General features: G+C 52.7%; 41 protein-coding genes and 2 riboswitches. Of the genes, 14 read left to right on the forward strand and 27 right to left on the reverse strand.

Annotated features, from left to right (window positions below):
* The coding region (locus KKD83_03965; protein ID MBU2535309.1) for a hypothetical protein at window positions 1–282 on the forward strand (282 nt) is incomplete at its 5' end.
* Between the two features lie 269 nt (window positions 283–551).
* Complete coding sequence (locus KKD83_03970) at window positions 552–1,481, forward strand: FRG domain-containing protein (protein MBU2535310.1); 930 nt, start codon at window positions 552–554, stop codon at window positions 1,479–1,481.
* Window positions 1,482–1,548: 67 nt separating this feature from the next.
* Here the strand turns inward: KKD83_03970 and serS are convergent, their stop codons facing one another.
* Window positions 1,549–2,796: a serine--tRNA ligase gene (gene serS, locus KKD83_03975; GenBank protein MBU2535311.1), complete on the reverse strand. Its 1,248-nt coding sequence runs from the start codon at window positions 2,794–2,796 to the stop codon at window positions 1,549–1,551.
* 123 nt (window positions 2,797–2,919) lie between these two features.
* Window positions 2,920–4,413, reverse strand: a complete 1,494-nt coding sequence (gene lysS, locus KKD83_03980) for a lysine--tRNA ligase (GenBank protein ID MBU2535312.1) — start codon at window positions 4,411–4,413, stop codon at window positions 2,920–2,922.
* A gap of 256 nt (window positions 4,414–4,669) precedes the next feature.
* Here lysS and KKD83_03985 point away from each other — a divergent pair, with 256 nt between their 5' ends.
* Window positions 4,670–4,993: an NIPSNAP family protein gene (locus tag KKD83_03985; GenBank protein ID MBU2535313.1), complete on the forward strand. Its 324-nt coding sequence runs from the start codon at window positions 4,670–4,672 to the stop codon at window positions 4,991–4,993.
* A 525-nt stretch (window positions 4,994–5,518) separates the two neighbouring features.
* On the opposite strand, the gene recO is transcribed toward KKD83_03985, so the two are convergent.
* The 7 genes from recO to KKD83_04020 form a co-directional block, all read right to left on the reverse strand.
* Window positions 5,519–6,283, reverse strand: a complete 765-nt coding sequence (gene recO / locus KKD83_03990; protein ID MBU2535314.1) for a DNA repair protein RecO — start codon at window positions 6,281–6,283, stop codon at window positions 5,519–5,521.
* A 9-nt stretch (window positions 6,284–6,292) separates the two neighbouring features.
* Window positions 6,293–6,928, reverse strand: coding sequence for a class I SAM-dependent methyltransferase (locus KKD83_03995; protein MBU2535315.1), 636 nt, complete (start codon window positions 6,926–6,928; stop codon window positions 6,293–6,295).
* A gap of 178 nt (window positions 6,929–7,106) precedes the next feature.
* Complete coding sequence (locus KKD83_04000) at window positions 7,107–7,889, reverse strand: hypothetical protein (GenBank protein MBU2535316.1); 783 nt, start codon at window positions 7,887–7,889, stop codon at window positions 7,107–7,109.
* A 29-nt stretch (window positions 7,890–7,918) separates the two neighbouring features.
* Entirely contained in the window at window positions 7,919–8,530 is a 612-nt protein-coding gene (recR, locus tag KKD83_04005) for a recombination mediator RecR (GenBank protein MBU2535317.1), read from the reverse strand.
* 21 nt (window positions 8,531–8,551) lie between these two features.
* Window positions 8,552–8,857: a YbaB/EbfC family nucleoid-associated protein gene (locus KKD83_04010; GenBank protein MBU2535318.1), complete on the reverse strand. Its 306-nt coding sequence runs from the start codon at window positions 8,855–8,857 to the stop codon at window positions 8,552–8,554.
* Window positions 8,854–10,554: a DNA polymerase III subunit gamma/tau gene (gene dnaX, locus KKD83_04015; GenBank protein MBU2535319.1), complete on the reverse strand. Its 1,701-nt coding sequence runs from the start codon at window positions 10,552–10,554 to the stop codon at window positions 8,854–8,856. Before dnaX ends, KKD83_04010 begins: the two co-directional genes overlap by 4 nt.
* Window positions 10,555–10,749: 195 nt before the next feature.
* Complete coding sequence (locus KKD83_04020) at window positions 10,750–11,928, reverse strand: tubulin/FtsZ family protein (protein MBU2535320.1); 1,179 nt, start codon at window positions 11,926–11,928, stop codon at window positions 10,750–10,752.
* A 265-nt stretch (window positions 11,929–12,193) separates the two neighbouring features.
* Here KKD83_04020 and KKD83_04025 point away from each other — a divergent pair, with 265 nt between their 5' ends.
* Both KKD83_04025 and KKD83_04030 read left to right on the forward strand, forming a co-directional pair.
* On the forward strand, window positions 12,194–14,362 hold the full coding sequence (locus KKD83_04025; protein ID MBU2535321.1) for a hypothetical protein: 2,169 nt from the start codon (window positions 12,194–12,196) through the stop codon (window positions 14,360–14,362).
* 59 nt (window positions 14,363–14,421) lie between these two features.
* Window positions 14,422–14,946 carry a hypothetical protein gene (locus KKD83_04030; GenBank protein MBU2535322.1) on the forward strand — a complete coding sequence of 175 codons (525 nt, stop codon included), beginning with the start codon at window positions 14,422–14,424 and terminating at the stop codon, window positions 14,944–14,946.
* A gap of 72 nt (window positions 14,947–15,018) precedes the next feature.
* On the opposite strand, the gene KKD83_04035 is transcribed toward KKD83_04030, so the two are convergent.
* From KKD83_04035 to gcvH, 11 genes are all read right to left on the reverse strand, one after another.
* Entirely contained in the window at window positions 15,019–16,194 is a 1,176-nt protein-coding gene (locus tag KKD83_04035) for a tubulin/FtsZ family protein (GenBank protein MBU2535323.1), read from the reverse strand.
* Between the two features lie 238 nt (window positions 16,195–16,432).
* The gene (gene gap / locus KKD83_04040; protein MBU2535324.1) at window positions 16,433–17,446 is read right to left on the reverse strand and encodes a type I glyceraldehyde-3-phosphate dehydrogenase; all 1,014 of its coding nucleotides are present in this window, start codon (window positions 17,444–17,446) and stop codon (window positions 16,433–16,435) included.
* A gap of 40 nt (window positions 17,447–17,486) precedes the next feature.
* On the reverse strand, window positions 17,487–18,788 hold the full coding sequence (gene eno, locus KKD83_04045) for a phosphopyruvate hydratase (protein MBU2535325.1): 1,302 nt from the start codon (window positions 18,786–18,788) through the stop codon (window positions 17,487–17,489).
* Between the two features lie 15 nt (window positions 18,789–18,803).
* Window positions 18,804–19,286 carry a TIGR00725 family protein gene (locus tag KKD83_04050; protein MBU2535326.1) on the reverse strand — a complete coding sequence of 161 codons (483 nt, stop codon included), beginning with the start codon at window positions 19,284–19,286 and terminating at the stop codon, window positions 18,804–18,806.
* A 76-nt stretch (window positions 19,287–19,362) separates the two neighbouring features.
* The gene (gene pth, locus KKD83_04055) at window positions 19,363–19,944 is read right to left on the reverse strand and encodes an aminoacyl-tRNA hydrolase (GenBank protein ID MBU2535327.1); all 582 of its coding nucleotides are present in this window, start codon (window positions 19,942–19,944) and stop codon (window positions 19,363–19,365) included.
* A 1-nt stretch (window position 19,945) separates the two neighbouring features.
* Window positions 19,946–21,994, reverse strand: coding sequence for an NAD-dependent DNA ligase LigA (ligA, locus tag KKD83_04060; GenBank protein ID MBU2535328.1), 2,049 nt, complete (start codon window positions 21,992–21,994; stop codon window positions 19,946–19,948).
* A gap of 82 nt (window positions 21,995–22,076) precedes the next feature.
* Window positions 22,077–22,682 (reverse strand): alpha-ribazole phosphatase, encoded by a 606-nt coding sequence (gene cobC / locus KKD83_04065; GenBank protein MBU2535329.1) that lies wholly within the window; start codon window positions 22,680–22,682, stop codon window positions 22,077–22,079.
* Window positions 22,675–23,379 (reverse strand): lipoyl(octanoyl) transferase LipB, encoded by a 705-nt coding sequence (gene lipB / locus KKD83_04070; GenBank protein ID MBU2535330.1) that lies wholly within the window; start codon window positions 23,377–23,379, stop codon window positions 22,675–22,677. Before lipB ends, cobC begins: the two co-directional genes overlap by 8 nt.
* On the reverse strand, window positions 23,376–24,821 hold the full coding sequence (gene gcvPB / locus KKD83_04075) for an aminomethyl-transferring glycine dehydrogenase subunit GcvPB (protein ID MBU2535331.1): 1,446 nt from the start codon (window positions 24,819–24,821) through the stop codon (window positions 23,376–23,378). Before gcvPB ends, lipB begins: the two co-directional genes overlap by 4 nt.
* Window positions 24,818–26,122, reverse strand: coding sequence for an aminomethyl-transferring glycine dehydrogenase subunit GcvPA (gene gcvPA / locus KKD83_04080; GenBank protein ID MBU2535332.1), 1,305 nt, complete (start codon window positions 26,120–26,122; stop codon window positions 24,818–24,820). Before gcvPA ends, gcvPB begins: the two co-directional genes overlap by 4 nt.
* 20 nt (window positions 26,123–26,142) lie before the next feature.
* A complete protein-coding gene (gene gcvH, locus KKD83_04085; protein ID MBU2535333.1) occupies window positions 26,143–26,544 on the reverse strand; it encodes a glycine cleavage system protein GcvH in 402 nt (133 codons plus the stop codon).
* A 68-nt stretch (window positions 26,545–26,612) separates the two neighbouring features.
* Window positions 26,613–26,702, reverse strand: a riboswitch (glycine riboswitch).
* A riboswitch (glycine riboswitch) is annotated at window positions 26,703–26,797 on the reverse strand.
* Between the two features lie 153 nt (window positions 26,798–26,950).
* Between gcvH and serA the strand changes: the two genes are divergently transcribed.
* Window positions 26,951–28,531, forward strand: coding sequence for a phosphoglycerate dehydrogenase (gene serA / locus KKD83_04090; protein MBU2535334.1), 1,581 nt, complete (start codon window positions 26,951–26,953; stop codon window positions 28,529–28,531).
* Between the two features lie 102 nt (window positions 28,532–28,633).
* Window positions 28,634–30,025 carry an aminotransferase class III-fold pyridoxal phosphate-dependent enzyme gene (locus tag KKD83_04095; GenBank protein MBU2535335.1) on the forward strand — a complete coding sequence of 464 codons (1,392 nt, stop codon included), beginning with the start codon at window positions 28,634–28,636 and terminating at the stop codon, window positions 30,023–30,025.
* Between the two features lie 56 nt (window positions 30,026–30,081).
* On the opposite strand, the gene KKD83_04100 is transcribed toward KKD83_04095, so the two are convergent.
* Entirely contained in the window at window positions 30,082–31,236 is a 1,155-nt protein-coding gene (locus KKD83_04100) for a PD-(D/E)XK nuclease family protein (protein MBU2535336.1), read from the reverse strand.
* Between the two features lie 145 nt (window positions 31,237–31,381).
* Here KKD83_04100 and KKD83_04105 point away from each other — a divergent pair, with 145 nt between their 5' ends.
* The 7 genes from KKD83_04105 to gnd all read left to right on the forward strand — a co-directional run bounded on the left by KKD83_04105 (window position 31,382) and on the right by gnd (window position 38,158).
* On the forward strand, window positions 31,382–32,068 hold the full coding sequence (locus tag KKD83_04105; protein MBU2535337.1) for a cytochrome c biogenesis protein CcdA: 687 nt from the start codon (window positions 31,382–31,384) through the stop codon (window positions 32,066–32,068).
* Between the two features lie 20 nt (window positions 32,069–32,088).
* The gene (locus KKD83_04110; GenBank protein ID MBU2535338.1) at window positions 32,089–32,619 is read left to right on the forward strand and encodes a TlpA family protein disulfide reductase; all 531 of its coding nucleotides are present in this window, start codon (window positions 32,089–32,091) and stop codon (window positions 32,617–32,619) included.
* A gap of 28 nt (window positions 32,620–32,647) precedes the next feature.
* On the forward strand, window positions 32,648–32,956 hold the full coding sequence (locus tag KKD83_04115) for a hypothetical protein (protein ID MBU2535339.1): 309 nt from the start codon (window positions 32,648–32,650) through the stop codon (window positions 32,954–32,956).
* 165 nt (window positions 32,957–33,121) lie between these two features.
* The gene (gene tkt / locus KKD83_04120; protein ID MBU2535340.1) at window positions 33,122–35,137 is read left to right on the forward strand and encodes a transketolase; all 2,016 of its coding nucleotides are present in this window, start codon (window positions 33,122–33,124) and stop codon (window positions 35,135–35,137) included.
* Between the two features lie 2 nt (window positions 35,138–35,139).
* Window positions 35,140–35,610: a ribose 5-phosphate isomerase B gene (gene rpiB / locus KKD83_04125; GenBank protein MBU2535341.1), complete on the forward strand. Its 471-nt coding sequence runs from the start codon at window positions 35,140–35,142 to the stop codon at window positions 35,608–35,610.
* A gap of 11 nt (window positions 35,611–35,621) precedes the next feature.
* Window positions 35,622–37,223 (forward strand): glucose-6-phosphate isomerase, encoded by a 1,602-nt coding sequence (locus KKD83_04130; protein MBU2535342.1) that lies wholly within the window; start codon window positions 35,622–35,624, stop codon window positions 37,221–37,223.
* Between the two features lie 23 nt (window positions 37,224–37,246).
* The gene (gnd, locus tag KKD83_04135) at window positions 37,247–38,158 is read left to right on the forward strand and encodes a decarboxylating 6-phosphogluconate dehydrogenase (GenBank protein ID MBU2535343.1); all 912 of its coding nucleotides are present in this window, start codon (window positions 37,247–37,249) and stop codon (window positions 38,156–38,158) included.
* Between the two features lie 26 nt (window positions 38,159–38,184).
* Here gnd and KKD83_04140 read toward each other — a convergent pair whose 3' ends face one another.
* The 6 genes from KKD83_04140 to hypD all read right to left on the reverse strand — a co-directional run.
* Complete coding sequence (locus tag KKD83_04140; GenBank protein MBU2535344.1) at window positions 38,185–38,826, reverse strand: ribulose-phosphate 3-epimerase; 642 nt, start codon at window positions 38,824–38,826, stop codon at window positions 38,185–38,187.
* Between the two features lie 441 nt (window positions 38,827–39,267).
* On the reverse strand, window positions 39,268–40,053 hold the full coding sequence (locus KKD83_04145) for an NAD(P)-dependent oxidoreductase (protein ID MBU2535345.1): 786 nt from the start codon (window positions 40,051–40,053) through the stop codon (window positions 39,268–39,270).
* 23 nt (window positions 40,054–40,076) lie between these two features.
* The gene (hypB, locus tag KKD83_04150; GenBank protein ID MBU2535346.1) at window positions 40,077–40,742 is read right to left on the reverse strand and encodes a hydrogenase nickel incorporation protein HypB; all 666 of its coding nucleotides are present in this window, start codon (window positions 40,740–40,742) and stop codon (window positions 40,077–40,079) included.
* Window positions 40,742–41,092, reverse strand: a complete 351-nt coding sequence (hypA, locus tag KKD83_04155; protein ID MBU2535347.1) for a hydrogenase maturation nickel metallochaperone HypA — start codon at window positions 41,090–41,092, stop codon at window positions 40,742–40,744. The genes hypB and hypA overlap by 1 nt, the downstream gene beginning before the upstream one ends.
* Window positions 41,086–42,090, reverse strand: coding sequence for a hydrogenase expression/formation protein HypE (gene hypE, locus KKD83_04160; GenBank protein ID MBU2535348.1), 1,005 nt, complete (start codon window positions 42,088–42,090; stop codon window positions 41,086–41,088). The genes hypA and hypE overlap by 7 nt, the downstream gene beginning before the upstream one ends.
* Window positions 42,083–42,964 (reverse strand): hydrogenase formation protein HypD (gene hypD / locus KKD83_04165; protein ID MBU2535349.1); only part of this gene is annotated, 882 nt, incomplete at its 5' end. The genes hypD and hypE, both read right to left, overlap by 8 nt.

Below are 42,964 nucleotides of genomic sequence, written 5' to 3' on the forward strand. Positions count from 1 at the left end.
ATCTGCGGAATGATCGAGGAGGAGGAAGGATTCCGAAACCTGCTGGAGATTCTGACGGTAGATGGGATGGACTTTTTCAAGTTCGGTGTACATGACATTTCTCTGGACATGAAAGTGCCGGGTCAGTTCGACCATCCGAAGGTCAAACGAGCCATCGAAAGGGCAACTGAGCAGATACATACTGTGGGTAAAATGGTGACTGACGACGTGATGTGGGAGGGCACCGTATCGGACCTGTTCCTGAATGCAGCTAGAACATTCGCGGTCAAGGACAGGGGCTGAAATTAGAAAAGTTAACAATTCAAGCAATTGTTATCTTATACTAACATTATAACTGGACTCCTTTTCGGGGGGCAGGTCAGCTGCTGACAAATTTCAAGACCGTCACCATAGGCCACTCGGACACCCCTCCGGACTAGAAAGTATTATACTAGAGAAGGAGGGGGATTTCTATTTAAAGCAAGTCAAGTTGGTGATTTAATAACTAAGGGGACTTCCAAACCCATAGTCCATAATAGATTGAACCAAGTCGTTTCCGCTATACTAGAGGTATGATTCCGTTAGAGAAACATAAGGGTGAATGTGCTTCTGTTTATAGCGGCTTATACAAACGTTGGGAGGATTTTAATACACCGATATACAAGGCTAATAAGGAAGGAATTCGATCAGTGTCAGAATTCCAACAAGCCATTAATAACCTACGATATGCGGAAAAACTAGATCCGAAAATACCAGAATTTGTTTATAGGGGAGAAGGAAAAACATATAAGACATATCTACAGCCAGTAATTATTAGAAGATGTCATAACCTCTCACCACTAAAAAAGGGTAATCATATCACATCTAAAGAAGTCAACGAGATTTACAGATTTCAAAGGTCTAATACTGGTAAATCATTCGCGAAGTACATATCTGAGGAAGCGGTAGATTGGGCACATCTCACCCAACACTACTGGGAAGAAGGAGACTACTTAACTAGGTTATTAGATGTAACTAAAAATGAGTTGGTCGCTTTGTATTTTGCATGTTATAACAAGAAGTACTTTGATCAAGATGGGTGGGTTTTCATATTCCCCAGAGACTCATATAGGCCACAAACAAAACCGCTTGACAGTATTACTTGGAAAGACATCGAACAAGGTATACCGAACTCTTATTTTGAATTGTATGAGGATAATGAGAAACAAGAACTGCCTCATAATGTGCCCGTTCTATATGAGCCTATTGCATCCCCCAAGTTGGTTGATGTTGATAAACGGTTAAAGGCGCGGTTAGGTGCATTTATTTGGTGGCATCCTTTAGTAGAGTTAAATAAGCAGAGTTACTTTTGTGTTCTGATTTGCGGCGAGGCGAAGAAACAAATAAAAAAAGAATTATTTCAACAATTCAATATATATAATGGCTCTCTATTCCCAAGAAATAGCGCATTAATTAATCATCTAGAAAAAACTATTTGTTGGATAAGATACCATTTAAACTAGTTTGGTTATAATTATTCTTTTCCTCAAGGAAACAGCGGTGTAGTGAACCGCTGTTCAAAATAGGTAGCTATCTGATCACCTTCTCCCCCACCATCGGCTGCAGCACCTCTGGCACCAGAATGGTGCCGTCTTTCTGCTGGTAGTTCTCCATGACGGCTATCATTATCCGCGGCAGGGCCAGGCCGGAGCCGTTCAACGTGTGGACGAACTGGGGTTTGGAGTCGGGGGTGGGGCGGTAGCGGATACTGGCTCTACGTGCCTGGAAATCGGTGCAGTTGGAGCAGGAGCTGACCTCAAGCCATTCCCCGCAGCCGGGGGCCCAGACCTCGATGTCATAGGACTTGGCCGAGGCGAAGCCGAGCTCCGATGTATTGAGCATGGAGACGCGGTAGGGCAATTCCAGCTGCCGGCAGACCTCCTCGGCGTCAACGACCATTTTCTCCAGCTCGTCGTAAGATGCCTCCGGCTCGGTGAACTTGTAAAGCTCCACCTTGTCGAACTGGTGGCCGCGCTTGATGCCGCGCGTGTCCTTCCCCGCCGACATCTTCTCCCGCCTGAAGCAGGCGGTGTAGGCAACGTAATTAAAGGGCAGAGTACCCGAAGGGATAATCTCTTCGCGGTGGAGATTTGTCAGAGGCACCTCCGCCGTGGGCACGAACCAGAAATCATCCTCAGGGTCGTGGTAGAGGTTATCGGCAAACTTGGGCAGCTGGCTTGAGCCGATGAGGCACTCGCGTCTCACCATGAACGGCGGGTAAATCTCATGATAGCCATGTTTCCCCGTATGGAGGTCAACCATGAACCAGATGAGGGCGCGTTGGAGTCGGGCACCCAGACCTTTGAGCACGTAGAATCTTGTCCCCGACAGCTTCACGCCGCGCTCAAAGTCTATGATGTCCAGCGTTTCACCGAGCTTCCAGTGGGGAGCGGGGGTAAAGCCGAACTTTTTCGGCTCTCCCCACGTCCGCACCGCCACGTTGTCTTCTTCGCCTTTGCCGACCGGCACGGAGGGGTGGGGAACGTTGGGCACCTGCAATAGCAGGTCCTCAAGCTGGCCATCCAAGCCCTTCACCTCTTCCTCAAGGTCGCGTACAGTGGCACGCAGGTCGCGCGCACCCTCGGCGGACTCTTTATCCGTTTTTCTTTCCCTGGCGGCTTCCTTGCGGGTGTGTCTGAGGTTCTCCAGTTCGAGTATTTTCTGCCGGCGCTCAGCGTCAAGTTTAAGTATATCGTCAATGGGGGCGCTGTCCTGGCGGTTTTTCAGCGCTTCCTCAACGGTCTTGGTATTTTCACGGATAAATCTCAGGTCAAGCATGGATTTCCTCTTCAGTTACGATTATTGTCATCCTCACCCCTTTTGTCCCCCTCTCCTTTGAAGGAGAGGGGGAATGGTTACATAAGAGGGGCTTCGCCCCTCTAGAACTCCCTTTCAATTTTATTATGGTTTTTCCCTGAGCTGCGGGAACAGGATAACCTCCCTGATTGATTGCTGGTTGGTGAGCAGCATCACCAGGCGGTCGATACCAACTCCCAGACCACCGGCCGGGGGCATGCCGTATTCCAGGGCCAGCAGGTAGTCCTCGTCAATGGTCCAGCTTTCCTCGTCTTTCTCGTGGCGCTCCTTCTTCTGCTGGACAAAGCGCTGCCGCTGCTCCTGCGGGTCATTGAGTTCAGAAAAAGCGTTGGCGATTTCCATGCCGCCGGCAAATGCTTCAAAGCGCTCCACAACGCGGTCCTCCCCGGGCTTGGTCTTGGCCAGCGGCGACATCGATACCGGGTAGTCCTTGAGGAAAGTGGGCTGGATAAGGCTCGGCTCAACGAAGGTGGAGATAAGTTCGTCCACCAGCTTGGCCCAGTTTTTCTCCGGGTCGACCTTAAGCCCGAGGGCCTTCATTTTGTCCTTCATCCGGTCCCGCAGGCCGTCGGCGGTGGGGTACGTGACGAAGTCAATGCCGCTGTACTGCTCAACGGCTTCGCGCAGGGTGAGGCGTGGCCAGGGAGGCTTGAAGTTTATACTATAATCGCCGTATTTAATCTTGGTAGTGCCCATCACCTTTTTGCTCACCCAGGCTACCATTTCCTCGAGCATATCCATAACGTCGTTGTAATCGGCGTAGGCCTGGTAGCTTTCCAGCATGGTAAACTCGGGGTTATGCCTGGTGGAGACGCCTTCATTACGGAAGATGCGACCCAGTTCATAGACCCTGTCCAGTCCCCCGACGATAAGTCGCTTGAGGTGGAGTTCCGGCGCGATGCGCAGATAGAAGTCCTGGTCGAGGGCATGGTGATGGGTGACGAAGGGTCGGGCCAATGCTCCCCCGGGCGATGGCTGTAGCACCGGCGTTTCCACTTCAATAAAGTCGTGCTCGTTGAGATACTGCCGTATGGCATTGATGACCTGGCTGCGGGTCTTGAAAGTTATCTTGGTCTCCGGGTTGCTGATGAGGTCAAGGTAGCGCTGCCGATATCTCGTGTCAACATCGCTGAGGCCGTGCCACTTTTCCGGCAGCGGCTGCAACGACTTGGCGAGCAGGGTGAACTGCTTCACGCCGACGGTCGGCTCGCCGGTCCTGGTACGGATTACCTGTCCTTGCACACCGATGAAATCACCGATATCCAGTTCCTGGAAAAGCTGGCCCTGCTCTCTGGAAAGTTTATCTATATCTTGAAAAAGCAGCTGTATCTTGCCCGAGCCGTCGTGGATATCCGCGAAAGCGCTTTTCCCCATCCGCCTGATGGCCATAATCCGCCCGGCAACGCTGACCTGCTTCTCTTCGGCCTGCCCCGCCTCGTGCTGCTCGAGCAGCGCAATAGCCTCCTGGGTGGTATGGCTGCACTGGTAGCGGTGCGGGTAGGGATTGATGCCCTGTCCACGAAGCCGTTCCAGCTTCTCACGGCGCTGCTGAGTTATGCGGTTCAGTCTGGTCGCCATTTCTGCACCTATAAGACAGTCAGTTTCGAATCAAACGAGTGTGTATCCATTTTCCATCACAGTATAGCACAGCCAGTATTAGCCCTGAAATAGAGGCGGGTGAGGGAATACCTCAAGCCCGCCTTACTTATTACAGGATTCAGCTTGACAGGACGAAGTCAGCCTAGTAAAGTTTCTATAACTCAGGTGTGCCATAATCGCTGACGACGCACAATAAAAAGTCTTTAAAACGGAGGAAAATAAGGAGGTTCAGGAAATGCTTTATGAACTAAGGGTCTATGAGATTATTCCGCTTAGAATGAAGGACATCAATGACCGATTTGCGAGGCATACCACGAGAATCTGGGAGAGGATAGGTATTCGCCCCGTAGGTTTCTGGGAGAACGTAATAGGTCCAAGCAACACACTGACTTATATCCTTGCCTGGGAGAGCCTCAAAGAACGCCAGGAAAAGTGGGATGCTTTTGTAAGTGACCCCGAATGGCTCAAGGTGATGGAAGAAACACATAAAAATGGATCGATAGTCCTTAAAAGTACCAACACGATTATGCGGCCAACATCCTACTCACCCATGCAGTAATCTGAGGTTCTATAAAGCCTTGTATTGTGACGTAATGTCGAGTACAGTAATGCAGAGCACTTTCTAACGCATCCGTCCCTATTTACCACGCACAAATCTGACGTGCTATACCCCTCACTTGACCAGTATCATTACTGACACATTCCATACCCCTATTTTGCCACTGTACAGGCCTCTGGAAGCCTCAAAACAGGCTGTGGCATTGACATAGCTATACAAGATACAACACTGATATAATGACAACGTGCTAGATAATCAAGAAAAGCAGCATTTTTCAAGTAGATGCAAGGCCTGTAATACAATGATTGCTTGGCCTTATACAAAGCCAATTCCGAAAATATGGATATGCCACCTCTGTGGTAGAAAAAACTACTCGAAGCCCAAACCCGCTAAAAAGAATAAACCTTAGAGCAAGATAGTAGGTTTAACCCTCACGCCACGCCCGCAATTCCAGAATATTTTCTGCCATATTTACCATAAAAGGCCATTCCAGAATTCTGGTAAAGGGTTGAGTGTCGCGGCAGATTATTTCATCTGCTCCCGCAGCGTATCCAGCCAGGCGGCCGACTTAACTTCCCGTTCCAGGAGGTATTTGAGGTAATTGCTGATTACTCGATTCAGCTCCCGGGAAAGCCCGGCATCTATTTTCAGACGGTCGACCGCGCTATAGTCGCTGTCCTGAAGAAGGCGCAATACCTTCTGCGCATTGACGGAAAGCGGGTAGCTTGACGGATGGTTTACAGCGCAGTCCGGGCACAGCATACCACCGGAACCGGGGCTGAACGAGTTGTCCACCGGTTCCAGCGGTTTCTGGCAGGAAACGCACTGCTGAAGTTGAGGTCGGTAGCCGACTTCATCGAGGAGATGTAGTTCAAAATAGCGCAATGCCAGGTCTCTATTGCCTGTCAGACATAGCTGCTCCATTGTTGCCCGCAGTAGCTGGAACAGGGCTAAGTTTTCAACGCTGTCGGCGGTAAACTGGTTGACCAGTTCAATGGCGTAGAGCCCGCAGGAGGTGAGCCAGAGGTCGCTTTTCAGGGGCAGGAAGCCGTTGATGGTCTGGCTGCCGATGATGGTATCCAGATTGCGCCCTCTGGCCAGTGAAACCTGGCTGTAGGTAAGGAGCTCCAGGTGTCCAGCCATCTTGCTCTTTGTTTTGCGGACGCTTTTGGCAAAAGCCTGTATCTTGCCGAGGTGCGGCGTGTAGAGGGTGAAAATGACATCGGCCTCCCCCAGCTTGGTCTTTTTGATGATGATGGCTTCTGTCTGATAGGTACGCGACTTTGACATTCCAACACTCTACCCGGGTTTCCGTGCCAGAATATATAGAAGGACGTGAGTGTGTGGACCTTCTCCGTGGTTCTCCGTATCTTCGGCGATTCCTGACTCAATTATCTGAAAATCTTTAAAATAATCGCGCAGTTCGGCTTCGGCAAAGTAATGCACCGGTCTTCCTGGTCGGCTTTCAAAGGTGTTTTTTTCCACTTCCTGGCCCTTGCCAAAGCTCGGCTCTTTTTCCGAGAAAACAACGAAGAACAGTAATCCGTCGTCTCTTACTTTATCGGCGCACTGCTTTAAACATAATTTTCTCTCTTTCTCACGGAAAAGATGCAGGACATTATAGCAGTATATGGCATCGTATTGCTCAGGAGCGAAGGACATGTCCAGGGCGGAGCCGCTGCGAGTCCTGGTCTGCGGGTCGTATTCCCTGGCCATTTCAGAGGCGACCTCTGATATTTCAATGCCGGTAACATCAAAGCCGGATTCCGAAAAAAGTTTTGTATTTCGTCCGTATCCAGAACCGGGAACCAGAATCCTTTGCACTCCATTTTTGCGAAATATCTCTACTGCACGCGCGGCGGTCTGGCTCGGTGATGTGCCCCACACATAGCCCTCGTCCTGAAACCGCTTATCCCAGTAAGTTTTCTTATCCATAATTGAATTCATATCTTCCTTGAAGGTAAAAATTATGATATTAGTATGAAATCATAAGAAGAATGCAATTTGTTGTAAGTCGCGTACCGTTGTTAAGCCAAACCTTAAAATTCCTGCCTGCCCTCAAGGGCTCGGGTCAGGGTAACATCTTAAATTTTAGGTTTGTATTTGAAATTACCTATCTATTTACCTTTATGTTAAAATCGGCTAGTACTGATTCTAAATCGGTAGCTAGTTCAGGCGCACCCTCTTTTATAAACTTGTACTCCTTGAGGGCGAGCTTATCATTGCCACTGAAATGCTCGCCATAATAAGAAGTAGGTGGGGATTGTTTGTGAAGATAATAAGTAGCTGCATAGCAACCCGCAAGATGAAAGTGAGCAGGAATACAATCAGGCGCGATACGTAGGATCTTCTTGTATGCTTTTGTTCCGTCTTCATTGTTGATAATGCAATGTATCTCCGCAGCCATTAATAATAGTTCAACTTTGTCATCTATATCGCTTGCCAGATTTGCAGCTTTCTCTAATTCCTTCATTGCCACTTTTCTATTGCCATACTCGTAATCCGCAAAACCCTTACGCTTTAAGATAGATGGTTCCTCAGGGTCTGATTCATCCGCAAACATTACCCAAGAGCCTCCTGGAAATATTGATGAAGGGTATTCCTGGTGTATCCTTCGTGCATTTGAGTAATGAATCATACCAAGACCTGCGTGAGCAAGGGGAAGAGATGGATTAATCTCTATAGCTCGCTTATAAAGAGAAGCAGCTTTGTGGTCGTTATATCTGCCACCTAAACGGTATTGACTATTCGCATACAAGCATAAGACGAAGTAATCGTTCGGATTTCGACGCAGTTCCGTCCAACAAAGGCAGCTTGCGCGTCTATAATGTTTTTTATCAAAGGCACGAACTGCTTGTTTAAGTAACCAGCTAGGATTATCTGGAAGTTCCTGCAATTTAGTACACTTCCTTTGTTTATGCTTAGCTAAAATTCCTGCCTGCCCTCAATAGCCTGCGTGAGGGTGACGTCATCCGCGTATTCAAGTTCGGTGCCGAAAGGCAGCCCGCGTGCAAGACGGGTAACCCTGATACCCAGCGGCGTTATCAGGTGGCTCAGATACATGGCGGTCTGCTCTCCCTCAAGGTTGGGGTTGGTGGCCAGGATAATTTCCTTCACCGAACCGTCTTTAAGTCGGTTCATCAGTTCTCTTACCCTGATATCCTCCGTGCCGACGCCTTCGGTGGGGGAAATAGCACCGTGTAAAACATGATACATTCCGTGATAAATACCCGTGTGCTCTATAGCCAGAATGTCCTGAGGCTGCTCAACAATACATATCTGGCTGGGGTCACGCTTGTCATTGCGGCAGAGGGAGCAGGGGTCAGATTCGGTTACGTTAAAACAGGTCGAGCAGAGGGTTATCTTGCGCTTCAGGGAAAGTATCGCTTCGGCAAGGAATTTGCTCTGCTCATCACCGGCACGCAACAGATAGAAGACGATACGCTGGGCACTCTTCGGCCCGATGCCGGGCAGTTTATTGAACTCCTGAATGAGATTATCGATTACATCAGCATGGGGAAGAACGTTCTGCTCCAAGGCTGTATCTCCTTCAACTGCTCAGGTTAAACCGGGAATTTTGAAATCGCCGGTGAGCCCTCCGAGGTGCTTGGTCGCCAATTCCTGGGACTTGGCCAGGGCTTCACTGACCGCGGTCAGTACCAGGTCTTGCAGGAGTTCAACGTCTTCCGGATTGACCACCTCTGGTGATATTTCGACCGACTGTATTTTTTGCTGCCCGTTCATGGTGACTTTAATGGCACCACCCCCAGAACTGCCTTCGACGGTCAGGCTGCTCAATTCCTCCTGAGCCTGGGCCAGTTTTGCCTGGAGTTTCTGGGCCTGTTGGAACATGAACTTGTTCATTTCTCCTCCGATTCAATTATCTGGGCACCTATCTTCAGGGCTTCTTCGATAAGGTGGTTTGCCTCCGGCTCATGGACGCAGCGAACGCGGCAGGCACGACCCAGGAAGTTGCTGATTATCTGCTCCGCTATCTGCTGATTGTCCGTCTTCTCCATATTTTCCTTGTGCAGCGGGAACTTGAACGACAGGATAATGGTATTATTCTCAACGGCTTTCGGTTTGGCACTTCTGAGCAGGGCGGCGGCGGGGGTTCGGCTCATGCTGGATGGGGCGTCACGGATGAATTTCAGCCAGTTCAGTTGCAGGTTTTCAATCTCCTCACCACCGGCTTCAGTGGGGATTGACGGGGCAGCTTCGGTCGAAGCCGGCGCAGGCGCTGGTTCTAATTCTGATTCTGGTTCCGGTTCCGGTTCACCTTTTTCCTCTTCCGGTTCTGGCGCTGGGACTGATTCTATTGCAGGCGCCGGTTCTGGTTCAAGCTTCTGCTCCACCGCTGGTTTGCGGGGAAGCTCTTCTTTAGCCGCTGGCTTTTCTGGTGAGAGTGGTGGCGTTTCTGTGACCACCGGTTTCATCGGCTGGCGTGCTTCAGGTTCTGCCTTTACCATCGGCGGTTCTTTGGCGGAAGGCAGGATTGCGTCCACCAGCGCAAGCTCCAGCGGCAGCGTGGAATAATTATCGAGGCCGAGGTCAAGCTGCCCGAAGAGCTTTACCGCCTTTAATATCTGAGATAAGGAAGCCTTGCCGGCCAGTTCCTTCAATTCTTCAATGTCCTCGGCGGGCAGGTCTATCGATTCGGCAGAGCCGGTTTTCACCAGGAGCAGCGCCCTGAGATATGCCACCAGTTCGCGATTGAACTGGCGCAGGTCAAGGCCATCGCTGTTGATGCCGTTTATGGTCGATACCCCGGCGGTAACATCGTTATTGACAATGTGCCTCACCATCTCTTTGGCTCGCCAGTCGCCGGTGATGCCCAGGATTGTCTGGGCCTGCATTAAGGTGACTTTTTTACCGTAGTAGGTCGTTAGCTGTTCCAGAAGGTTTTCCGCGTCTCGCAGGCTGCCGGTAGCGGCCCTGGCGATGAGCTTCAGAGCCTCTGGCTCGATTTTAATGGTCTCTTTCTTGCCGATTTGGGTCAGTTTGGTCACCACATCGTTCTGGGATATGCGTCGAAAATCAAAGCGTTGGCAGCGCGACATAATGGTGGGGAGGACTTTATGCACCTCGGTGGTGGCCAGGACAAAGATGACATGCGGCGGCGGCTCTTCAAGGGTTTTGAGCAGCGCATTGGACGCACTGGTACTCAGCATGTGTACTTCATCAATGATATAGACCTTGTAGCGTGCTTGGTTTGGCGCGTAATTGACCCTTTCTCGGAGGTTCCGGATGTTGTCCACGCCGGTATTGCTGGCAGCGTCGATTTCGATGACATCCAGGGCTCTGCCTTCGGTAGTTGCCTGGCACATCTCACAGGAATTGCAGGGTTCGCCCTTGCCTTCATTGGTGAGACAATTGACTGCCTTGGCGAGAATGCGTCCAGTACTGGTCTTACCGGTACCGCGAGGTCCGCAGAAAAGGTAGGCATGAGATACGTGGTTGCTAATCAGGGCATTTTGCAGCGTCTTGGTTACCTGTTCCTGGCCGACCACTTCGGCCAGGGTCTGCGGACGCCACCGACGGTAAAAGACCTGGGAAGCCATTTTATTTATTATAACCTATCTGTGGTGGTGTTTCTAGGCAGTCGCTGTCCGCTATAAAGTCAAGTTCTGAACATTAAACACCAGTGGTCCAGCATTGCGCTAATGTTCCACGTAGTTAAAAGAATAAAAAGCCAGCTTTACTCAGACGAATTTTGATTCTCCTTCCGTAAAGCTGGCTTGTCGGTCTAGTTTGTTTCAGGAGAGCAGGGAGGGTATATCTTTGGAGGCATCTTCAATGGCTCTCAGTCTGACCTCGGTTTCTTCCTGCCGCTTCTTGAATTCAGGGATAAGCTGTGTAGACTGGGTATAGTAAGTCCTCACTTTTTCCACATCGCTTAGCTCGGACAGGATGACGGTAACATCGAGCATGCCTCTCTCGCGTGGATAATCGCCGTTTCTGATCAGAGCTTCCGGCGCAATATCCCTCATGTAATCCCCGAGAGCTTTGACCATATCCATGTTCATCTCTTTGCTTGGTGCCGAGATGAGGTACAGGGCTCGCTTTGAATCCACGGGATTACATTTCAACGACAGCTCACTAATAGCCTCATCCATAGCCTGGACGCCCTTAAGGGTCTCATCGCCTTTGGCCCTGAAATCGCGCCTTGATTCACGGCGGAACCTGATTAGAGGAATATCTGACTTGCCGTATCCGATTACCGTCCAGCCAACCAGCGTCTGGATGATATCGCCGGCGTCAAGCACCTTTGAGGCAATGTACTTGGCTTTCTTTTCCTCCCCGGCACACAGCATGTTGTAAAAAGGCTCCGCGATCATGGAATTTATTTTTGAAATATTACTTTTGATCGAAGAATCCTTGCGGACAAATCTCTGGTTATCCACCAGAAATATAGCATCAGCCACAGAGTAGGACGATTTCAAGCAGGTGGCGGCATTATATATGGTTCTGTCCTCGGTGGTTTCTTCATGCTCAAAGGGAAGAACAATGAGGTTGTAAATTGGCTTGTCAGCATAGCGTTCTTTAATGTGCTGTGTCATCACTGAGATTGCCCCGGAACCGGTGCCACCGGCAGCGCTGGCAATAAACAGGAATGCGTCTGTCTCAAAGAACCGCTTCGTGGTCCTTATCGCATCGATTACCTTGTCGCCGTCCTCTCGGGCGATTTCAGCGCCGAGTTCATTTATTTTACCCACGCCATGGCCGCCGGTCTTACGACTACCGATGAGGATTCTATGCTGGTAGTCCTTTCTGATGTTCGTGAGCCCACTCAGGTCAGCAGCATCGGCATTGACCGCATAACAACCGGTGATTATCTCAATACCACGCGAGCTTTTTGCCTTCTTATTCAATCGGGCGAACTCATCCGCTATTCGACCACCGCACTGTCCGAAACCTACAACTACTAGTTTCATAACCCACCTCTAAATATAATGATAGAGTTTAGTTATTTTAAGCACACTTATGGTATAATGTCAATCTCTTCACCTAAAAGAGCCGCCGATATTCCTGGTAATAAAGTACCTGGCAATAATGTAATAGTGGGCGCATAAAATGAAGCTGGCACTGGGCTGGTCAATGGGTCATTTTTTGTTCAGGAAGCCTTATTTTCCACAAAAAATGTTGAAAAACTATAATACCTATATTAGAATTGTGTAAAACAATCTGGTGTGGGGGTTAATGGCAAGAGAAGCACCATCACAGGAAGTACTGGATGACGCCGGGCACGATATTAGTGACCTGGAAAAGGCAGTTGCCCGAACGGAACAGCTGGGTCGCGCCGCGATGGAGGCGACAGAGGCGACTACTCAGGCTGCCCAGAGGGCGATAAAACGCGCGGAGCAGATCAGCCGGGAGGCGAAAGAAGCCGCCGAGGCCGCCGCTAGGGCAGCTGAAGAGGCGATACAGCGTGCGGAAGAGGTAAACCGGGAAGCTAGAGAAGGCGCCGAAGCAGCCATTAGAGCTGCAGAAGAGGCGATAAAACGAGCTGAAGAAACTGCTCATACTCCGAAGGAAGCAGCCAAGGCAATTACAAAACGTTTTCAGGAAGCCATCAACCGTGCCGAAGAGATAAGCAAGGAGGCCATGGAAGCGGCGGAGGCGGCATATGTTTCCTCAGAGGAAGGGCTGAATCGGGTCAGTGAGATAGGCAGCGAAGCCAAAGAAGTTGCTGAGTCTGCAGCCAAGACGGCTAAAGAGGAACTTGATAAAGCTGAAGAAGCTGGTCGGACCGCCAAAGAAGCTGCCGAAGAATCCATCCGGATAGCCAAAGAAGCTGCCGGCAAGGCAGAGAAAGTCAACCGTGAGGCCAAAGAAGCTGCTGAGGCATCGGTAAAGGAAGCTAGAGAAGCCGTTGCCAAAGCGGACAGAGTCAGCCGGACGACAAAGGAAACGGCTGAGGCAGCGTCAAAGGCAACTCAGGAAGTAGCACTCAGGGCGGAGAAAATAAGTACCGATGCTAAAGGACTTGCCGAAACATCATTGAGAACCTCACAGGAAGCCATCATCCGTGCTGAGGCAATAAGCAAAGATATGAGATTGGCGGCAGATAATTCTGGCAGGGCTTCACGGGAGGCAATAGGCAGAGCCGAGGTAATAAGCAAGGAAAATAGGGCAGCAATAGATGCGGCCACTATGGCTACCAAAGAGGCTGTTGATGCTGCAATTGCAGTCTCCAGAGAGGCGGCGGAAACATCGTCCCGGGAGTCCCAGAAAGCGACCAGCCGGGCGGAAGACATAAGAAATGAGATAAAAACAGCGCATGACGAGCTAGTTAGGGCCTTTGAGGAGGCGATTGACCGTGTGGAGGCGATGAGCAGCGAGACATTGGAGAAAGCTGAGGAAGCGGTCAGGACCACGCGGGAAAGAGCTGAGAAATCAGCCATAGCCTCAGAAGAGGCGATAAGTCGGATAGAACAAATTAGTCAGGAAGCCAGGGTAACCGCCGAAGCTTCTGCCAAGGCAACCCAAGAAGCCGCTGAGGAGGCGATTAAAGTTGCCCAGGAAGCTGCTGAGGCATCAACCACTACCTCGCAGGAGGCGATAAGTCGAGCTGAAGATATTGGACGGGAAGCTAGGGAAACCAACGAAGCGGCAGCACATGCAGCTCAGGAAGCAATTGAGGAAGCAATGCGTATTGCCAAAGAGGCAGCGGAGGCGGCGACCGCAGCCTCTCAGGAGGCGATAATCCGGGCAGAGGCAATCGGCAAAGAAACCAAAGATACGGCAGATGAATCGATCAAAGCAGTCAAAGAAGCTACTAGGTTGGCTACCAGAGTCGCTAGAGAGGCGGCCGAAACTTCGGTGAAAGCCTTTGAAGAAGCGATAAGCCGGGCAGAGACAATAAGTCAGGGGACAAAAGAGACAACTGAAGAGTCTGCGAAGGCAGCCAAAGAGGCTACTGAGGCCACGGTACGTGCTGCCAGGGAGGCAACCGACGAGACGACACGGGTTGCCAAAGAGGCAGCGGAAACGGCTATAAAGGCATTTGAGCAGGCCATACTCCGTGTTGAGGCAGCCGGTAAGGAAGCAAGGGACGCAGCGGAAACATCATTCGAGGCTTTTGAAAAGGCGATCGGCGAGGTAGAGGAACCTCGTGAAGAAGAGGAGGTTGCTGAGGTAGCTGGAGAAACTGATGAGGAGACGGCTGAGGCATCACTCAAGGCTTTTGCCCAAGCAATTGGTAGAGCCAAGGAATCCAATGTGAAGGGAAAATCAAAAGCAGTACGAGGCAAAGGGAAGGAAAAGATAGAGGCGCGTTTGGACTTTCTGGCACGAATGTATGAGACCAAGAAAAACGAATCGGACGGTGAAGATAATATCGCGGAGGATGAAGGGACCGGTAAATAAATCACTCAGAAACCAATCACATATCAGTGTATCAGTAATATTAATACAGGAGGTACTCGATGGCGAATCCAAGGGAACAAACCAAGAAGGTTAGTGAGGAAACCGAAGAGGTAGTTGAAGAAACGGTCGAAGCCGTTCCTGAAGAAGTTGAGCAACCTAGCGCCGAGGTGGAAACACAATCGGTCAAGCCACTTGAAGAGGTATTGGGACAGGCGGAAAGAGCCTACGCTGCTTTTATGGAAGCGCAGCGACAGGTGGCCAATGCCTATCGGGCCAATGAGCAACAAATTGCCAAAGCCTACAAGCGTGCCGAGCAGCAGGCGAAGAATGCCTATGATGAGGCGATAAAAGAGACGATGGCAGCACGCGATGAAAATGTAGCCGCTGCACTTAAAGCCCGTGATGATGCTATCTCCCAGGCAGAGAGAGCGTTTAAAAAGGCGAAGGATCAAACGGATAAGCAATGCGAGGAACGGGTAGAGGCGGCCAAGAGCAGGAGGGAAGAAGCGCTTTCTGGAGCCTGGCAACTCCGTGAAGAGACCATGGACCAGGCCTGGAATATATACGCCAAGCTATCAAGATAACTACCGTAGTATGGCAATCTAAGTACTTCCTAGTGTGGCTGATACACTTGTGTGTGATTGGTAATTTATTAGTTAGATTAAAGACGGGATATCTTTGAGGGTGACCTCTATTCCCCGGTACTTGTCTTCGATTCCTTCCTGTCTCTTCTTCAGTGCGGTAATGAGGCTGAGAGTCTTGGTGAAGTAGCTCCTTACCTTTTCCACGTCACTAAGTTCCGATAGGATGACGGTAACATCAAGCATTCCTTTTTCTCTTGGATAATCACCGCTTCTGATGACCGCCTCGGGGGCAAGGCTCTTGAGGTAGGTACCGAGCTCCTTGATGAGGTCGACGTTCATTTCCTTGGGTGGGGCGGAAACCAGGTAAAGAGCTCTCTTAGAATCTATGGGGTTGACCTTGAGTGAGAGACCGCTGATCGCTTCGTCCATGGCCTGGGTTCCCTTCTGCGCTTCCGCGGCCTTGTTTCTAAAATCGCGTGTCCGGGTCATGATTTTCTTGGCCAGTGAAATTTCAGAACGTCCATAACCAATTGCCGTCCATCCGGTCAGTGTCTGTATAATGTCGCCGGCGTCAAGTATCTTCGCTCCGATGTACTGGGGTTTCTTTTCTTCGCCGGCGCAAAGCAGGTTGTAAAATGGCGCGGTAATGAGGGAATTGATTTTGGACAAATTACTCCTGATTGAGGCGTCTTTCATCACGTATCTCTGGTTGTCAACCAGGAAGATGGCGTCGGAGACCAGATAGGCAGATTTCAGACACGTGGCGGCATTGTATATGGTTCTTTCCTCGGTGGCCTCTTCATGTTCGAAGGGCAGGACTATGAGATTATATACCGGCTTATCCACATAGCGCTCTTTGATAAGTTGAGTGATAACGGGAAGCGCGCCGGAGCCAGTACCCCCGGCTGCACCGGCTATCAGCAGAAACGCGTCTGCTTCCACGAAGCGTTTGCTGGTTCGTATCGTTTCAATAATCTTATCGCCGTCCTCTTTGGCAATCTCAGCGCCAAGCTCGTTAATCTTGCCGACACCGTGTCCGCCAGTTTTTCGGCCACCGATGAGGATGCGATGCTGATAATCTGGTCTAATGCCAGTCAGGCCACTGAGGTCGGCAACATCGGTATTAACGGCATAGGCGTTGGCGATGATATCAATACCACGTTGGACGTGCGCCTTACGGTTTAATCGGGAAAATTCATCAGCAATTCGACCGCCACACTGTCCAAAACCAACTATAATTAATTTCATTTTTTACCTTATTTTTTAATTTGTGTTATTTTAGGCATTATTTCTATGTAATGTCAATGATATACTTTTTACAAATACACGTTTGAGGCAGATTGAGTGAGGAATTGGCGCCTGGATAGAGTAGAAAAAAGTCCCTCCCTCAAAAGTAACCCCCCTGGCTGTTTGAAGAGACGATAGCAGTTCATTTCTTTTTCTAGTACAGGCAACTGGTATACTATAACATCTTTTGTCCGTTTTGTTACAGCCCCCTATTGGCAATAAAGGCAGCCAGGTCGGCCAGACGGCAGCTATAACCCCACTCGTTGTCGTACCAGGCAAGGACCTTGACCATATTGCCGCCAATGACCATGGTGCTCAAAGCATCGACAATGGTACTGGCCTGGTTGCCTTTGAAGTCCATACTGACCAGAGGCTCCTCGCAGTATTCCATGATACCGTTCAGAGGTCCTTCGGCGGCGGCTTTGAATGCCTGGTTGACCTGCTCAACGGTTACCTCCTGCTTCAAATCAGCAACGAAGTCTATGACCGAGACAGTGACCACGGGGACACGAAAGGCCATGCCGTGCAGCCTGCCCTTAAGCTCGGGGATAACCAGGGTAACGGCATGGGCGGCGCCGGTGGTGGTGGGGATAAGGTTCATGGCGGCGGCACGCGCCCGGCGCAGGTCCTTGTGCACCATGTCCTGGATTTTCTGGTCATTGGTGTAAGCGTGGATAGTGGTCATCAGTCCCTTATCCACACCGAAGTTATCGTGGAGCACTTTGACCACCGGGGCGATGCCATTTGTAGTGCAGGAGGCGTTGGAGACTACGGTGTGTTTCGCCGGGTCATACTTTTCCTCATTGACGCCGAGGACGATGGTGATATCCTCATTCTTGGCCGGGGCGGATATAATCACCTTTTTGGCACCACCATTGAGGTGGGCGGAAGCCTTGGCAGCATCGGTGAAAAGACCGGTTGACTCGATGACGATATCTGCACCGTGGTCGCGCCAGGGTATGTTGGCGGGGTCTCTTTCCGAGATGACCTTCACCTTATTGCCGTCAACAATGATAGCGTCATCGCTGGCCTCTACTGTTCCTGGAAAGCGGCCGTAGGTGCTGTCCCATTTCAGCAGGTGGGCGTTGGTTGCGGTATCAGTAAGGTCGTTAATGGCCACCACTTCCAGTTCACCTTTATGGTACTGGTTGATGGTGCGAAAGGTCAGTCGACCGATGCGACCGAAACCGTTGATTCCGATTCTGGTTGTCATCTTCATTCCCCCCGCGTCATTTGTGATTTAACAGATAATATTATTGATGTGGCCTTACGCTGGCGAAGGCCCCTGTTCCAGCAAATTGCGCTGACTGCCCCAGTTCATCTTCTATCCGAAGGAGGCGGTTATATTTGGCGGTGCGTTCAGAGCGACAGGGAGCGCCGGCCTTGATTTGACCTGCATTGAGGCCAACCGCCAGGTCCGAGATAGTCGTGTCTTCGGTCTCGCCGGAGCGATGGCTGACGACCGCCGTCCATCCCGCATCCTGTGCCATCCTGATGGCAGCGATTGTTTCCGTAAGGGTACCGATTTGATTGAGCTTTATGAGGATGGAATTGGAAGCTTTAATATCAATACCTCGTTTCAGCCGACTGACATTGGTAGTGTAGAGGTCATCGCCGACCAGCTGTACTTTGTTACCCAGTTTTACGGTAATAAGTTTCCAGCCGTCCCAGTCGTCCTCAGCCATGCCGTCTTCGATGCTGATAATCGGATAGGCTGCTGTCCATTTGACATAAAACTCCACCATCTCGGTTGAACTGAGACTGGTGCCTTCGCGCGCCAGCACATACCTGCCGTCCTGGTAAAATTCACTGGCGGCCGGGTCAAGGGCAATAAAGCAGTCCCGACCGGGCTGGTAGCCCGCTTTCTCAATTGCATCCAGCACCGCCTCGACGGCCTCTTTGTTGGAAGGAAGGGGAGGGGCAAAGCCTCCTTCATCGCCGACGTTGGTGCTGAGCCCTCTGTCCTTCAGGACTTTTTGCAGCGAATGATAGACTTCAGTGCCCATTTGCAGGGACTGACGGAAGCTGGAGGCACCGGCGGGCACTACCATGAATTCCTGGAAATCCGTAGAATTGGCGGCATGTTTGCCACCGTTCAAAATATTCATCAATGGTACCGGCAGGGTATACCCGTCGACCTGGCCAAGATAGCGATAAAGCGGCAAGTCCAGGGAGTTTGCTGCGGCATGGGCCACCGCCAGAGATGTTCCCAGAATGGCATTGGCTCCCAGTCGCGATTTACTATCGGTGCCATCAAGCTTTATCAGTTTACGGTCAATGGCTTCCTGGTCGGTGGCGGCCATTCCTTTAATGCCGGAGGCGATGCGTGTATTGGTATGATTTACCGCCTGGAGGACACCCTTACCACCGTACCTTTTATTATCCCCATCGCGGAGTTCCACCGCTTCGTAGGTGCCGGTACTGGCCCCCGAGGGAACGGCTGCTTGCCCAATCGTTCCATCTGAAAGCATTACTTCTACTTCTACCGTCGGATTGCCCCTCGAATCGAGGATTTCTCTACCTTTAACCTGTTCGACGGTTGTTGTTTCTGACATGCTCTTTCCTCAAAGTCAGCTATTTATCGTTTTAAGCGCTTTGTTTACCGCATCAGCCGGATTCTGGGCGAGTATAATTGAGTTATCTGTTTGACCGTTTCGGGACAGCGACCAGGTATTCAGGCCAATGACTGGTATGCCATTGCGCAGTGCATGGCCGATTTCGGACAGGGTACCGTAGCCACCATCGATGGCTATCACTGCCTCGGCGCTTTTCACCACTATCACGTTCCTCGCTTCGCCTAAGCTGGTCACGATTGGAACCTGCACGTATGGGTTAGCTGTCTGGCGACTGCCTCCGGGTAGGATGCCGATGGTCAGCCCGTCCTCAGCGCTTGCTCCCTTGCAGGCGGCTTCCATGATGCCGCCCAATCCCCCACAGACGAGCACAGCCCCTTTTCTGGCCAGTTCCCGCCCCACCTCTTCCGCCAGTCTTGTTTCCTCTGACGTAGGGTCGCTGCCACCAATAACGGCGATAAACCGCTTCTGCTCTCTCATATCTGGGGGTATAATTACACAATTATAGCATTTAGCCTGTGCCAAGGCAAAGAGGGCTATCATGTAAAAGCGGCTTTTAGTTATATTTGTTCATCGCTGTGGTCAGACCTTCGCTGAGGAGGCAAAATATGGCCTCGTCGACTTTCTTTATGACCTCGGCGACGATTTTATTCTCGCTGGAATCGAAATCGCTGAGCACGTGGTCGATGACCTCAGCGTCTTTATCCGTGTTGGCACTGTCTACATAATCAGGTCGGCTTATGCCCACCCTGATGCGAATGAAGTCGGCATTTTCCAGCTCTTCGATAATTGACTCGATACCCTTATGTCCGCCGGACCGGCCTCCCTGACGGATGCGTATTTTGCCCAGCGGCAGGTCAAGGTCATCATGGATGATAATCAGGTCTTCAGGGCGGATTTTATATCGTTTCACAAGGCGGCTCACCGAGTGTCCGCTAAGGTTCATCATAGTCTGCGGTCTGGCCAGTACCAGCTCTGTGCCGGCAACTTCACCCTCGCCGACCCTTGCCTGTCCCTTTTTGCGGGCAAAGCGTATCCCATGCTTTCTGGCCAATCGGTTCAGGCACATGAAGCCGATATTGTGCCGATTGCGAGAGTAGGTCAACCCCGGATTTCCCAGGCCAACGATTAATTTCATATCAGGCTTTCTGGCTTAGTAATTGCCGGAACTCTGCTTCGTTCATTATCTTCGTGCCCAGACTCCGGGCCCTGTCCAGCTTGGAACCGGGGTCGGCGCCGAACACCAGGCAGGTGGTTTTTCTGGTCACGCTGCTGCCCGTGGCGCCGCCGAGGGATTTGATTCGTTCCTCGGCTTCCTTCCGGGAAAATGACTCAAGGGTGCCGGTGAGGACAAATTCCATGCCGGAGAGAGGCAATGCCTCGACCTTGACTGGCTTTTCCTCCAGCTTGACTCCGGCTTCCCTTAATCTTTTAATGATATCACGGTTAGCGTCCTCGTGGAAAAAAGCGATGATGCTGTCGGCAATCTTCGGTCCGATGGTCTCAATGGACACAAGTCTTTCCCGGGAAGCCTCGGCCAGCGCGTCAATGCTGTGAAATTCCCTGGCCAAAAGCTCGGCGGTTTCCCCACCGATATGGCGTATGCCGAGGGCCAGAAGAACCTGGGCCAGCGGTCGGTTCTTGCTCTTTTCGATAGCATCGAGCATATTGCTGACGCTTTTCTCGCCCATTTTCTCCAGGCCGAGAAGCTGTTCTTTTTTATCTTTCAGATAGTACAGGTCGGCGATGTCTTTAATTAATTCTTTCTGGAACAGGGTGATGGTCAGGTTTTCGCCGATACCTCTTATATCCATGGCCCCGCGTGAAGCGAAGAGCTCTATTCGCCGCTGTGCCTGAACGGGACAGGCGGCGTTGGAGCAGTAATACATCGCCTCGCCTTCAGGTCGGATAACTTCGCTCCCGCAGACCGGACACGCCGGACGCCCCTTTTCTTTATCGAAGATTGTATCCAGAAGTTTGAACTCTTTCTCTTTTCCGGTGCGCTTGCTGACGACCGGCCCAACAATCTCGGGTATGACCTCGCCGGCGCGCTGGACGATTACGGTATCACCGATGCGGATGTCCTTGCGCCTGATGTCGTCCTCATTGTGGAGGGCTGCCTGCTTGATGGTCACCCCGCCCACCGACACCGGCTCCAGGATGGCGTAGGGGTTGAGGGTGCCCGTCCGTCCCACGCTGATACCGATGTCGATTAGCTTGGTGGTTCCCTGTACCGCAGGAAATTTATAGGCGATTGCCCACCGTGGCTCGCGGCCGACATCGCCCAATCTCCTCTGCAGCTCAAGCTGGTTCACTTTGACCACGATGCCGTCGGCCTCATACTGGAGGTTTTCCCGTTTCTCCATCCAGGCCTGGTAGTAATCTTCAACCTGCTTGATATCAGTTAGATGGCGGTTGTTGGGGTTAACCTTGAAGCCAAGCGACTTGAGGTATTCCAGCGTTTCCCAGTGGGTCGATGGTGTCGCCCCGTCTTCGGCGTAACCGAGCATGTAAATATAAAGGTCCAGCGGGCGTCTGGCGGTAACCCTGGGGTCGAGCTGGCGCACCGAGCCGGCGGCGGCATTTCTGGGATTGGCGAACAATGGCAGTCCCTCCTCTTCCCTTTCCCGGTTTATCCTGTGGAAGCCGGCTACAGGCAGGTATACCTCGCCGCGCACCTCAAATCGTGGCGGGGCGTCTTTCGGCACGGCCAGAGGGATACTTTTGATGGTCCTGAGGTTCTGCGTTATATCCTCGCCGCGTAAGCCATTGCCGCGGGTAGCCCCGGTGGCGAATCGGCCATTCACGTAGGTCAGGGCAACCGCCAGTCCGTCGATTTTGTGCTCGCCGACAAAGTCGAAGTCGGCGTGGCCAATCAGCCGTGAAATACGGGTATGCCAGGCGAGCAGTTCCTCGCTGGAGAAGGCGTTGCCGAGGGACAGCAGGGGTATTGGATGCTCCACCACACCGAAGGCTTCCAGGGGTTCGGCGCCAACGCGCTGGGTAGGTGAATCGGGAGTTAAGTACTGGGGGTACTGCTCCTCCAACTGCCGCAGCTCCCGCATCAACGCGTCGTACTCAGCGTCGCTGATTTCAGGGCTGTCGAGCACATAGTAGCGGTAGTTGTGATGGTTTATCTCGGCCCTTAGCTTTTCAACCCTCTTTTTTGCTTCTTCAAGGTCAGCCATAACGTCTTTAACTGGGAAACATATTTACACTAGAAGTATAGCACAGTCGAAGGTGAGAGAAAAGGTGAACGAGAGCCTTTACCTAGTGTAAATGAGAGGTATCATTAAGTAAATTCAATGTAGCGCCGTGCGAATGGGTCTCCACAATGCTGAGCGAGGCTAAATCGGTGCGGAGCTGCCGCCAGTGACATATATCTATCTTCAGCAGATGGCAGAGCAGAAGGCGCAGCACCCCGCTGTGGGCAACCACCAGGACTGTGTCCTCGGTTACATGTTTATCGAGACGGCTGAGGAATCTAATAACCCGCCGGTCGAGGTCAGTGATGCTTTCGCCCTCGGGAAAACAAAAAGAGGGGTCCCGGGTCGGCCAGGCCTTGACCAGTTCCGGATAGCGTTGACCAATTTCACTGAAGGACAGCCCTTCCACCTTGCCAAAATTTATCTCCAGCAGTTCCGGGCAGGTTTTAACATCCAGCCGGTGATAAGAGGCAATGATTTCGGCGGTGGCCGAAGCCCGGCTCAGTTGGCTCGCATAAATGGCATCGATTTTTACCTTGGCAAGGCGGTCAGCAAGTCGCTCGGCCTGCCATATCCCCTCGGCACTCAACTCAACATCGGTCTGCCCCCAGAACCTTTCTGCGCTGTTGCCTTTGGTATTGCCATGTCTTGCCAGAAGCAATCTAGACAATGACGACCTCCTCAACAGGGAGCACCAGGTTCATTTCTCGCTTCAGAGCGAATACCTCCGAGAATAAGCGTATCCAGTTATGCACAATCGCATCAAATGGCACCGGGCGACCAAGAAGCTCCGCCATCGAGGTCATTGATGCTCCTTCCATGCCGCAAGGCCTGATATGGTCAAAATATTTTAAGTCATTGTTGACATTGAGGGCAAACCCGTGCGTGGTGATGTAGTGGCTGACGTTGATGCCTATGGAGCACATTTTCCGGTCGCCTGCCCAGACACCTCCCGGGCGGTTACCATTGCGCTGTCCCTCAATCCCAAAACTTCTAAGAAGCCCGATGATGACCTCCTCCAGTTTCCAGATATATTCGCGGACACCTAATCCGTTCGCCCTGAGGTCGAGAACTGGATAACCGACCAGCTGCCCCGGCCCGTGATAGGTGATGCTGCCCCCGCGATTGGTCCGCAGCACCGGGATATTTTCCGGCGGGACAATGATATCCTCTTTGCCTCGAAACCGCCCTACGGTATATACGTGCGGGTGCTGGAGCAGCAGGACGGCGTCGGGAATTCGACCCTCCGCTCTGAGCTGCCTTAACGTCTCCTGCTGATTCAGGGCGACCTGGTATGGGACTGTTCCGATATATTGCGCTATGTATCCTTTTTGGCAGATCAGGTCGATGTCCGACGTTTCCATCATGGCAACTTCCAGCGCAGGTCCGGTTTTCTGGCGGCATTGACCTCGTCCAGCCTTCTCACGGGAGTACTGTGTGGTGCAGAACGCAGCGATTCCGGATTTTCCTCAGCTTCCCTGGCAATTTCAACCATGGCTTCGATGAAGGCATCGAGCGTCTCTTTGCTCTCGGTTTCGGTGGGCTCTATCATGACGGCCTCCTCAACCACCTGGGGGAAATAGATGGTTGGTGGGTGAAAACCGTAGTCAAGCAGGCGTTTGGCGATGTCCAGCGTGGCGACTCCCTTCGCTTTTTGTCTTTTGCCGGAGAAAACCACCTCGTGCATACAGGTGCGGTCATAGGGCAGATGATAGTATGGCTTCAATTTCTCTTTAATGTAATTGGCATTGAGAACGGCGTTTTCGCTGACTTCCCTTAAACCTTCGGCGCCCAGCGAGCGGATGTAGGCGTATGCTTTGACCATAACGCCGAAGTTCCCGTAGGCAGTGCCAAGGCTGCCGATTGATTTTGGCGGTATGGCGAACCGGTATTCTCTTTTATCCTTTGAAACGACCGGTGTGGGCAGGAAATTGGACAGATTACCCTTGACGCAGACCGGGCCCGAACCGGGGCCGCCGCCGCCATGCGGAGTGCTGAACGTCTTGTGCAAGTTAAGCTGGACGCAGTCGAAACCGAGGTCGCCGAACTTTACTTTTCCCAGCAGGGAGTTCAAATTGGCGCCATCGCCGATGAGCAATCCGCCTCTATCGTGGACAATGGCGCTTATCTCGGCAATCCGGGGGTCAAAGAGACCGAGCGTGGTCGGCATGGTCAGGGTCACGGCAGCGACCTCTTCATTCATCAGACCTGTCAGGCGCTTCAAGTCAAGGTTGCCGTCGCCATTGGATTTAACGATGGTCACCTCAAAACCGCACATGGTCGCGGTTGCCGGGTTGGTACCGTGTGCCGAGTCTGGCACCAGTATTTTGCGTCGACCTTTTTCACCGCGTGAGCGGTGATAGGCTTTGACCATCAGCAGGCCGGCCAGTTCCCCCTGCGCTCCTGCCATCGGCGCCAGGCTGGTGGCATTCATCCCGGTAATCTCGGCGAGCAGCTCCTGCAGTTCATACATAAGCTGTAGGGCTCCCTGCACCGTGTCAACTGGCTGATAGGGATGAATCGATTGAAATCCCGGAAATCGGACAATGTCCTCATGCCATTTCGGGTTGTACTTCATGGTGCAGCTGCCAAGCGGGTAGAATCCGGTGTCCACGCCGTAATTTCGCCTGCTGAGAGCGGTGAAGTACCTCACCAGCTCAGCTTCGCTGACCTCAGGGAGCGCCAGTTCCTGACGCATAAATTCCCGGGGAGGAAGCTCGGCGGCTGGTACATCCAGTTCGGGAAGTCGGCACCCGACTTTACCCGGTCTGCTTATATCCGGCAACAGATAGTGCTTGCTTTTTTTCATAGCGCTCCCAGAGCGGAGACAAGGCGGTCTATCTCCCGTCTTGAATTCATCTCGGTGGCGCAGAGCAGCAGGCCGTTGTCCACCAGGTGGCTCACGTCAAGGCCACCGATGATTTTTTCTTTCCGAAGTGCTTGGTTTATCTGTTCGGGTGGTATCGGGCAACGAATGGTGAATTCTTTAAAGAACGGCTGCTTGAAGGCCAGCGAATAGCCCTCAAGCTTATTTATAGAGCTGGCCAAGTAATGGGCCTTGTGGTAGCAGAGCTCGGCCACCCGGCGAAGCCCGTCTTTCCCCATCGCTGCCAGATAAACCGTGGCGGCGAGTGCCACCAGCGCCTCATTGGTACATATATTCGAGGTCGCTCGCTCTCTCCGTATATGCTGCTCGCGGGTGGCCATGGTGAGAACGTAGCCGGTCTGGCCTTCAACATCAATCGTACGGCCAACAATTCTGCCCGGCATCTGGCGCAGATGTTCTTGGCGGCAGGTGAAGATGCCCAATCCGGGCCCGCCGAAATTCAACGGGTTGCCCAGCGACTGCCCCTCGGCGACGGCGATGTCCGCACCGTAGTTTCCCGGCGGTTGAAAAAGGCCGAGAGAAATCGGGTCGAAGATAACGACCAGCAGCGCCCCGGCGCGGTGCGCAAGCTCGGCATAGCGCTCTGCCTCTTCAAAGTGGCCGAAGAAATTGGGCTGCTGCACGAGCAAACAGGCACATTTATTGGATAAATCTTTAAAATCTGGCTTCAGCTCATTTATGGCTATATCCTGGCCGCTGTCGTAGGTGCCAATGACGTCACGGTATCTGGGATTTACCGTTGACAGTAAAGCAACCTCTTTTCTATCCGTAAGGCGACAGGCCATGAGGGCCGCCTCGGCGGCCGCCGAGGCGCCGTCGTACATGCCGGCGTTGCTGACCTCCATTCCGGTCAGCTGACAGACCAGCGATTGGTATTCGTATATCGACTGCAGGATTCCCTGGCTGGCTTCGGCCTGGTAGGGGGTATAGGCGGTGTAGAACTCGCTGCGCCCGGTGATGTGCCCGACAACGCTGGGAACAAAGTGCCGGTAATAGCCCGCGCCGAGAAAACAAGCATAGTCATCCAGAGCGGCATTTTGACGCGACAGCTGACGTAACTCCCCTTTGAGCTCCAGCTCGGTGAGGGGTGGCGGCAGGTTAAACCGGACATCACGAAACTGCGCCGGGACGTCCTGAAAAAGCTCGTCAACGGAACCGGCGCCGATATCACGCAGCATAGCGGCGCGGTCACGGTCAGTATTTGGAATATACGGTGAAGGCATTTGTCCTTGATACCTCCCGTCTAATCTGAAGCATCCTGCGAAAGCCCGGCGACGAATTCCTTATATTCGTCACCGCTCATCAATACTTCCAGCTCCTCGGGCTGACTTAGTTCAATCTTTAATAGCCATCCAGCCCCGTAAGGGTCCTCATTCACGAGTGCGGGGTTATCAAGCACGGCCTGATTTCTCTCCAGCACTTTACCGCTCGCTGGCGAGAAAAGGTCGGATACCGCTTTAACCGTTTCAACCTCTCCCATCTTCTCAAATTGTGCCACCTGAGAACCGGGTTCGGGCAAATCAAGAAAGACGATGTCGCCAAGTTGGGACTGCGCATAATCGGTGATTCCAATCCTCGCTTTGCCCTGAGGCTCGGCACAGACCCATTCGTGCTCCTGCGAATACCTATATTCCTGCAGATTCATTTCCTTCTCCGGCTCCGATTCATTCTGTTTTCCCACAAACAAAAAGGGGCCAATCTACTTTTTATAGACTAGCCCCTCTGTCCTTTTACCTGAGAGATCACCCGTTTATAGCGGGTTGCCCCTTCGGTGTCCTTCAGCTGAAGGACTCTCCAGAGGTGTTATTTTGGGCAGTCCTTTTGCCTGAGAGTTTCATCCTTCCACTGGAGGGACTTTCCCCTTCGGCGCCCTTGCGGGTCTCTCCTGCCGCTATGTGATGCAGACTAGCATACATCATTTACGCTGTCAAGGTTTACACGGGGAAGAGATAACGGTAAGGGAGTGCTTTTGACATAAAGATTTTATTTATGTAGCATTATGTTGACGAGCAGAATACCCTTCCGTATAAATCTCAGGAAAGAGGCAATTAATGAAGGTTCTCGTAGCCGACCCGATAGCGGCACAGGGCATTGATATCCTGCGGCAGCATGCTGAGGTTGATGTAAAAAAGGGCATGACGCCTGAGGAACTGAGGTCAGTTATCAGCGATTATGATGCTCTGGTGGTGCGCAGCCAGACGCGGGTCACTGCTGATATTATCGAAGTGGCGGAAAAGCTGCAGGTCATCGGCAGGGCGGGGGTGGGGGTGGATAACATAGATGTCGATGCCGCCACCCGCCACGGTATCATTGTAATCAATTCTCCAGAAGGCAATATCGTCTCCACCGCCGAGCATACCATTGCCATGCTGCTTGCCCTGGCACGTCGCATTCCGCAGGCACATGACCTTCTCCACGCCGGGGTGTGGGACCGCGAATTAAAGGGGGCAGAAATCCGCAACAAGGTGTTGGGTATTATCGGCCTGGGCCGTGTGGGAACCGAAGTGGCGGAAATGGCCAAAGGGTTGCGCATGGAGGTTATCGCCTATGACCCGATGGTCTCGGAAAGCAGGGCAGAAAGATTGGGTGTACAGCTCGTGGAGCTGGAGACGCTGCTGAAAACGGCCGATTTCATCACCATGCACGTGCCGCTTAACGCCAGCACCAGGGATTTAATTGGCCGCAGTGAACTCAGGCTGGTCAAACCTACGGCCATGCTGATAAACTGCGCGCGGGGTGGCATCTTGGATGAGAAGGCACTCTATGATGCGCTCAATCAGGGGAAACTGGCCGGGGCGGCAATCGATGTCTTCAGCAAGGAGCCGGCACAGGATAACATTCTGCTTCAGAGCGATAAGGTAATCGCTACCCCTCATATGGCGGCCTCAACATTTGAGGCAGAGGCAAGCGCCAGCATCGATATCGCCGAGCAGGTGGTTGCCGTTCTCCAGGGGCACCCGCCCAAGTCGCCGGTAAACGCGCCAATGATAACAGCAGAGGCCCTGTCAATACTTGGGCCGTATATCCAGGTGGGTACGACCATCGGGCGGATTGCCGTGCAGTTGTTGGAAGGGCATCCGGACTCGCTGACCATTCGCTACCAGGGTGACATTGCCAGAGAGGATACCAATCCGGTAAAGGTGGCTGTGCTTGCCGGCCTGCTGAACGGTCTTACGGAAGAGCGTGTGAATATGGTCAATGCTGACATCATCGCCGACAGCCGTGGATTAAACGTTACCGAGCAGAAAGAAGCTACCTGTGAAAATTACGCCAATATGCTGACGGTAGAGGTAAATACCAGAGCGGGAAAGACACTCGTGGCCGGGTCGTCGCTCCGGGGCCGGACTCACCTGACGCGGATGGGCGATTACTGGCTGGAGATAGAGCCAACAGGCAGCTATATGTTATTTACCGAACATAGAGACTGTCCCGGGATGATTGGGATGGTGGGTACCGTTATCGGCAACGCGAATATCAATATCAGCCAGATGCAGGTTAGCCGGGGAGTGCACCGTGGTGGTGGCGCGATGATGGTGCTCTGTCTGGATGACCCGATAACCGAGGAGTGCTATCAACAGATACGTGCCATACCGGATATGTACAAGGTGCTCGCCGTAAAACTGAACAAGTAGCGGGTGAATACAACGATGACGTGTTTGTAAATCGCCGCTGGTTTATATTAAACTTTATACACTATACCCAAAGAACAAAATGCTAGGCAGGAGGCAGATGGAATGAAACAGTCAACGGTAAATAGTGCGCAGGCCGGATTGGCCGAATTAATCGCCACGGCCAAAGAATACGTGTGGCCGGCTTTCGGCAGAGACTCCACCTTTTTTGACCTCCCGGTATCCATTATCAGCGCCGGTGAGGGCAACTATGTAATCGATAGCTTTGGCAACCGTTTGCTGGAGACGAACTCGTGTGGCGCAGCCGCTTCCCTCGGCTTCAATCACCCGGTGCTCATGGAAGCGATGAAGCAGCAGATGGAGAAGATAGTCGTTACCACTCCCAATCTCTTCGCCCCCACGGAACCGGTGGTCTGGCTTTCTGAAAAGCTCGCCCAGATAACGCCCGGCAGCCTGAAATATACCATTTACAGCAGCAACGGCAGTGATGCCAACGAGACAGCGCTCAAAATCGCCCGGCATTACTGGAAGATAATGGGCGAGGGTACGAAGTACAAGGTCATCCACCGTTACCCCGGTGACTATCATGGCATGGGTATGAGTATCTCCAGCGCCAGCGGCCATATCTTTCGGCGGACGCCGTTTGAGCCGCTCATGGCCGGTTTCGTGGCCATCCATGCCCCGAACTGCTATCGCTGCCCGTATAACCTGACCTGTCCGGAGTGCGACCTGCTGTGCGCTGAAGAGCTGCGCAAGGTTATCGAGTTTGAAGACCCATCGACCGTAGCCTGTTTCATCACCGAGTCAACCAATACCGGACTGGGAATCATTCCGCCGCCTCCGGGATATATGAAGCGAATTCGGGAGATCTGTGACCAGTATGAAATCCTGCTCATTTGCGATGAGGTAATCACCGGCTTCGCCCGCAGCGGCTTCTGGTTCGAGTGCGAAAAGCATGGCATTGTGCCCGATATGCTGGCCATGGGCAAGAACATGTCCTGGGGCTGTGGCGCGCTGGCGGGCACGCACGTAAAGAGCGAAATCGCTGAGGCCTTCACGGGCAAGAACACCCTGCAGCATGGATACACATTTGGTGGTACCGGTTATCTGGCCGCCGCCGGACTGGTCGGCATAAAGTACGTGGAAGAGCACAACCTGCTGGCCCGGGCAAAGGAAATCGGCGATATTATGGCCAAGGAGCTGGGTGCCATCAAGGACAAATCGGCCGTCGTCGGCGACGTGCGCGCCAATGCCGGTTTGATTGCGGTTGAGCTGGTCAAGGATAAGGTGACCAAGGAACTGTTCCCCGACCGCGCTGCCGTGGCCGGAGTTGTCGGCAAAGTGGGCCGGGAAAACGGAGTCCTGTTCGCCTGCTCGACGTGGTACGGCGATATCCTCTGGATGATGGTCTCGTTGACCATGACCAATGACGAGCTCGGCCTGATTGTCAATGCCGTTGATAAAGCGGTCGCCGCGGTGGAAAAGCAGTTCACTTAAACGGCTTTTTGCAGAGGGAAATATTTAGCTCCACAAGTTCCGGAGCCGAATGACGCCTATATCTCTTTGTCTTCGTCCTGGCGTCTCTTTACCGACAACCGTTGCTGGGTGGAGATTATCTGTCTTAAGGATTGAATCCGGTCTCTTAATTCCTGAGCGACCGCCTCATCGCTGAGCAGTTGTTTGAGCCTCGATTGGTCAAGGCCGGTAACTTTTTCCCACAAACCCTCCGGCTCAAGGAGAGACTTGATATCTTCTTCTTTGAAACCGGTCATCTCCACCAGCTGGTAGGTGATTTCGTTCTCCGGCCCGAAAACGCGGTTCAGCCCTTCTGCTTCGCAGTAACTGATTATTCCCTGCCTCAATTCGTCGAGTTCTTTTTGTAGCTCTTTAATCTGTGCCTGAAGGGATGCATACCGTTCTATGTCCTCGGCTTCGATAGTGGTGGACGGCGGCTCTCCGGCGGCTGTTTCCGCGATTCCCCCCCTGTATAAATGGCGGTAGTACGGGCAATGCTCGGGGAAATCGCAGGGGCAATAATCATTCTCCGTGGCCGGGAAAATCCCTTGGTTAATCTTTTCCGCGACGTCGAGGACCAGTTGTTTTGCCTCGTTGAGCTGAGTGGGCTTGCGACCAGGACAGCTAACAGGCGTATTTGACCTCATGTGGTACAGGGTCAGTTTTTCTACCGGTAGCTGCCAGAGCTGCTCGGCGGCTATCTGGTAAAGGGTTAACTGGAGGTCTTTCCTCAGGTAATCATTGGTGAACAGCTCTTTGCTCGTTTTATAGTCAACGATGGATAATCCGCTGTCTTCCAGCTTGTCCACCCGGTCGATAAATCCCCTCAGTTTCACGCCACCGATGTCAATATAGAATAGTTTCTCCACGGCCAGAGGCATCTGGAAATCACGATTGTGGATTTCCCAGAAAGTGGTCAGCATCTCTTTCCCATATGCTTTGTAGTTCGCCTCCTCTTCGGCGGACTCATAGCCTCCGGAGAGCCAGTTTTCCTCATAGAAGCGAAGCAGCTCTTCGAGGGCGGGAGGTGGTGGCACTCTCACACGGAAAAAATGTTCGGCACAGAGGTGCACGGTTGAGCCGAAGCTGAAATACCACTTGTCCTTTGGCTTCAGGCCGTCGATATACTGAAGCCTGTAGCTGAGCGGGCACGTTTGATAAAGATTGATCTGTGAAAAACTGAGCGGTCTGATGTCTATCCTCCTTCATTAATGTTGTTAAACAGGGCCCTAACTAAAATTATAAGACTGAAACGGGCGCTTGTCCACGAGTTTGGAATAAGGTCGGTGTTATTAGACACAAGCCCAATACCATTGTACAATTTTAATTATGGAGAATGTGTCGGTCGCCGTTGCCTTTACGGCGGGGCTGTTATCCTTTCTATCGCCCTGCGTGTTACCGCTGGTTCCGGTCTATTTTGCCAGCCTGGTCGGGCCGGAACTGCTTGATAAAAAGGGAAGCGGCCTGCGCCTGCCGACGTTTCTCCACTCACTCAGCTTTGTCCTGGGCTTCTCGCTGGTTTTTACTACTATGGGGGCTATTGCCGGGCTGACCGCGTTTGCCATCAACCCGAGCCTGGCTTTGCTCAATAAAATTTCCGGCAGCTTCTTAATTGCCTTCGGCGTCTTTTTGCTGGCGGCGCTGAAAATACCATGGCTCAATTACGAAAAGCGCCTGAATCCGTCGCTGGGGAATACCACGGGCTATCTCCGCTCCTTTCTCATCGGGGCTTCCTTCTCCCTTGCCTGGACCGCCTGCGTCGGCCCGATACTCGGTGCCATTCTGACCGTCGCTCTGAATACTGGGACCGCCTGGCATGGAGCATGTCTGCTGGCAATTTATTCTCTGGGTCTGGGGCTTCCGTTTCTGGTCATCGGGCTGGCCTTCGACTCACTTTCCCCGGTTTTAAAGCGCATACAGCGCTATACAGGGATAATACACGTAATCAGCGGCTTGCTTCTCATAATTATCGGTATTCTGGTCCTGACTGATAAAGTACGCTGGTTCTCCACGCTCGCGGCGTGAGATTATTTGTGGAGGAAATCATGAAGAAAGTATTGATGATAGTTGTGAGCCTGCTGATTCCGGCCTTGTTATTGTCCAGTGTTTTGTTAACCGGCTGTGCCAGTTCCGGTCCGGCAACGGAATACGGTCCGGAGGTAGGTAAGCTGGCGCCGGACTTCAAGTTAATCGGTCTGGATAAGCAGGAAGTCTCGCTCAGTGGCTTGCGCGGTAAACCCGTGCTGCTTAATTTCTGGGCCACCTGGTGCGGCCCCTGTCGTATAGAGATGCCATTTCTACAGGAGATATACGAAGAATGGACCGGTAAAGGGCTGGTGGTGCTGGCGGTGAACGTCCAGGAAAACCCGACCACGGTGAAAAAATTTGTGGAGAACGCCGGTTTGACATTCCCGGTATTGCTGTCTCCCGGCAATGACGTTCCTCTTGCCTATAATATACGTGGTATACCGGCCACATTCTTAATTGATGCCGATGGTGTAATCCGCGATATTAAAATCGGTGCGTTCTTTGGGGTGGGGGAGATTGAATCGAAATTGGCCAAAATCATGCCGTAATTGATATAATAAAAAGCGGAGATTGAAAATGAATGATGTCTTGGATGAAGCTTACGGGATAGTTCAGTGTAAGGAATGCCCCTGGTATAAGACCTGTGTAACGCCAATGCGTTTCACGGCTGAAGATATACGCCGGCAGCTGGAGTCAGCGCCTGGGATAAACGTCTCCCAGCCAGCTGACCTGGGGATGCAGAACCTTTTATCCAGTATGGCCACGGCCGCGCAGAACTCATTGCTTGAAAGCTGCCCTGTCTTTATTGCCCGACTGCGCGATAATCCCAAGCTGGCGCAACGCCTGAAAGAAATCATGCAGAAGTGGGGCGAAGAGGAACATTAACTTCTCTAGACTGGATTTGAAGCATTGTTGTTCCTCAGTTAAATCTCAGGTCATCGTAACCCTATTAGTCCGGGTTCTTTTTTCGATTGAAAAAGAGTACCTATCAGTGTAGAATGGCAGAAAACCACCTGCATTCGGCCATCCGGGAAGCTGGAGGGGCAAATCATGAGCGATTCCAGGCTCGATGAACTCTGCATCAACACCATAAGGTTTCTGGCCGTTGACGCGGTGCAGCAGGCCAATTCCGGCCATCCCGGAGCGCCCCTGGGTGCGTCGCCAATGGCTTATGTCCTGTGGGACCGATTTCTCAAGCATAACCCCAGGGACCCAAGGTGGCCAGACCGTGACCGCTTCATTCTCTCCTGCGGCCACGCCTCGGCGATGCTCTATGCGCTTCTGCACCTGACCGGCTATGACCTGTCGCTGGATGATCTCAAGCAGTTCCGCCAGTGGGATAGCAAGACACCCGGCCACCCCGAATACGGCGTTGTCCCCGGCCTTGAGGTGACTACGGGACCGCTCGGGCAGGGATTTGCCAATGGCGTGGGTATGGCCATGGCCGAGCGCTGGCTGGCGGCAAACTACAACCAGCCAGGCCATGAAATAATCGACCATTATATCTATGCCATCGTCTCCGATGGCGACCTTGAGGAAGGTATTTCTTCGGAGGCGGCTTCCATAGCCGGGAATCTGCGTCTGGGCAAGCTCATCTATCTCTATGACGACAACGGTATCTCCATTGAAGGAAACACCGATATCACCTTTACCGAGGATATTGCAGAGCGTTTCCAGGCTTATGGCTGGCAGGTTATCGGGCCGGTTAATGGCTTTGACATTGACAGCGTGGAAAGCGCGATTCAAGAAGCTCAGGCAGAAAAAAATCGTCCCAGCCTGATTATCTGCAGGACAGTCATTGGCTACGGCAGCCCGAACAAAGCCGGCATGGCGGCTGCTCACGGCGAACCGCTCGGGGAGGATGAAGTACGGCTGACCAAGAAGCATTTGGGCTGGAATTACGAAGAACCTTTCACTGTGCCCCCGGAAGCACTGGAACACCTGCGTCGAGCACAGAAGCAAGGTAAGAAACATCAGGAAGAATGGCAGAGAAGCTTTGAGGCATACCGTCAGGCGTATCCCGATGAAGCGCGTCAGCTTGAAAAAGACCTTAAAGGTGACCTGCCGGAAGGCTGGGATAGTGGTCTTGATAGTTTATTCAAGGATGAAACCAAGCCGATTGCCACCCGGTCGGCCTCAGGGCTGGTAATGAATGCCCTGGCGCCCAGAATCCGTTCTCTGGTGGGAGGCTCGGCGGATTTATCTCCCTCGACAAAGACAAATCTGACGGACTATGGTGCTTATAGTTCTGGCGATTACAGTGCCCGAAATCTGCACTTCGGCGTCAGAGAGCATGCCATGGGTGCCATCGCCAGCGGTATGGCATTGCACGGAGGCATTATACCGTTCACCGGAACGTTTCTTATCTTCTACGACTACATGCGCCCGCCGGTGCGTCTGGCAGCCATGATGGGGCTGCGAGTGATTTACATTTTCTCCCACGACTCGGTGGGATTGGGAGAGGATGGACCGACCCACCAGCCCGTTGAACAACTCGCTGGCCTGAGGTCGGTTCCCAATCTGGTGACTATCCGCCCCGCCGATGCCACCGAGACTGTGGAGGCGTGGAAAATAGCCCTGCAACGACGCGATGGCCCGACGGCGCTTGTGCTCAGCCGCCAGAATCTGCCGGTGCTTGGCCGCAATAATCTGGCTCCGGCCAGCAGTGTGCAGCGAGGTGGTTATGTACTCTGGGAGGCGGCGGCACCTGACTTGATTATCATTGGCACCGGCTCGGAAATACATATCGCGCTGGAGGCCGGGAAAATGCTGCAAGAAAAGGGCATCAAGGCTCGTGTCGTATCGCTGCCGTCCTGGGAATTATTTGATGCCCAGCCTGCTGAATACCGTGATACAGTATTGCCAAAGAATATAAAAGCCCGGGTATCCATCGAGGCCGGCAGCCCACTGGGGTGGGAGCGGTATGCCGGCGATAACGGGGTTATTATCGGGATTCCTCATTTCGGAGCTTCTGCTCCGGGCAAGATAATCTACGAGAAGCTGGGCCTGACCGCCCAGCGTGTGGCTGATGAAGCCGAGAACCTTCTGCGAGGAGGCGAAAAATGACAATGCGAGTTGCCATAGGTGCTGACCATGGCGGATTCCCCCTGAAAGCCGAGTTAACACCCTGGCTGCGGGAAAACGGGTATGAAGTGCTGGATATGGGTGCCGATACGCTTATCCCGACCGATGACTATCCTGATTATGCGCTGGCCGTCGCCGAGGCGGTGGCTTCGGGAAAAGCGCAGCGCGGTATCATTATCTGCGGCAGCGGCATTGGCGCCTGCATTGTGGCCAATAAAGTGCCAGGAGTGCGGGCATGTCCCTGCCATGATACGTATTCGGCACATCAAGGTGTAGAGCACGACGATATGAATGTCCTCTGCCTCGGGGCACGGGTGGTGGGGGGAGCACTGGCCACGGAAGTGGTCGACGCTTTTCTAAAAGCCAAGTTTTCCGGTGAAGAACGCCATCAACGGCGTCTGCAAAAAATGCTGGATATTGAATCGCAAAACATGATAAAGAAGAAAGGCGGATAAGAGAGCTTACTATGACGGACTTCCCGGCTGTTAAAGAGATGCTCGAAGATTTCAGGCAGAAAGATACCGTGGCACGCATCTGGAGGAAGGACCACACGGTGTGGAAGCCGGAGCCAAAGGAGATTACCAATCGGCTTGGCTGGCTGGCGCTTCCCGAAACGATGAAGGAGAAAGTGCCGGAATTAACGTCGTTTGCGGAAGAGGTGCGCAACGCCGGATACAGACACGTCGTGCTGTTGGGTATGGGCGGCGCCAGTCTGGGTGCGGAGGTGCTGCACGATACTCTGGGCAGTGCCGGGGGCTATCCGGCATTCAAATTGCTGGACTCCACCGTGCCAGAGTGGGTAGCAGGGGTGACAGAGTCTATCGACCCGGCACGGACCATATTTATAGTTTCGTCAAAGTCGGGCGGCACAATCGAGACGAGCACTTTTTATAAATACTTTCGTGGGCTGGTAGAGCAGGCGGTAGGGAAGGAGCGCGCCGGGCAGAATTTTATCGCCATTACCGACGCCGGGACATCGCTGGCTAAACTTGCGGAGGAGGCGGGTTTCCGCCATGCTTTTCTGAATCCGGAGGACGTGGGTGGGCGTTACTCGGTGCTGTCCTATTTCGGACTGGTGCCGGCAGCGTTAATAGGAGTTGACATAAAATACGTTCTTGAGCGTGCTGATAAAATGAGACGTCAATGTGCTGCCGATGTAACGCCTCAGGAAAATCCAGGTGCCTGGCTCGGGGTATTAGTTGGCACCTTTGCCCGACAGGGTAGAGATAAATTGACACTGATTACTTCGCCTTCGATTGGCAGCTTCGGACTGTGGCTGGAACAGCTTATCGCCGAGAGCACGGGCAAAGAGGGAACCGGAATTATTCCCGTCATGGGTGAGCCGCTTGCAGCACCTGAGCACTATGGGGATGACCGACTTTTCGTCTACCTGCGACTTCAGAATGATAAGAATGATGATATTGACCGGGCCGTGGAGCGTATCAAATCTGCGGGTCAGGAAGTGGTTACTCTGGAACTAAAGGATAAGCATGATATCGGTGCCGAGTTTTTCCGCTGGGAATTTGCCACCGCCGTGGCCGGCGCGGTAATGGGCATAAATCCGTTTGACCAGCCCAATGTGCAGGCGGCCAAGGATGCCATCGGTCGGGTCTTAGAGGAGTTTCAGGGTTCCGGCCGTTTGCCATCTCTGGAAATTTCCGACTCACTTGATGGATTACTGTCCGATACCAGGCAGAGCGATTACCTGGCGATTATGGCCTACACCAGACAGATGCCGGAACTGGAAAAAGTCTGTGCCGAACTGCGTTGCAAGGTGATGGAGAAGTACCACATCGCCACCACCGCTGGCTATGGACCACGTTTGCTGCACTCCACCGGGCAATTGCACAAGGGAGGTCCCAATACGGGACTTTTCCTTCAGGTAACCATGGCGCATCAGCATAAGATACCCGTTCCCGGCGCCCCGTACACTTTTGATATATTGGCGGATGCACAGGCGCTTGGCGACCTTCAGACTCTGCTGTCGCTGAAAAGGCGTGTGGTCAGAGTTCATCTTGACTCCGGAGATACGGCCGCTTTTGCCAGAATGGTGTCTGACTTAAGGTAACTGGAGAACGGAGGAGGGCTGAGATGGAACTGGGCATGATAGGGCTGGGGCGGATGGGAGGCAACATGGCACGCCGTCTGCTCAATGACGGGCACCGGGTTATCGTTTTTGACCCTGTGCCGGAAACGGTGCAGGCGCTGGTGAAACAGGGCGCAGTCGGCACCTCGTCGATTGCGGAATTAACGTCCAGGCTCAGCGCACCTCGGACGGTCTGGCTGATGGTACCGTCCGGCGAAGTTACCGAGAGTACCGTAGCTGAAGTGGCTGCCAATCTATCAGCAGGAGATTGCCTAATCGATGGTGGCAACTCGTACTACAAGGACAGCATGCGACGGGCCACTGTTCTGTCGGAAAAGAACATTTATTTTCTCGATGTAGGCACCAGCGGCGGCATCTGGGGATTGAAGGAAGGGTACTGCCTGACGGTCGGGGGAGAGGTGGCGGCATTTCGGAGGCTGGAGCCGATATTCCAGACTCTGGCGCCATCGCCGGACAGGGGATACGGCCACGTTGGGCCGTCTGGAGCCGGGCATTTCGTCAAGATGGTTCATAATGGCATTGAGTATGGCCTGATGGAAGCATACGCGGAAGGTTTTGAGCTGATGCAGGCCAAACAGGAATTTGACCTGGATTTAGAAAAAATTGCGGAAATCTGGCGCTATGGAAGCGTGGTGCGTTCCTGGCTGCTTGACCTGGTGGCTGCGGCGTTGCATGCTGCCCCGAAGCTGGAGGGCATTCAGGCCTATGTGGAGGACTCCGGTGAAGGGCGCTGGACAGTGCAGGAATCCATCGAGCTGGGGGTGCCGGCACCGGTTATTGCTCAATCGCTGCAAAACAGGTTCCGCTCGCGTCAGGAACAGCCCTTCGGCACTAAGTTGCTGGCCGCGCTGCGACAGCAGTTCGGCGGGCATGCGGTGAAAAAGGCCAGGAAGTAGGAAGTCAAATCCTGCGATAATATGGTCTACTGTACCAGCGACTGCAAACGGCGGTAGCTTTCCGCCGGGTCTGGTTGCAGAAAAACGGCGCTTCCCACGCAGATATAGTCGACCCCAACGCCGGCGATTTCCCTGATATTGCTTTCCTTGACGCCACCGTCAACACCGATTTCAATTCCGGGCTGAATATCTCGCAGTTCGGCTACCTTGTCCATTACTTCCGGGATGAATTTGCTGCCGTAGAAGCCCGGCGTTACGGTGAGGAGGAGAACGCTAGCAACTTCATTGATATAGGATGCCGTGGCGGACACGGGCGTTTCGGGGTTGATGGCAAGCCCTACTTCAATCCCAAGGTTTCTAATCTGATGAATAACTTCGTGTGGGGAAATGGTGGCTTCGTGGTGGAATATAATCTTGCCGGCACCGGCTTGCCTGAAACCTTCACAGTATTTTTCAGGGTGTGCGACCATCAGGTGGGCTTCCCATTTTAAATTTATGGACAGGCCGGCGATATCTTCCCAGGTAACGCTCCGCGAGGGCACAAAATGACCATCCATAATATCGATCTGGACATAGTCAGTGAAGCTTTCTGTCTGACGAACCATCTTCTCAAGGGTTGAGGGGTCATCAGTAAGGATGGCCGGTACTACTCTTACGTTTCTGCTCATGGCAAACCCGATTATCAGGTAGCTAAAATTCTTTCAAGCAAATACGGTCAATTTTTATGAAAAAGTTGGTTGACGCAGTAATTGTAGGTTTTGTAAAGATGAAGTGTCAAGCCTCCGGTACGTATCGAGTAATAAATAGAGGGCACTTTTCAGTGCCCTCTATGGTTTTCTTTTTATCTCCAACCCGACTCACTTCCGGTTATTACCACCGGATGTGGTCTCTCATTTCTGAGACTGACCTCTACATCGCTAACTCGAGCCGGGTTCGAGGTCCGTCCACCCTGCGATTAAGCAGGGCCTCACCTGTCCACCTGCCATACCCCGAATATCTCATGAAACCTCATAGCATCACCTCCTCCAAATCAAGATTCGGGAGCCACGGGTTTCTATATATTATTTAATCACAATTTGTCTTTATTGTCAAGGTGTTTTTAGCCTGTATCAGAAGTAATCCTCCGCGTTATCTTTGGGATAAAAGCCCAGCTTTTCTTTGGTTTCGGTCAGGTCAAAGAAGCGGCGGTCATTGTTGCTGATGGCATAGGCGAGCAGAAAATCGGTGTTGACCTCGAGGGCTCTGGCAAATGCCTCAACGCAGTCCCTTTTGCTCAAAAAGATAGCCCTTGCGTGACCCTCGCGTTCCGTGCCTTTCCAGATTGATGGGTCATCCTCGGGAAACGTCGACCCAATGCGCAGGGAGATGAATTGAATGCCATGCCTTCTTGAATAGTACCAGCCCATGTTTTCCCCGAAGAGTTTTGAGATGCCGTAGTATGAATCAGGTGCCGGTGGGTCGCTCAGTTTCACAAATCCCATGGTGGGGACAAAGAAGCGGTCTAAAGTCAGAGGAGTTTTACCGATGTAATCATGCTGGGTGTGATTGGTGCTGGCGAAGACGATTTTAGGGACGCCGGCCCGTCGCGCCTCTTCAAATACGTTGTAGGTGGCGATGATGTTATTGTGGAGAATGCTTTCCCAGCTGGCCTCGGTCTTCGGTTCGGCGGCAAGGTGAATCACCGCATCAAGCCCCTCAAATACGCCCTGGGCCTGCTCCGCCTTGGAGAAGTCGGCCTTTACCGTTTTGAATTTGCCGGCAAGGTCGGCCTTTATCTCACGTCGATTGTAGAACAAGGTGAACTGGTATCGGTCTGGTAGCTCTTCAGTCAGCGTGGTACCGATGTGGCCGGAGGCTCCGGTAATGCCGACGTTTATAATTTTTCGGTCTTTCATCATCGTGCTCCGTCTATCTAATTTTATGGATTTAGTTTACGTAGCTTCTGCAAATTATCCATCACCCATTCCCCCCACTCTGCAATCCCTTCGCCGGTAAGTCCGGAGATGGGGAAAAGGGCTGCCTGCTGGTTGATGCCTTTGAACGCTCTGGTGAAAGTTTCCAGGTCAAAGCCAACATATGGCAGCAGGTCGGTTTTGTTCACTACCAGCGCCTTGGCCTGAGTGAAGAGCAGGGGGTACTTGTGTGGTTTATCATCGCCCTCGGGCGTGCTGAGAATGACCACTTTGAGGTACTCACCGAGGTCAAAGCCGCCGGGGCAGATGAGGTTGCCCACATTTTCGATGAAGAGAATATCTATGTCATCGAGGGGAAGATTGGCCAGCGCCGAATTTACCATGCTGGCGTCCAGGTGGCAGGCCCCGCCAGTATTAATCTGAATTGCGGTAACTCCGGCCTGGCTTAATGTTTCGGCGTCAATGCTGGAACTGACGTCCCCCTCAATAACGGCGATGCGGGCTTTATCTTGCAGTGCCTCGACTGTCCGCAGGACAAGGGTCGTTTTTCCAGAACCCGGCGAGGACATGAGGTTGATGGCCATGATGTGCTTGCTGGCCAGCAGCTGGCGGTTTTGGTCCGCTATCTGGTTGTTGGCATTCAGAATGTCTTTCAGTACTTTTATTTCCATTATTCTACCTCAATACTCTCGACGTACAGCTCGCTGCCGCCGGTTATTTCGATTTCCGATGACTGGCACTTGGGGCATGCCCATTCGAAATCGGTGGGCTGGAATGGGTGAGCGCAGTTGCGACAGCGTGCCTGCCTCGGTATGTTCTGAAAGGAAAGCTCTGCTCCCTCGGCGGGCGTATTCTGGCTGAGCAGTTCAAAGTTCGCCTGAACGTAATGGTCGATGATGCCGGTCATCTCACCGAGCACGATGTTTACCCCGGTTATTTTGCCGGCGCCAGCTTTGCTGGCCTCTTCCAGGACAAGGTCTAAAAGGCTCATGGTCACCGACATCTCGTGCATGGCTAGCATATCCGGGGCAACGGCTCGCCGACCAGCATGTCAATAATACGCGTGGTCCCGAGCGTGGTCTTCATAACCACCCGTCCCGGGTTTTCCTCCTTTATCTCACCGATAATCACAGCGTCCTGCCCATATGAATGTTTTCTCATTCGCTCCAGAATGTTTTCCGCGTCGTCAGGGTTTACTACTGCTACCAGCTTTCCTTCGTTGGCTACGTAGAGCGGGTCCAGTCCAAGCATTTCGCAGGCGCTGGCGACTTCCTCTCGAACCGGTATTTTGTCCTCATATATCCGGATGCTGACGTTCGACTGCTCGGCGATTTCGTTCAGCGTGGTTGCCAGTCCGCCGCGGGTCGGGTCGCGCAGGCAGTGAATATTACGACTAGCCGACAGCATCTCCGCCACCAGACCATTCAATGGGGCACAGTCGCTCTTCAGGTCGGTGGAGAAATTGATACCCTCGCGCTGGCTGAGCACCGCAATGCCGTGGTCGCCAATGGTACCGCTTAATATCAGTATGTCGCCTGGCCTGGCGTTATGCCCGGATATATCCACTCCTGCCGCTACCGTGCCGATGCCTGAAGTATTAATGAAGAGCTTGTCGGCCATGCCGCGATTGACCACCTTGGTATCGCCGGTGACTATGGTCACACCGGCAGCATTGGCAGCCTCTTTAACCGAATCCACCACTTTTTCAAGGTCGCTCACTGGGAGACCTTCCTCAATAATGAAAGCCAGGCTCAAATAGTTGGGCGTAGCGCCAGCCATGGCCAGGTCGTTTATGGTGCCGCAGACCGCGAGCTTGCCGATATCTCCCCCAGGGAAAAAGATAGGCTGGACAACATAGCTATCGGTGGTAAAAGCCAGTCTGCCGGCAGGCTCGATTATTGCTGAATCATCAAGCTGCGTGAGAATGGGATTAGATAGAGCAGAAAGAAAGCTATTTCGGATGATATCATGGGCCAGCTTCCCGCCGCTCCCGTGCGCCAATAAAATCCTGTCAGGCATCCTCTTCACCGTAATGATAGTAAGCAGCACAGGTCCCTTCTGCCGAGACCATGCACGGCCCCACCGACTTTGTGGGGGTACAGACACGGCGGAAAAGCGAGCAATCCTGAGGCGATTTGATTCCCCTCAGCACTTCTCCACAAAGGCAGCCCTTAGGAGTAACCGTGGGCCCGGGGTCAAAGTCAAAGCTCAGCTCAGCGTCGAATCGGGCAAATTCCGAGCGCAGTTTTAAGCCGCTCCCGTCTACTTCGCCGAAGCCGCGCCACCGTGCCGGGGCGGGCTCAAATACCTTTTCCATAATATCGATAGCGGTCTGGTTTCCCTCAGGGCTGACCCCGCGCCGGTAGGCGATTTCGACCCTGGCTTCGCCATCGGCCACCTGCTGTGCCAGCATATCAATGCACTGCAAGATATCCAGCGGCTCAAAACCGGAGACGACGCAGGGTATGCCGTAGTCGCGGGCGATGAACTCCCATGGCCTTGAACCGATAACGGCGCTGACGTGGCCGGGACAGATAAGTCCCTGTAGATTGACCTCACCTGAGTCCAGCAGCGCCTTGATTATCGGCGGACAGAGCTTGTGCAGGGAAAGCACGTAGTAATTTTTTATATTATCTTGCTCCGCCTGCAAAATCGAGGCAGCGATAGTCGGAGCGGTGGTCTCAAAGCCAATACCCAGGAATATCACCGATTTATCCGGGTTTTCCTTGGCCAGTGTAAGGGCATCGAGTGTCGAGTAGACAATGCGCACGTCCGCTCCCGCCGCTTTTGCATCCTGAAGGCTGGAATGGCTTCCGGGCACCCTCACCATATCGCCGAAGGAGGCAACAATGACATCGGGCAGCGAAGCGATGGCGATGGCTTTATCAAGGTC

It is taken from the genome of Chloroflexota bacterium, assembly GCA_018829775.1.
GTDB lineage: Bacteria > Chloroflexota > Dehalococcoidia > Dehalococcoidales > RBG-16-60-22 > E44-bin89.

Bases quoted from the DNA above. Each gene is read 5' to 3' on its own strand.
- KKD83_04020 (MBU2535320.1), bottom strand. From the start codon at position 11,928: ATGAAACTAGTAGTTGTAGGTTTCGGACAGTGCGGTGGTCGAATAGCG.
- lysS (MBU2535312.1), bottom strand. From the start codon at position 4,413: ATGGCGACCAGACTGAACCGCATAACTCAGCAGCGCCGTGAGAAGCTG.
- rpiB (MBU2535341.1), top strand. From the start codon at position 35,140: ATGCGAGTTGCCATAGGTGCTGACCATGGCGGATTCCCCCTGAAAGCC.
- KKD83_04095 (MBU2535335.1), top strand. From the start codon at position 28,634: ATGAAACAGTCAACGGTAAATAGTGCGCAGGCCGGATTGGCCGAATTA.
- lipB (MBU2535330.1), bottom strand. From the start codon at position 23,379: ATGATGGAAACGTCGGACATCGACCTGATCTGCCAAAAAGGATACATA.
- KKD83_03985 (MBU2535313.1), top strand. From the start codon at position 4,670: ATGCTTTATGAACTAAGGGTCTATGAGATTATTCCGCTTAGAATGAAG.
- serA (MBU2535334.1), top strand. From the start codon at position 26,951: ATGAAGGTTCTCGTAGCCGACCCGATAGCGGCACAGGGCATTGATATC.
- serS (MBU2535311.1), bottom strand. From the start codon at position 2,796: ATGCTTGACCTGAGATTTATCCGTGAAAATACCAAGACCGTTGAGGAA.
- KKD83_04140 (MBU2535344.1), bottom strand. From the start codon at position 38,826: ATGAGCAGAAACGTAAGAGTAGTACCGGCCATCCTTACTGATGACCCC.
- eno (MBU2535325.1), bottom strand. From the start codon at position 18,788: ATGTCAGAAACAACAACCGTCGAACAGGTTAAAGGTAGAGAAATCCTC.
- KKD83_04025 (MBU2535321.1), top strand. From the start codon at position 12,194: ATGGCAAGAGAAGCACCATCACAGGAAGTACTGGATGACGCCGGGCAC.
- hypA (MBU2535347.1), bottom strand. From the start codon at position 41,092: ATGCTAGCCATGCACGAGATGTCGGTGACCATGAGCCTTTTAGACCTT.
- KKD83_04115 (MBU2535339.1), top strand. From the start codon at position 32,648: ATGAATGATGTCTTGGATGAAGCTTACGGGATAGTTCAGTGTAAGGAA.
- gcvPA (MBU2535332.1), bottom strand. From the start codon at position 26,122: ATGCCTTCACCGTATATTCCAAATACTGACCGTGACCGCGCCGCTATG.
- hypB (MBU2535346.1), bottom strand. From the start codon at position 40,742: ATGGAAATAAAAGTACTGAAAGACATTCTGAATGCCAACAACCAGATA.
- KKD83_04030 (MBU2535322.1), top strand. From the start codon at position 14,422: ATGGCGAATCCAAGGGAACAAACCAAGAAGGTTAGTGAGGAAACCGAA.
- KKD83_04035 (MBU2535323.1), bottom strand. From the start codon at position 16,194: ATGAAATTAATTATAGTTGGTTTTGGACAGTGTGGCGGTCGAATTGCT.
- gcvPB (MBU2535331.1), bottom strand. From the start codon at position 24,821: ATGAAAAAAAGCAAGCACTATCTGTTGCCGGATATAAGCAGACCGGGT.
- gap (MBU2535324.1), bottom strand. From the start codon at position 17,446: ATGACAACCAGAATCGGAATCAACGGTTTCGGTCGCATCGGTCGACTG.
- recO (MBU2535314.1), bottom strand. From the start codon at position 6,283: ATGTCAAAGTCGCGTACCTATCAGACAGAAGCCATCATCATCAAAAAG.
- KKD83_03995 (MBU2535315.1), bottom strand. From the start codon at position 6,928: ATGGATAAGAAAACTTACTGGGATAAGCGGTTTCAGGACGAGGGCTAT.
- tkt (MBU2535340.1), top strand. From the start codon at position 33,122: ATGAGCGATTCCAGGCTCGATGAACTCTGCATCAACACCATAAGGTTT.
- pth (MBU2535327.1), bottom strand. From the start codon at position 19,944: ATGAAATTAATCGTTGGCCTGGGAAATCCGGGGTTGACCTACTCTCGC.
- gnd (MBU2535343.1), top strand. From the start codon at position 37,247: ATGGAACTGGGCATGATAGGGCTGGGGCGGATGGGAGGCAACATGGCA.
- KKD83_04050 (MBU2535326.1), bottom strand. From the start codon at position 19,286: ATGAGAGAGCAGAAGCGGTTTATCGCCGTTATTGGTGGCAGCGACCCT.
- gcvH (MBU2535333.1), bottom strand. From the start codon at position 26,544: ATGAATCTGCAGGAATATAGGTATTCGCAGGAGCACGAATGGGTCTGT.
- KKD83_04110 (MBU2535338.1), top strand. From the start codon at position 32,089: ATGAAGAAAGTATTGATGATAGTTGTGAGCCTGCTGATTCCGGCCTTG.
- KKD83_04130 (MBU2535342.1), top strand. From the start codon at position 35,622: ATGACGGACTTCCCGGCTGTTAAAGAGATGCTCGAAGATTTCAGGCAG.
- dnaX (MBU2535319.1), bottom strand. From the start codon at position 10,554: ATGGCTTCCCAGGTCTTTTACCGTCGGTGGCGTCCGCAGACCCTGGCC.
- KKD83_04145 (MBU2535345.1), bottom strand. From the start codon at position 40,053: ATGAAAGACCGAAAAATTATAAACGTCGGCATTACCGGAGCCTCCGGC.
- hypE (MBU2535348.1), bottom strand. From the start codon at position 42,090: ATGCCTGACAGGATTTTATTGGCGCACGGGAGCGGCGGGAAGCTGGCC.
- KKD83_03970 (MBU2535310.1), top strand. From the start codon at position 552: ATGATTCCGTTAGAGAAACATAAGGGTGAATGTGCTTCTGTTTATAGC.
- ligA (MBU2535328.1), bottom strand. From the start codon at position 21,994: ATGGCTGACCTTGAAGAAGCAAAAAAGAGGGTTGAAAAGCTAAGGGCC.
- KKD83_04010 (MBU2535318.1), bottom strand. From the start codon at position 8,857: ATGAACAAGTTCATGTTCCAACAGGCCCAGAAACTCCAGGCAAAACTG.